Source organism: Pedobacter nyackensis (genome assembly GCF_032678475.1).
GTDB lineage: Bacteria > Bacteroidota > Bacteroidia > Sphingobacteriales > Sphingobacteriaceae > Pedobacter > Pedobacter nyackensis_A.
In genome coordinates, this window is record NZ_JAVTSF010000001.1 from 1,845,489 (window position 1) to 1,903,159 (window position 57,671).

The window sequence follows — 57,671 nt, forward strand, 5'->3', positions numbered from 1 at the left end:
TGATCAGCTTGTGTTACACACAGATCATCATTTTGGAGGTTATGCCAAAACTACTCCCATATTAATCGATTTCATTAAAAAGTTCACTGCAAAAGAAGGCTTCCTCATAGACCCCGTTTATACCGGAAAAATGTTTTATGCCATTGACCACCTGATTGCAGCACAATATTTTAAACCAACTGACAAAATTGTGGCTTTACATACGGGAGGACTACTCGGTCTGATGGGTATGAAAGACAAATTCAACACATATGACAAAGAATAATATAGCCCTGATTGTACATACTTGCGACAGATATGAATTACTGTATAAAGGTTTCGAATATTTTTTTCAAAAAAACTGGGATTTCGAAATTCCGGTAACTTATTACTTTGCAACCGAAGAGCTATCGGTTGACGTTAAAAATTTTAAAAATATTAAATCTGGAAAAGGAGAATGGAGCAACAGACTGGTTAACCTTCTTGATCAGATTGAGGAAGATTATGTCATCTATTTTCAAGAAGACATGTGGTTAAATAAACCTGTAGACAAGGATGTATTTATCGAACTTTTTGAAAAAACTTTAGCAAATAAATGGCAGCTTGTAAAGCTCAATTCTTCAGACGTTTTTAAAACTACAGCTACCGGGAATTTCATTAAGGGCTTTAATATTTCGAAACTGGACAATAAAGAAAGTCGGTTTTTAATGTCCCACCAGGTATCACTATGGAACAAGGCTTTTTTTAAGGAACAACTGAAACCTAATGAACATCCATGGCGCAATGAACGAAAAGGAACAAAAAGGCTAAGAAAGCTGGATCCTGAAATTTTCCATTTGGATTATTTCGCGGAAAATGGCAACGCTGCCATTAATAAAAACTTAGCTGATGTTGTTAGAAGTGAGTATCAGAGTATATCTTTTAATGCGACACTTCATCATAATGCAGCACCCTTTTTAGAGGACCTTAAGTCAGTAAGTTATCTATCAGCCTATACGGAACAGCTAATTCACAATTATACACATCAGATTACACATGATGGCAAAGCCAAGCCCCTAAAAAAAGATATTTTTAAAAAAATAAAAAACTGGATTAAAGGAAAATAATGTAAATGCTTTCACATAATCACGATTATTTCGTATATTATGTTGCACATTGCTTGCCCTATTAGCAGTGCCAAAGGGATAGGACTATTTTTTATGGACAAGCTGAAAAATGATTTTTATCAGTTGATAAAAATGAATGAAAATCTATTAGATTTCATTTTTGAAGCAGCCCCAAAAGGGCTGTGCTATTGTCAATTAGGAGAAGACAAACAGGTCTGGGTAAACCCTGAATGGAAGCAGGCTTTAGGCTATAGCCCCCAGCACGAGTTCATGAGTATTGAAGATATCCTCAACAAGGAATGCCTGAACCATATTGTCAACAATCTAAGTGGTAAACGTTTTGATCCTACCGCCGAATACACCGTTTATTACAGACGGCATAATGGTGAGATCATAAAAACGTTTTGCACTGGGGTAATCTACAACGGTAAAGAAGGTACTGCACCGTGCCTTTTTATTGCGATTAAGCAGCTTAGTCCTATGGAAGGGTCACATGGCCATGCCAATGATGTCGCTATAGAAAACACGCAATTAAATGAAAAACTAAGGATAAGCGAAGAAAGATTCAGGCGTGCCTTTGACCATGCTGCAATAGGTATGGCCATAGTTGGTTTGCAAGGTAACTGGATGCGAATAAACCGCAGTATTTTTAACATACTTGGATATAAGCCATCAGAATTACTGAGACTAACCTTTCAGGATATTACGCATCCTGAGGACCTGGACAAAGACCTTCATCTCTTAAATGAGGTGATACAAGGTACCCGGGATTCTTATCAGATGGAGAAGAGATATTTACATAAGAACGGACATATTGTATGGGTTATTCTGGCGGTCTCTATTGTAAAAAGCAGTGAGGGCAAACCTTTACATTTTATTTCTCAGCTTACAGACATCAGCAAAGCTAAAGAGGCCGAATCGGAAATGAAGTCTGTTCTGGAAGTAACAAGTGATCAAAACAGACGTCTATTGAATTTTGCACATATTGTTTCACACAATCTCCGCTCCCATTCTGGAAACCTTAGTATGCTGCTAAACTTTATAGAAACAGATGTAGATGAGCAATCCAGACAGGAACTTTTTAAAATGTTCAGGCACGCTGCAGCTAACCTTCAGGAAACCATCGGACACCTGAACGAAGTAGTGGCGGTAAATACAACGATTTCAGAAAATCTCATAAAAGTTAACCTTAACAAAGCCATAAATGGAGCCATAGGAAATATAGAAGCTCTTTTAAAAGCTGCAGATGCAGTATGCCTGAATGAAGTAAAAGATAATGTCCTCATTGATGCTATTCCTGCTTACCTGGATAGCATTTTGCTTAACTTTTTAACCAATGCGATTAAATATCGTTCGAAAGAGCGAAAACCGGTTATTCATTTACTTACGGAAACTCAGGCCGAACTGGTTGTACTCACCATTCAGGATAATGGCATCGGAATTGACTTACAAGCCAACAGAGATAAAATATTTGGAATGTATAAAACCTTTCACACAAATAAAGATGCAAGAGGAATAGGCTTGTTTATTACAAAAAATCAAATTGAAGCTATGGGTGGCAGGGTAAGTGTAGAAAGTGAAGTAGATAAGGGCACAATTTTCAAGATATATTTCAAGTCACAGAAATAAGGATTTCATACCGTTTGCAAGTTTATTTTATAAATTATGTTTTTTATTACTGTATTTTTTAAAAAAAAGCTATTTTTAGCAGACAGATAATAAAAAAACCTAAAAACTAAACTAGCAATGAATAATTTGATGAATGAGTTCATGAACAAACTTGAACTCCGGAATGCACACGAACCTGAGTTTTTACAAGCGGTATATGAAGTAGCCGAATCAATTATTCCATTTAGTGAAGAGAATCAAAAGTATAAGTTTCATAAAGTTTTAGAACGTATAGCTGAACCGGAAAGGGTAATCATATTTAGAGTTCCCTGGTTAAATGACAAAGGTGAGGTTGAAGTAAACCGAGGTTTCAGGGTACAAATGAATAGTGCCATTGGCCCTTACAAAGGTGGATTACGCTTTCACCCTTCTGTAAACCTTAGTGTACTGAAATTTCTTGCTTTTGAGCAGGTTTTCAAAAATAGCTTAACCGGTCTCCCTATGGGTGGAGGAAAAGGTGGTGCGGACTTTGACCCAAAAGGAAAATCGGATGCGGAAGTAATGAAGTTTTGCCAGAGCTTTATGACTGAACTATATAAATACGTGGGTGCCGACATGGATGTTCCAGCTGGTGACATTGGCGTGGGTGCCAGAGAAATTGGTTACCTGTTTGGTCAGTACAAACGCATAAGTGGGGAATTTACCGGTGTGTTAACTGGAAAAGGGCCTGAATGGGGCGGCAGTCTGATCAGACCAGAAGCCACAGGCTACGGTGTCGTTTATTTTGTAGAAGAAATGCTTAAACTTCGGGGCGATTCCCTTAAAGGAAAAAATGTAGTCATTTCCGGATCTGGAAATGTGGCACAATACACTGTAGAAAAATGTATTGAAGTGGGAGCAAAAGTGCTTACCATATCCGACTCTGAAGGCTATGTATATGATCCGGCTGGAATTGACACGGAAAAACTGGCCTTTATTATGGCACTCAAAAATAACCGGAGAGGACGTATAAAAGAATATGCTGATCACTTTAACTGCGAGTTTTTCCCTGGTCAGAAACCATGGGGTGTAAAATGTGACATTGCATTCCCTAACGCTACACAAAATGAACTCGACGAAGCCGATGCCTTATTGTTGACGCAAAATGGTTGTTTTTGTGTCGCTGAAGGTGCGAATATGCCTTCAACTCCTTCAGCTATTCATGTGTTTGAACAAGCTAAAATCTTATATGCACCAGGTAAAGCTGCTAACGCAGGTGGCGTAGCAGTTTCGGGGTTGGAAATGTCGCAAAATTCACTTCGTTATGCTTGGGGACGCGAAAAAATAGATGATAAATTAAAAGTGATTATTGAGCAGATTCATCATGCCTGTGTTAAATATGGCAAGGAGAAAGATGGCTATATAAATTACGGAAAAGGAGCCAACATAGCTGGCTTTGTAAAAGTGGCCGATGCTATGATTGCCCAGGGAGTAGTATAACCACGTTCAAAAAAAGAGCTATTATGAAGAAAGGTTTAATCTGGCTGCTGCTAAATTTCTACTGCTTAACTTCATCATTAGCTCAAACGAAAGAACAACTCATTTCTAAAGAGGATTTATTTTTTTTGGAAGGCATAACAAGAGCTGTACTTGACACGTCAAGAATCCACCCTGGTCAGTCATTACCTGATCCTTTTGGGAAAAACAATACTGGAGGCACCCTGATCAGACCAGGAGGAAGGTCTACCTATCCTTCATTCTGGATTAGAGATTATGCAATGTCTCTTGAAACAGGGTTTGTTAAAAAAGAAGAACAAAAACACATGTTATGGTTAACTGCGGCAACACAGTGTGATCAGACATGGATTACAAAAGGAGGAAGCATGGTTCCTTTAGGTGCCATTGCCGACCACATAAGAGTGGATGATTCTTTACCGATCTACTTTCCGGGGACTTATGACCATGCTGCTCAGGGAACAGCTGAATATGGCACCCTTCCTCCTTATTGCGATCAGTTTTTCTTTATTCACATGGCGCATTTTTATGTTCAGAATTTTGGCACAACAAGCGTTCTGCTTCAAGAGATAAAAGGGACAAGATTAATTGATCGCCTGGAACAGGCATTTAAGGTACCTCCTTGTGGAGACGACCAGCTAGTACTAGCCACCGATACATTCAGGGGTGTTGATTTTGGATTTCGGGATGCTATTACGATTACTGGAAGGCTAAGCTTCCCTTCTATTTTGAAATATCAGGCAGCGGTTCAGCTCTCTTCACTTTTTCAAAAACTAAAAAATAAAGCTAAAGCCGGGCATTATGAAAAAATAGCAGGTAAAATTAAGGCTGCTTTACCTGCTCTTATAGATGGAAATGGAATGCTTAAGGCATCAGACGGAAAAAGTGCACAGGCGGACGTATGGAGTACTGCAATAGCTATCTATATGAACATTTTGGATCGCCAATCTGCGTTAAAAGCTTCCTCACACCTGGCACAAGCTTATTTATCAGGAAAACTAGCTTACAAAGGAGCAATCAGACATATCATCCATGGAGAAGATTTCAATAAGCTTACCGCCTGGGAGCAAGCTATTCCCCCGTTAAATCAATATCAAAATGGAGCTTATTGGCATACTCCTACGGGCTGGGTGGCACTTGCCATTGCAAGAGTAAACGCTAATGCTGCCAGGAAATTGATCAAAGAATTTATACAGGACTTAAAAGACAAAGATTTCCGAAAGGGAGCTAATTTTGGAGCACCATACGAGTGTTTTAATACAAGTAGCTATGCCGCCGGGCCGGTTTACCTAACCTCTGTTTCATGTCCTTTTATTGTGTTAAAAACTAAATAGAAGCATATTTTCATTACATTTGAAACGCACCAAAACGCGCGCTATACTTCCCAATTATAATGAACAATAAAAAACTAAACACATTTCTAGTTATACTGGTCCTTATATTGGTGGTATGGATGGTAAAAGGAACATTTATGCAGCCTGGGGTGAACGACTTAAAAGGAGGTTTTAAAGAAGTTGCCCACTACCGAAATGAAAACAATACAGGTCCTATACAACATGTGTTTGCAGTAACCGTAAAAGATACCGCTATTGCTGAAATAGAAACCTACGGGAATTTTATGCCACATCATAAAGGAGGAAACACAAAGGTTTATTTCTTTTTAGAAGGTGATCCGGTACCAGAAAACCTTTATGCCGGCAAAGTAAATTTTGATCCGCAGTTTAATCAACACTGTATTGCCCTTTACGAAAAAACTGCAATGGGCAATACAAGCATCGAAAAAGCCCCATTTAAATAAGTTATTAAACGAATGCCGAAAACCCGGTAATGGCCCGTCCAACAATCAATGTGTTGATTTCTTTTGTCCCTTCATAAGAATAAATAGCCTCGGCATCGGCAACAAAGCGTGCTACATCGTACTCAAGGAGGATGCCGTTCCCTCCCATTACTTCCCTGGCTCTGCTCACAACATCGCGGGTGCGCATTGAACAGAACACTTTTGCCAGCGACGCATGTTCGTCCGTCAGCAAGCCCTGATCTTGTAGTTGAGAAAGGCGAAAACATAAAGTTTGCATTGCTGTAAGATTAGACAGCATTTCTACCAGGTGATTCTGAATAAGCTGATAGGATGCGATTGGTCTTCCGAACTGCTTTCTGGTAAGTGTATATTTCAAAGCGCTTTCATAAGCACCTCTTGCGCAGCCTACAGCTTGCCAGGCCACCCCTGCCCTGGTCATCTTAAGCACTTTTGCAGTATCTTTAAATGAGTTGGCTCCCTGCAAACGATCTTCCTCATCAACTTCACAATTTGTTAAAGTGATTAATCCATTCTGAACAATACGCAGCGCCATTTTATCCTGCATTTTTTCGACTACAAAGCCCTTTGTCCCTTTTCTAACAAGGAATCCTTTAACCTGGTTATCATCTAGGTCTCTGGCCCATATAATAGTAACATCGGAAAATGTGGAATTACCTATCCATTTTTTTTGCCCGTTGAGTATCCATTTACTGCCTTGTCTTTTTGCTGTAGTAGTTAAACCTCCTGCTGCCCCCGATCCTACTTCAGGCTCGGTTAAACCGAATGCACCGATAACTTTCATCTGTTGCATATCGGGTAACCACTGCTGTTTTTGCACCTCCGAGCCCAGTAAATAAATAGACCCCATAGCGAGGCCACTCTGTACGCCAAAAAATGTAGACATAGAAGTATCTACCCTTGCCATTTCCATTGCCAGCATCCCCTCCATCAAATTGGTTTTACCGGGGCAGCCATAGCCATGATAGGTAAGTCCGCAGATATTTAATTCAGCAATTTTAGGAATCAGCTCAAACGGGAACTCGGCTTTGAGCCAGTATTTATTGACAACTGGTTTTACTTCTTTTTCAAGAAAAGCTCTTACTGTTAGCTGTAAAGCTCTGTCTTCATCTTTCAAAGCTTCTTCCCCTAAATGATAAAAGTCGCCCTCCACAGGTGGCAGTTCTTTCTTTTTACCAGGATTCCCAATCATTTTCATAAGCCCCTGTAACTGGGTCTCATCCAGATTGGAAACGGAATCTACGATTTTTGTCAGGTCAACCTTTTTAGATAAGGCTTCCAGTTTCTGAAAATCTACACTTTTAAAAAGGGTATAGGCATTTTTTAAAGACGAAAAGATATTGGCCATAATAAACTGTTTAAAATAAAACAGTTTATTATGGCTTTTGTTGGAAAGTGACTGAATTACCTCAGGTTAAACAAATTGTCGACGCCCAAAAGTTTACGGGATGTAAAACCTTCGCCATATGTTCCACCTACTGCTTTACCAAATTCCCGGGCGCGACCAATTACACTCTCAAAAAAATCTGGCGAGGAAATATAAGTATCCGGTTCATCCAGCTCCGGATTAAAAAACTGTGTTTTAAAAGCTTTAATTGCCGCTATTTTTCCATCAAAATAAGGTGTAATATCTATAATGATATCTGGTGCTATGTAACGGTCCTGAATATATTGCAACACCAATCCCGGTCTCCATGCTGTCTGTTCCTCGTTGTCCAGTTGCGTACTTATTTTCGACAACCCTGATAAAAAACAAGCGTCGTTAGCCAGATCGCCAGCTCTCCCATGATCGGGATGCCTGTCGTGCATGGCATTTGTCAGCACAATTTCAGGTTGGTATTTGCGGATCATTTTAACAACTTCCAGCTGATGCGCTTCGTTGTTTTCAAAAAAACCGTCTCTAAACTTAAGATTTTCGCGCGCATGTAAGCCCATAATCTTTGCTGAATCTGCGGCTTCCCCGTCCCGGATTTCGGCAGTCCCTCGTGTACCCAGTTCCCCTCTTGTAAAATCAATAATCCCTACTTTTTTACCAAGTGCAATGTGCTTTAAAATAGTTCCCGAACAGCCCAATTCTGCATCGTCGGGATGTACGGCAAGTACCAGTATATCTAACTTCATCTTATATTTTTTATTGTTAAAATAGCCTTTGAATTTTCTTCTTTACTTTGGAAGAAAGCGGCTTTGTGAAAGGAAAAAAGTAATCTACTACTTCACCATCCTTATTGATCAGGTATTTATGAAAATTCCAACGTGGTGTTGAACTTTGGGTAAGAAATTTAAATAATGGGTGCGCCTGTTCGCCACGCACCATAATCTTTTCAAATACGGGAAATTGCACGCCGTAATTCACCTCACAAAACGTGGCAATTGCCTCCCCTTCCAATGGTTCCTGTCGACCAAAATCATTTGAAGGGAAACCAAGGATTTCGAAATCATCTACACCAATCTGTTCTCTGAGTTTCTGAAGTTCATGTAGCTGAGGAGCGAAACCACAACCCGATGCAATGTTAACGATAAGCAACACCTTATTTTTATATTCGGAGAGCTTCTTTTCAGTTCCATTGATAAATTTCACCTTAAACTGGTGTACGCTTTTAGATTGGTCAGACATAGTATTATTGATAAAACCCTGAAGAAATGATAATAGACTCAATATCCCTATCTTCCTCCGGGCTATAGGTACTTTTCAGATTGTGGCCTACGACCCGTGCTACGGATTGGTATAAGAACGCAGTTACCCCCCCTTTTGTTTCCCGAATAATATCATAAGTTGTACGCCCCACTTGTCTGTCGATCAATTTTGTTAAAATCTGTCCCTGTGTAATCGTCAGCTCTTTAATTTCGCGATTAAACATTTCTTTGATTTCTTTATCGCATTGCTTCACCAGTTTCTTTTGCTCCTTTTTATCAGCAGTTACTGCAAGATCCCTTTCCAATTGTTCATAGCGTCTCTTAGCAAATAATGCGTAAGGCATAACTTTCATGACATTATAACGCAAACGATTATAAGCAGCCTGATCTGCGGGTGATTTAAAAATCCTTACCCCATAAATTTCAACCTCTTTTAGCGATATCCAGGGTATCATTTCCCCGTTCTCATTCGTTCCTGCAACTCTTATGGTATCGTTTTTTCCTAAAACAGGCATTTTCACAGGCACAGAGCTCACCTGAGCTTCAACCGAAGTAGCTGTAATAATGACAATTAAAGGAATCAACAACCTGTAAAAATTCATAATTTTATAACTCCTGCAAAGTTAGGGCTAATTTTATATTTTTGTCGCTTTGTTAGTCTAATATACCCATTTCGACCTAAATAGGTATATTTTTTACGCAAATAATACAAAAAAATCCGACAACAATATTAGAATGATGTAACTAATATTCCCTACAACATGGATTATTTTACGCATTCATAAATACCAATATATGACAAACATTCATTTGGTAGAATTATTGTTCATAATAGTTTTAATCTTTGCAAAAAGACTTATATTAAGGGAAAACATAAATACGGATAAAGTCATTCCGAAATGAATAGTATCAGGATAACTTTATTATCGATAAAAGACCAACATATACTACAATGAAAAACGCATTAGTGATTGATTTAGAAGCCGAGAAACAAGAGATACTGAAAAGATACCGTGCCCTTTTGCGTGCCTGTAAACCTACAATGCAACGGGGGGACAAGAAGGAGATCAGAAAAGCATTTGACATGGCCCTGGAAAGCCATAAAAATATGCGCAGAAAATCTGGAGAGCCTTATATCTACCATCCTATTGCCGTAGCACAGATTGCAGCGGAAGAAATAGGCTTGGGTACCACATCTATTGTATGTGCATTACTGCACGATGTAGTAGAAGATACAGATATCACTTTAGAAGATATTGAACGCGAGTTTGGAAAAAAAACTGCGAAAATTATAGATGGCTTAACGAAGATATCAGGCGTATTTGATTACAATAGTTCACTGCAGGCAGAAAACTTCAGAAAAATGCTGCTTACCCTTGCAGATGATGTAAGGGTTATTTTGATTAAACTGGCAGACCGTTTGCACAATATGCGGACCATGGATTTCATGCCGCGGCAAAAGCAGCTTAAAATTGCATCCGAAACCATTTACCTGTATGCACCCTTAGCACATAGATTGGGTTTGTATGCGATCAAATCTGAATTGGAAGACCTTTCCATGAAATACCTGGAACCGGATACTTACAAATATATTGCTACGCAACTGAATGAGAAAAAAGCGGAAAGAACGCTTTTCATCAAAAGGTTTGTGGAACCAATAAGAGAGATCCTTGCAGAACAGGGTTTGGTAGCCGACATTTACGGTCGCCCGAAATCAATCCATTCTATATGGAACAAGATGAAAAGTAAAAATATTCCTTTTGAAGAGGTATATGATCTTTTTGCAATCAGGATTATATTGGACAGTCCGCCAGAAAATGAAAAGGCTGACTGTTGGAAAGCTTATTCTATTGTAACTGATTTATACCGTCCAAATCCGGATCGTTTGCGCGACTGGGTATCTTCGCCTAAAGGGAACGGCTATGAATCGTTACATACAACGGTAATGGGACCTAAAGGACAATGGGTGGAAGTTCAGATCCGGACACAGCGCATGAATGAGATTGCGGAAAAAGGATTTGCTGCACATTGGAAGTACAAAGAATCCAGCAACGATAACGGTTTAGATCAATGGATCATGAAAGTACGGGAGATGTTGAGTAATCCTGAAGCAAATGCACTGGATTTTCTGGACGATTTCAAGATGAACCTGTTCTCGGACGAGATCTTTATTTTTACGCCTAAGGGTGCTTTACTACAACTGCCATTGGGAGCAACAGCATTAGATTTTGCTTTCGAAATCCATACAGATGTGGGTGCAAAATGTATTGGCGCCAAGGTGAACCACAAACTAGTTCCACTTTCGTATAAGCTTCAAAATGGCGACCAAGTGGAAATTATTACTTCAAGTAAGCAATCGCCCAAAGAAGATTGGCTAAACATTGTGGTTACGGCCAAGGCGAAATCTAAGATCAAATCTTCATTAAAAGAAGAAAAGAGAAAGATTGCGGAGATTGGTAAAGAAACGCTGGAACGCAAAATGAAGTCTTTGAAAATCACTTACAACACGGATAATTTAAATAAGCTAAGTTATTTCTTTAAGCTTCCTTCTACTCAGGAGTTGTTTATTGCTGTTGCGAAGGGCAAAATTGAATTAAAGGATTTAAAAGACTACCTGGCAAGTGAGAAAGAGATCGAGAATAGAGGTTCAGAGAAAAATGACAATCAGCAGATAGATGCTTTATTACATAAGGTAAAAGGTCCGGAATCCGACATTTTGTTAATTGGAGAAGACCTGCAAAAGATAGATTATACACTTGCCGCCTGCTGTAACCCTATTCCCGGTGATGATGTTTTTGGCTTCGTAACGGTGAATGAGGGTATAAAAATACATCGTACCAATTGTCCGAATGCGGCACAACTGATGGCTAATTATGGTTATCGCGTGGTAAAAGCAAAATGGAACAGACAAAAAGAATTGACTTTCTTAACAGGACTGCATATTATTGGTATTGATGATGTTGGATTAATCAACAATATTACTAAAGTTATATCAAACGATTTTAAGGTAAATATGCGTTCTATAACTGTAGATACAGATAATGGAATTTTTGATGGATCAATTATGATCTTTGTAAATGATAAAGAACATCTTGATAACCTGATTAAAAATCTGTTAGAAGTTAAAGGTGTAACAGGTGTTACCCGTTTTGATGCCTAAAAATAACAATAAATCGTAGCGATTATATAAAAAATTGATACCTTTGAAAGGAGTTTAAAAACTATGTCGACAAACCACAACAGCGAGTTAGTTAGGAAAATATTTGAAGCCTACCTCGAAAATAAAAGTCTGAGAAAAACACCGGAGCGTTTTGCCATCTTAGAAGAAATTTACTCAAGAGATGATCATTTCGATGTTGAGACCCTCTATATCCACATGAAAAATCAAAAATACCGTGTGAGCAGGGCTACGGTATACAATACTTTAGAGTTATTGGTTTCATGTGATCTGGTTACTAAACATCAGTTTGGTAAAAACATGGCTCAGTTTGAGAAATCTTATGGCTATCATCAACATGATCACATCATCTGCATTGACTGTGGTAAGGTTGTAGAATTCTGCGACCCACGTATCCACCAGATACAAAGTATGGTTGGTGAGCTATTAAAGTTTGAAATCAAACACCACTCTTTAAACCTTTATGGAGTTTGTTTCGATTGTTCTGCTAAAGCAGCAATGAACAATCAGAATACAGACATTAAACATGCAAGTTAAACAATTATAATATTTCCATTTTTAAATTTAAATAATGACGCAAGTAGACGTGCTTCTGGGCCTGCAATGGGGCGATGAAGGCAAGGGAAAAATTGTTGATGTTCTTAGTCCGCAATATGATTTGATAGCTCGTTTTCAAGGCGGTCCGAATGCCGGACATACTTTAGAGTTTGATGGCAAAAAATTTGTTTTAAACACTATTCCTTCTGGTATCTTTAACGAGAAAACAATGAACCTGATTGGAAACGGTGTGGTAATTGATCCCATCATTTTAAAAAGGGAACTGGATAACCTGAAAAAAGCAGGTCACGATCCCGTTGCTAAAGGCAAACTCGTAATTGCCCGTAAAGCTCACCTTATTTTACCTACCCACCAGTTGCTGGATGCAGCAAATGAACAAAAAATGGGAAAAGATAAAATAGGGTCTACCTTAAAAGGAATTGGCCCTACTTATATGGACAAAACCGGACGTAATGGTCTTAGAGTTGGTGATACGACATTACCTGATTTCAAAGAGCGTTACAATAAACTGGTAGAGAAACACAAAGAAATACTTTCTCATTACGAGTTTGAATACGATTTAACTGAAAAAGAAGCGGCTTTCTTCGAAGCTGTTGAATTCATCAAAAATATTCCTCATGTAGATAGTGAGCATTTTGTAAATGGTTATTTAAAAGAAGGAAAAACTGTGCTTGCTGAAGGTGCACAGGGAACATTATTAGATGTAGACTTTGGTTCTTATCCTTTTGTAACCTCATCTAACACAACTACTGCTGGTGCTTGTACTGGATTGGGTATTGCTCCAAATAAAGTTGGTGCTGTTTATGGTATTTTTAAAGCTTATTGTACACGTGTTGGTGGTGGTCCTTTCCCTACTGAACTTGATGATGAAGTTGGTGAAACTTTACGTCAGGTTGGTCACGAATTTGGTGCAACAACTGGTCGCGCCCGTCGTTGCGGATGGATTGACCTTCCAGCATTAAAATATGCAATTATGCTGAATGGTGTAACTGAGTTAATAATGATGAAGGCTGATGTGTTAGATGGCTTTGATACCATTTACGCTTGTACACATTATGAGCATAATGGTGAAACTATTGACTACATGCCGTATGATATCATTTCTGTAAAACCAATTCCTGTATTAAAAGCTATTGAAGGTTGGAAAACTGATGTAACGAAAGTTAGCAAGATTGAAGAGATTCCCGCGAAACTAAGCGAGTACATTGCTTTCTTAGAAAAAGAGCTGGAAGTTCCTGTTAAGTATCTTTCTGTAGGACCGGACAGAGTACAAACATTGGAATTGATCTAAAATTCTTTATTATATTAAAAAAGGGCGGTATTCAGAATACCGCCCTTTTTTATGAGATTAAGCTAAGCAGGTATATTTACCTACTTCAGTACCATCATCCTTCAACATACTAAGCTGTAGACTTTTTTGATCTGCTTTTACTTTTATGAGTGTACGATTTCCGTCTTTTGGCCCTCCTCCAATTATAATTGGATAAGGGTGCTCCGCTGACGGCGGCCAAACACCATATTTATGGGTATGTCCTGAAATAACGATATCGATTTTATGTTTTGCAAATAAAGGGGCAAATAACTGGCGACAATGCATCGGCCCATGCCAATCGCCAGAATGATAATGTGGAATATGCATCATGACTACCCGAAACTTCGCTTTCTTAAAAGCTGGTGTTGTCATAATCTCTTTTAACCAACGCTCCTGTTCTTCTCTATAGCCATCAAAATCGACTATTCCTGCATATACCGGGTGGTCATCAACCTTATCCTCGCCAGTATCGAGCACTATGTTAAATACCGGCCCCCATTTGTAGGCAAAATATCCCTTACCTCCTTTGTTAGAAAAATATTCAGGCAACTCTCTGGAAAACTTCCCTCTGGTTTCGTGATTGCCGCGAACAAACATAAAAGGCTTTGTACTGGCAAAAACATCCGTTGACGGTGTCAGCAAATGATCGATAATTTGCTGTTCGTCTGTTTGGTGATCGAATATATCTCCGTTGTAAAAAACATAATCAAATTCCTCATTTCCATTTAATTTCAAAAGATGGGGTATTGATTGCGGCCTATCATGAATATCATTCATCACCAGCCATGAAACCTGCTCCGGATTTAATTCAGGAGTGGTAAACGTATAAGTATCACTGGTAATGGTTTCTCCATATTTTAACGCGTAGGGTTGAAAATCGACGATTTCTTTGGCTACTACCCGATAGCTATATTTAGTATTGGGCTTCAATCCCTTTAATGGCACATTGTTGATTCGGTTATGTGCATCGACAAGTCCTCCGTTAACCTGGTGAGCTTTTTTATCAAGATTTATGGTTTCACCATATTCAACCCAGCTATAACATAGCTTATTGGTAAGCCACCTGATCGTCATGCTGTTTGCTTCAGGATCCTGCAAATAGGGTTTTGTAAGAAATACATGTCCTTGAACAGGATTTGCGGTTAAAGCATCTAATACTGCAGCTGAGCTGCTGCCGGGCAAAAAAGCGGCCAAAGAACCCAGTATGCCAGCTTTAGAAAGGTTGCCTAAAAATTCACGACGGGGATGACCATTTATCTCTTGTTTCATAATGCGTTATAAAATGATAAAGCAATATACAATTCCCTATCTTTTATTTTGTAACTATCTAGTAGAAATAAATGCGCTACATTTGCGCAAATTACAATGAGAGTTCAACATCTACCATCCTTTAAACAAAAAGCACTAAAATGGGCTGCATCTGCCGAAGTATGCTGCATCCTTGATTCAAATGGTTATACCGATCGTTATAGTAAATATGACCTGCTTATTGCTGTGGGAGCTAATGAAGAATTAAATGCCAAATCTGCATTTAAATTTGAAGAGCTGAAAACCTTTTATGATCGGCACAAAAACTGGATGTTTGGCCTGCTTAGCTATGAACTAAAGAATGAAGTAGAAGAACTTGAATCAGCTAACCCTGATCATTTGGGTTTCCCAGAGCTGTTTTTCTTTGTTCCAAAGTACCTGATTACCATCAAGGGTGATGACGTAGAAGTGCTATTGGGTGGAACAGAAGTTATTGACATCATTAGTGACTGTAGTCCTGTATATAGCACCAACAAAAGCAAGATTGATATAAAAGGAAGAATTTCCAGAGCTGCATACATTGAAACGGTAAAGGCCTTGCAACAACACATTGCACGAGGTGATATTTATGAGGTTAATTTCTGCCAGGAGTTTTTTGCAGAACACGCCGTAATTAACCCAATTGAAATTTATAACCGACTCTCTCAGGTATCTCCTACTCCTTTTTCTGGATTCTTTAAAATAAAGGGCCAGTATATCTTATCTGCAAGTCCGGAAAGATATTTGTGTAAAAGAGGAAACAATTTAATTTCTCAACCGATTAAAGGCACAGCAAAGCGTGATGCTGATCCAACAGTAGATTTAGAAATTAAAGCCGCTTTGCGCTCCAATACTAAAGAACAGGCAGAGAATGTAATGATTGTGGATCTGGTGAGAAACGACCTTACCAAAGCTGCCATAAAAGGCAGTGTTAAGGTTGATGAGCTATTTGGCGTGTATGGCTTCCCCCAGGTATACCAGATGATATCCACCATTAGCTGCGAATTGAATCCCGCAATCCATTTTATAGACGCCATAAAACATACTTTCCCCATGGGTTCTATGACGGGAGCACCTAAGGTAAAAGCAATGGAGCTGATAGAAGAATATGAAATTAGCAAGCGTGGTGCCTACTCTGGTGCCTTTGGCTACATTGGCCCCGAAGCTGAATTTGACTTCAATGTCATCATACGCAGCATTTTGTACGATGCTACAAAGCAATATTTATCCTTCCAGGTTGGCGGGGCAATTACTTATGCCGCTGACGCAAATGCGGAATATCAGGAATGTATGTTAAAGGCTTCCGCTATTATTCAAACCTTGACTTCATCGTAGGCTATATGAAATATTGTATATAAAAAAGGCCACCATACTTATAGCGGCCTGAATTACTTATTTTATAAACCCGGTTAAGGTTTATAGTATTTTTGAGCTTCGGGCAAAGCATTCTGAATTCTCGCAATACGTGTCCCGTCACTAGGGTGTGTACTCAGGAATTCTGGTGGTTTCTGACTACCGGAAGAGGCCTGAGACATTCTTTGCCAAAATGCGATAGCGTTTTGTGGATTATAACCCGCCATTGCCATAAATATCAGTCCCAATCTGTCGGCTTCCAGCTCTTGATTACGCCCATAACTCAACATAGCCAAAGGTGCACCTACTCCATAAAGCGTATTAAAAACAGATTGAGTTTTTGATTTATTCGCTAACGCCACATTGCCTAGTGTACCAATTCCCTGGCCAACCATTTCCTGCGACATCCGTTCTGCGGAATGACCAGCAATTGCGTGTGCAATTTCATGTCCCATTACTGTAGCCAGCCCCGCATCATCTTTCGTAACCGGAAGAATGCCGGTGTACACTACAATCTTGCCTCCAGGCATGCACCATGCATTCAGTTCTTTACTTTGCACCACATTTACTTCCCATTTGTAATTTTTGATGAGATCGGCATGTCCGTTGCTGTTCATATACGTTTTCACCGAAGCAATCAGTTTATTCCCTACACTTTTTACTTTTGCTGCCTGAGCATTAGAAGCCGGCAACACGGTGTTTTTGTTTTCAGTCAGAAATTGATTGTATGCTTGAAATGCCATTGGCAAAACCTGATCATCACTTACCAGATTTAATCTGCTCCTCCCTGTCAATGGTACAGTTGAACAGGACGAAAAGGCCAATCCTATCGAAATTAGGCCTACAATTAATACTCGTTTCATAAGTTAAGTTTAATTAGTTTTCTTTTTAAACAGGTATACTTTGGATTCTTTACCCATTAATAAGCGTTCAAGGTTCTTTTGGTGCGTAACTAAAATAAGTACACAGACACACATGCCATACAAAACCTCAGACTTTATTGATGAATGAAATATAAATACTATGCTTAATGGAAAGGTAAAACCTGCCATTATAGAGCTTAGTGATACATAATTCGTAACCAACAATACTGTCACAAATACAAGAACACAAAGCATTGCTGCCGGCAAGTTAACTGCCAAAATCATTCCAAAAAGTGTTGCCACTCCTTTACCTCCTCTAAAGCCTGCAAATATCGGGAACAAATGCCCCATTACGGCAGTTACACCTAGAGCAAGCTCGTAATTGACAAACTGAGCGGAGTGTTGTGGTCCGGTAACAGACAAGCCTATAAAATAGGCCAGTTTTGTTGCAGTGTACCCTTTTGCAATGTCGATAACCATTACCGCTATACCTGCTTTTTTACCTAAAACCCTGAAAGTGTTTGTTGCGCCGGCATTTCCACTGCCATATTCCCGTACATCAACACCATAAAATGCTTGCCCCAACCAAACTGCAGTAGGTATGGAACCAAACAAATAGGCCAGTAGAACGGCCGAAATAGAATAGATAGAAATCATAACCTAAAAGGCTTTTAAACTCATGTCTAAACTCTTAACAGAATGTGTTAGGGCCCCCATAGAGATGTAATCCACTCCACAAGCCGCATATTCTGCAACATTTTCTTCTATGATGCCACCAGAAGCTTCCGTAATATACTCTTTATTAATTAAACTAACGGCTTTCCTCAGATCGGCAAAACTAAAATTATCAAGCATAATTCGGTTTACATTGCCAGTTTCAAGTACCTGCCCCAGTTCTGAAAGATTTCTTACTTCAATCTCAATTTGCAGTTGTTTATTTTTGTCTTTTAAATATTGATTAGCTGCGTGAATTGCATTTGCAATGCCTCCGGCATAATCCACATGGTTATCTTTAATCAGGATCATATCATACAATCCGATCCTATGGTTTACTCCCCCACCTATTCTGACGGCCCATTTTTCCAGGTATCTTAATCCGGGAGTAGTTTTGCGTGTATCTAGCAATTGAGTATGATAACCGGAAAGCAACTGAACGATATGATGGGTTTTAGTTGCAATACCACTCATACGTTGCATGCAGTTTAAAACTAAACGCTCCGCAAGCAAAATAGATTGTGAACTTCCAGAAACGGTTAAAGCGATATCACCATATTTCACTGCTGCTCCATCATTAATGAATACTTCAGTTTTAAGGTCAGCATCTACCTGCTTAAAGATTTCGAGTGCGAGTTCCACACCAGCAATAATCCCATCTTCTTTGATGAGTAATTTTGCCTTGCCTTGCGCGTCAGCAGGAATCGTAGAAAGAGAAGTATGATCACCATCACCAAGATCTTCGGCAATAGCATTTTTTATGAATTGGTCTATGACTTGTTTATCCAAAATTAATATTTAAACCCAAAAATAGCATTTTTACTATTATTTATCAGGCTCTATCCTCAATTCTGTGATAAAAAAAGCAGTCGACGATTTTTTCATTGTAATAGAAACTCTGAATTTACCGTTTTTAGTGTGTAATGAAAGTATGCCAAACCTGAAATTTGGATTAGTATTGATCAGATGAATTACTGTTGATTTTACAGGTGGATATTTTGTAAAAAAATTTCTCAAAATTTGTTCGGCCTGAGCTTTAGAGTATACATCTTCATCGTCAATGATGATTAATTCTACAGAAGAAGAGAAGCTAACTGCAATCTCTTTTGAGTTTCCCGCTTTAAATTGTGCAGACAAATTGTCTATAATATCGCCTTGAAGCGTATAAGAGGAGGGAAATTGTGTAAAAAAAACAAATAAAAAAAGTAAGGGCTTTATCATCTCTATATAGCTAATATAAGAACTTCACACAAATTATGCCATTCATAGATCATAAAATCATAATGAAATATAAATTGGTTCAAAAAAAAGATTCAATAGGCTTATATTTGCTATTGTTCAATGATACACTAAAACAAAGGGAACCACGAATGAACAATAAAAAAGTAGTACTACTGATTCTTGATGGCTGGGGATATGGAAAACAAGATAATTCTGATGCAGCATATGCGGCCAATACTCCATTTTTCGATTCTTTAATTCAAAATTACCCAAACTCAAAACTTGAAGCATCAGGTGAGGCTGTAGGTTTACCTGCGGGGCAAATGGGTAATTCTGAAGTTGGTCACATGAACCTTGGTGCGGGCAGAGTTGTATACCAGGAACTAGGAAGAATAAATAAAGCAATAAGTGACAGAAGTCTTTTTCAAAACGAGACCTTGTTAGAGGCTTTCAACTATGCTAAAGAAAATAATAAATCTGTTCATTTTATCGGATTAACTTCTGATGGAGGGGTCCATGCTCATATTAACCATTTAAAAGCTTTGTGTGATGCAGCAACCGAACAAGGTTTAAAAGATGTTTTTGTACATGCTTTCATGGACGGCAGAGATACTGATCCGATTTCAGGACTTAATTTCATAAAAGATCTTGATCATCATTTACAGCATTCATCCGCTAAAATAGCCAGTTTAATAGGCCGTTATTATGCCATGGACCGGGATAGCCGATGGGAACGCGTTAAATTGGCTTATGATTTACTAACAAAAGGAATTGGACAAGCAACAAGTGATCCGGCGACGGCTATTGAACAATCCTACAAAGATGGAGTAACTGATGAGTTTATCAAACCTCTGGTAGTGACCCAGGAAAACGGACAACCTGTAGCAACCATACAGCCTGGTGATGTAGTAATCTGTTTCAATTACAGGACAGACCGAGGAAGGGAAATCACAGCCGTACTTACCCAAAATGATTATCCTGATTTTGGTATGCATAAACTTCCGCTTTATTATGTAACCATGACTACTTACGATGAAAATTTCGAAAATGTAAAGGTGATGTTTACAAAAGACGATTTATCGCAAACATTGGGTGAAGTACTGGAAAAACATCATAAAAACCAGATTCGCATCGCCGAAACTGAAAAATACCCACACGTTACCTTTTTCTTTTCGGGAGGTCGTGAACAGGTATTTGAAAATGAGAAAAGGATTATGATTCCTTCTCCTAAAGTGGCAACCTATGATCTGCAGCCAGAAATGAGTGCCGCTGGAATTACTGAAGCCATTTGTAAAGAACTGGAAAGTGGATGGCCAGACTTTGTGTGTTTAAACTTTGCAAATCCTGATATGGTAGGCCATACTGGTGTATTTGATGCTGTTGTTAAAGCTGTAGAGACTGCCGATAGCTGCGCAGAGATTGTTGTGAATAAAGGCATTGAAAATGGCTACTCTTTCATTATTCTGGCCGATCATGGCAACTCCGAATACATGATCAACAACGATGGCTCTGTAAATACAGCACATACCACTAACCTGGTACCATGTATTCTGGTAGATAAGGATTATAAAAGTATTGCAGATGGTAAGCTTGGTGACATAGCTCCAACCATACTTAGTATAATGAATATTCCTAAACCGGCAATTATGACCGGCAACAGTCTGGTTTAATGAACAAAAAAATATTATTACCAGGCATTCTTTTGGTTTTGCTAGGCTGTAACCCTACCGAAAAAAGCCAAAAGAATGCTTTAAGTTATTTTGACCTTAAAGGTTATTTTGACAAAGAAGCCTTACGACTTACCCAAAGCAATCCTCTAGTTACTAAAACTGTTGCGGTAAACCAACAGACGGAGACGAAGCAGGTCCGCATGACCGACTGGGCCAAAGAGCTTTCCGTTTTTTCGAATGCAGACATTAATCGGAACGCATGGAAAGGACTATTCGATGCAAAAAATACCGGACAGCAATTTCTTTATACCTCTGATCATGAAAAAGTACCTGTAAAAGAGGTATTGGTAACAAAAAAAAACGGACGGATATCTGCTATTAGAATCCTGATTATTTACAGTAACATCCTGTACAAATCTGCTGATACCCTCTCCTATTATCCTGACAGTCTATATCAGGTAAAGAAAAAACAGCAAATCAAACTATTATCTGAAAAGAATTATACGATTACCGGAAGGTTTAAATAAAGAAGGATGTTCAAAAATGAACATCCTTCTTTATTTAAACCTAACTGATCCTTTTTACTTGAGGCTCGTTACTTGCGCCTTTACATAATCAATTAAAGAAAGGATATCTTTTCTTTGGGGCTGAACTAATAAAACCTTTTGAAAATCGGCTACAGAATTGTTAAACAATGCGATACACGCGGCTTTTTCAGCTTTTGTTTTAATCTTGTACGACTTATATATTGCATAATCTTTATAGGCTAATGCTCTGTTCTGTAACAATTGCGTATCCTCCTCACCGTTGATTTCGATTGCTTTTGTAAAATCTTTGATGGCTGCCAGATAAAAGCTCTCTCTCATGTTGTTTAATGACTCTTTTGGATCATTCGCAACATTTTGTCTGGCTTTACCCCTGTAATAGTAGGCTGAATAATCTGATGGCTTTAGCGCTATTAAACGGCTATAGGTATCAATAGAATTTTCAAAATTACCACACTGGAAATAAGAGTAACCCAGCATTTTCAAGACATTGGCATTATTCGGGCTTTTGGTATCTGCCTTTTCAAGCTGATTAACAGCACCTTTATAGTCTCCTTTCATCATTGCCTGCATGCCCAATTTATCATAACCACTATTTTGCGCAAAAGCAGTGCTGGCTGAAAACATAAATAACAATACGATCGTTTGCTTGAATAAGTTCATTAACTTCTATTTAAAATAAATATACTTAAAAGGTTAGATACTGTCAACTATCATACCATTTACAAATATCTAACTAAAACGTCAAATATTTAAAAATATGATTTATTAATTAATTTTTATTGAAACGCATGACTTTTTAACAGGGAAAAGAGCTTATTTATTTTTTGGCACAGGAGTTGAATTTATCTATATAAGATACAATTAATACTTTTTAAACGACAGGCTGTCAGATTGTCGTTTTATTATTTTAGAAAGACTTATTTAATGAGTAAACGAGATCAATTTGATTTTAGCAGCGCACTACCTATCATAAACGAAGACACAGAATTCTTTCCATTGATGTCCCAACAGGATGAAGATGAAATGAATAATGAGGACACGCCGGAAATTTTACCAATTCTTCCACTAAGGAATACCGTACTTTTTCCAGGGGTTGTAATTCCGATTACTGTAGGGCGCGATAAATCTATAAAATTAATAAAGGAAGCCTATAAAGGGGATAGAATTATTGGGGTTGTTTCTCAACGGGATGTTTCCATTGAAGACCCCACATTTGATGAGCTTAATGATGTCGGTACTGTTGCCCATATCATTAAAATGCTACAAATGCCTGATGGGAATACTACCGTAATTATTCAGGGCAAACAACGCTTCCGTTTGCTGAAAGAGGTGCAATCTGAACCTTATATTAAAGTAACGATCAGCAAGTTTGAAGAAACTAAACATAGAAATGACAAAGAGTTTAAAGCTCTTGTTGCGTCTATTAAAGAAATGTCAAGCCAGATTATACAGCTTTCGCCAAATATTCCAAGTGAAGCAGGTATTGCATTAAAAAATATAGAAAGCACATCGTTTCTAATCAATTTCATCTCTTCAAATATGAATGCAGATGTTTCTGACAAGCAACGGATGCTAGAGATGACCAACCTTCGTGAACGCGCTACGATGGTAATGGAATTGCTTACGCTGGAACTTCAGATGCTGGAACTTAAAAACCAGATACAATCTAAGGTGCGTACCGACCTGGATAAACAGCAAAGAGATTATTTCCTTAATCAGCAGCTGAAAACAATCCAGGAAGAACTAGGAGGAAACTCGTCGGATCTGGAATATGAAGCGCTGGAAGTTCGTGCAAAAAAGAAAAAATGGGATACGCAAATTGCCGCACACTTTAACAAGGAACTGGAAAAACTAGGCCGCATGAACCCAGCTGCTCCAGATTACTCAGTACAGATTAACTACCTGGAATTATTGCTGGATTTACCATGGAATGAATTTACCAAAGATAATTTTGATCTGAAACGCGCCCAGAAAGTATTAGATAAAGATCATTTTGGATTGGAAAAAGTGAAGCAGCGTATCATCGAGTACCTTGCGGTACTGAAGCTTAAACGCGATATGAAAGCGCCGATTCTTTGTCTGGTTGGCCCTCCGGGAGTGGGTAAAACATCCCTGGGTAAATCAATTGCAAAAGCCCTTAACCGCAAATACGTACGTATGGCTTTGGGAGGAATAAGAGATGAAGCTGAAATTCGCGGGCATAGAAAAACCTATATCGGTGCTATGCCTGGCCGCATCATACAGTCCATTAAAAAAGCGGGAGCAGCTAACCCTGTATTCGTGTTGGATGAAATTGACAAAGTAGGTGCAGATTTCAGAGGTGATCCTTCATCCGCGTTACTGGAGGTATTAGACCCGGAACAAAACAGTGCATTTAATGACCATTATGTTGAGGCAGATTACAACCTGTCTAATATCCTGTTTATAGCTACCGCCAACTCCTTGAGCTCTATACAGCCGGCATTGTTAGACCGTATGGAGATTATTGAGGTAAACGGCTATACCATTGAAGAAAAGATAGAGATTGCTAAAAAATATCTATTACCAAAACAAAAAGAGCAACATGGTATAAAATCTAAGGACATAAATTTAAAGAGTCCTTTAATTGAAAAGGTAATAGAAGATTACACCAGGGAATCGGGTGTTCGTGGACTGGAAAAAAAGATCGGGTCATTAGTACGTGGGGTTGCGACAAAGATTGCCATGGAAGAAACCTACGATCCTAATCTTAATGAGGAAGATGTAGAACGCATTTTAGGTGCACCGATTTACGACAAAGACTTATACGAAGGAAATGAAGTTGCTGGTGTAGTAACCGGTTTAGCCTGGACACAGGTGGGTGGCGATATTTTATTTATTGAGGCAAGCTTAAGCCCGGGGAAAGGAAAATTGACCCTTACAGGAAATCTTGGTGAAGTAATGAAAGAATCCGCCATTATTGCCCTTGCTTACTTACGTGCACACGCTGATGTATTCAACATTCAATACGAATTGTTTGACCAATGGGATGTCCATGTTCACGTTCCCGCAGGTGCGACACCTAAAGACGGACCTTCGGCTGGTATAACTATGCTAACGGCTTTAACATCGGCTTTTACGCAGCGTAAGGTAAAATCTAATCTGGCTATGACCGGTGAGATTACGCTTAGAGGTAAGGTATTACCTGTTGGCGGAATAAAAGAGAAGATTTTAGCAGCCAAACGTGCAAATATAAAGGATATCATTTTATGTAAATCAAACCGTAAGGACATCCTGGAAATCAAAGAAAGCTATATCAAAGACCTTAATTTCCACTATGTAACAGAAATGAAAGAGGTAATTGAATTGGCATTAACGAAAGAGAAGGTTAAGAACCCTCAGAACCTTAGTGTTAAGACAAAACCTAATACAGAAGTTTAATCAATAAGTGAATAAATAATAGTTAAAAGCGTTCAGCATACTGAACGCTTTTTCTTTTTAAACTTATCTTAAATCTGATAACTTTACAGCAAAACCAACATAACGGATGAAACAACTAATCCTTTCCTTAATCATTTCAATATTCAGTATTAACGTATATAGTCAAACTTATAAAAATGAATTTGGCTTCCGCAGCGACAATGATTCCTATCTGGCACAAGGTTCCGACCGTTATTATACCAATGGTTTATTCATACATTTTAGAAGAGCTGTAAATCAGCAGAGCTTAAAAGAGGGGATTGAAAAAAAGACCTATGAAATTACTGCGGGTCAAGAGATCTACAATCCATATTCGGGTTCAGCACCCGACCCAGCACGACACGATCGCCCGTTTGCTGGTTATTTATATGCCGGAGGTGCATTAAACTGGTTTTACACCAATGAAAGCATACTAAAGACTAGTGTCGAGCTAGGTACTACCGGACCAAATTCACTTGCCGAAGATGGCCAGGAATTACTACACAACACTGTAGGTTTTTATACATTAGAAGGTTGGGATTACCAGATCAGGAACGCTGTCACTGTAAATATTTCTGCTCAATATACCAGATTGCTAACTCGTTCAGCCAATAATTCGACAGATTTCTCTTTTGAAGGTTATGCCAATGCCGGCACAACATTTAATGGCGCAGGAGCAGGCATTTTGTTTAGAGCAGGTGGAATTAATCAACTTTTTAACTCTGCTTATACCGACGCTGTGATTGGCAACAATCCAAAAACAAAAGCGCTGGTAAAAAGAGAAGTTTTCTTTTATGCGAAACCCCAGCTGAATTTTGTTGCTTATGATGCTACGATACAGGGCAGCTTATTTAATAACAATGACCCGGTTACTTTTGGGGTAAAACCTATTGTGTTTGCACAGCAGATAGGCTTCAATTACAGTTCACAACGCTTCACTTTTGATTTCGGAATGATATTTAAGACAAAAGAAGTGAAAAGTGCAGCAAAAGCCCACCAATATGGATCTATAAGTATGTTTTACCGCTTTAATTAATCTAACTGAGGACGTTTTCTTGTTTCTTTTTTAGCTGCTACAGACTGTTTGTTTTCCAGTCTCTTTCTGATTACTGCTTTAGGGATTTTTGTAGGTTTTCTTTTCTTATGAACATGTAAACCTGCTTTCAGCAAGACAATCAGCTTAGCGATTGTCTTTTCTTTGTTCAATAACTGGCTCCTGTCCTCTTGAGATACGATGTGTATATTACCTTCCTGATCTAAGCGCCCCGCCAGCCTTTCCGCTAACAACGCCTGCTCTTCATCTGTTAAAAAACTTGCTGAAGCCAGGTTGAATATCAACTCTACTTTACTGGAAACTTTGTTTACATTTTGGCCACCCTTCCCCCCACTACGTGAAGTTTTAAAGGTAACAGATCTCAATACATCTTCTTTTCCAGGTAACATTGCGCAAATTAACATAATAAAAAATTCATTTAAAACAATCCTCCAAAATATTAACTTTGCTTACCTATGAGAAAAAACCTCGTTATAGCCATCGATGGCTATTCATCTTGTGGAAAAAGCACACTTGCCAAAGCTTTAGCAAAGAAATTAGGATTTATATATATCGACAGCGGTGCAATGTACCGTGCAGTAACACTGTATTTTATTCGCAACAAGGTTAATGTAAACGATCCTATCGCTGTAACAGATGCATTGCAGCATATTGAACTCAACTTCCATTCAAGAGATTACCAGTCGCACATTACACTTAACGGAGAAGAAGTGTCGGAAGAGATCCGTCAAATGCCTGTTTCAGAGTATGTAAGTGAAGTTTCTGCGAATAAACAAATTCGTAAAGAAATGGTAAAGCAACAGCAGCGTATGGGTAAATCTAAAAATATAGTGATGGACGGCCGCGATATAGGAACAACTGTATTTGAAGATGCCCAGGTTAAATTTTTCATGACAGCTGATCCGAAAATCAGAGCCGAACGCCGGTTTAGAGAGCTACAAAGTAAAGGAGATACCGAAACAACGCTGGAAGAGGTATTTGAAAATCTTGCCCACAGAGATTATGCCGATACCACCAGAGCAGAAAGCCCGCTAACCAGGGCAGAAGACGCTATTATTCTGGACAATACAGAACTGACAGAGTCTGAACAGCTCAATTTTGCACTGGATATGGTACACCAACATCTTCCATAATATAATAGGGCCGCTTAAAAAGCGGTCTTTTTTTTGCAAATATTTAGTTACAATAATATCCTTAACTTAAACATTACATTCACGTGTTTTAACTAAAATATGAGATTAATACTTTTGTTTAACAATTTTGTCAAACTTAAGAAATGAGCACACGAGATACAGGTACCGAGCAGTTAATTAAGGACACAGCCAAACATTTATTTTTTGCTGAAGGTAAGCTACATGCTACTACGCAGGAGATTGCAGATGCAGCAGGTGTAAACCGAACCCTTGTAAATTATTACTTCCGATCAAGAGATGCCTTATTCGACCAGGTATTCCATGAAGCTCAGGAATCCCTATTAAACATGCTTGACGAGGTTATTGAATCTTCTATGCCCTTCAAGCAAAAAATAGAAAACCTCATTTCAGTATTCTTAAAAGAAACCATGCATTTCCCTTATCGTGAACTTTTTATCATTACCCACATGAATAGTAATGATGTCATAGAATCCAAAAAAGCGAGAGGAAAAAAAGTGAATGCTTTTTTAGAACAAATACAATCCGAAATGGACAAAGGAAACATAAGATCGATGAATCCAAGACATTTTACGATGAATTTGTTTTCGTTAATGGCTTATCCATTAGTTACAGCTCCCTTAAATAAAATATTATTTGGCATGAATGATGCTGACTATAACATATTGATGGAAGAGCGCAAAAACCTAATTTTTGAAACCATATTTCCTTAAATACATCAATATAAAATTAAATAAGCATCTATCTTGAAATTCACCCTATTAAAGGCAGGATTGCTTCGCCACTAAAAACACAATTAAGCAAATGAAAACTAGCATCAAGTCGCTCTACTTATTACTTCCGGCATTATTAATTATCGCCTCATGCGGAAACAATGATCAGAAAAAAGCAGGCCCACCACCTGTTCAGGTACAATCCTACCCTGTTGTTGCATTAAAAGCACAATCTACGTCCCTAGAGACAGATTATCCTGCAACACTCGAAGGGATTCAGAATGTTGACATCAGACCAAAAGTTGACGGATTTATTGAAAAAATATATGTGGATGAAGGAGCCTCTGTAAAAAAAGGCCAATTACTTTTCACAATCAATGCACCACAATACGAACAACAGGTTAGAACTGCCAACGCAGCAATAAGCAGTGCTGAAGCAGATGTTAATGCGGCACAACTACAAGTAAATAAAACCAAGCCTTTAGTAGAGAAAGACATCATCAGCAAATATGACCTGGATGCAGCTCAGTTAACTTTACAAAGTAGAAAAGCAGCATTGGCACAGGCCAGAGCTGAATTGGTAAATGCAAAAGTAAATTTAGGATATACTCGTATTACCAGTCCGGTTGATGGAGTTATAGGAAGTCTTCCATTTAAAACAGGAGCTCTGGTAAGTAGTAATAGTAGCAGCCCATTAACCACAGTATCAAACATTTCTAAGATCTACGCTTATTTTTCGATGAACGAAAAACAGCTTTTAGACTTCTCCCGCCATTATAAAGGGACTTCTCTTGAAGCTAAACTGAAAAACATTCCGGCAGTTTCATTGGTTTTAGCCGATGGTACACCTTATGCTGAGAATGGTAAAATAGAATCGATAAATGGCCTGATCAATACAGGTACAGGTTCGGCGAGTTTAAGAGCAACATTCCCTAACCCTCTAAATCTGTTAAGAAGTGGAGCTAGTGCATCTGTACGCATCCCTCAACATCTGGAAAACGTAATCCTTGTTCCTCAAAAATCAACGATAGATTTACAAGGGAAAAAATTTGTGTATGTACTGGGTGAAAAAGGTCTGATTAAAAACACTGAGATAGAGATAATGGAAATTACCAAAGGTAATTTTTACGTAGTAACAAAAGGATTAAAAGAGGGTGATAAAATTGTTCTGGAAGGATTTCAGTCGTTAAAAGACGGTACAGAGATTAAACCTGAAGAGAAAAGTGCAGATTCAGTTTATGCTGATCTAAACATTAAGTAACCTGGGTACTAACCTGCTGAAATAAAATATATGTTTAAGAAATTTATAGAAAGACCAGTATTATCAACGGTAATATCCATTATCATTGTTATACTAGGTTTGTTAGGTTTACTAACCTTACCCGTATCTCAATATCCCGAAATTGCTCCACCAACTGTACAGGTTTCTGCTTCATACCAGGGGGCCAATGCCGATGTGGTAATGAGCAGTGTGGTAATTCCACTGGAAGAGCAGATCAATGGTGTTGAGGACATGACTTACATGACCTCATCTGCTAGTAATGATGGAACGGCTACCATTACGATTAACTTTAAATTAGGTACCGACCCAGATCTGGCTGCTGTTAACGTCCAGAACAGGGTAGCGAGAGCAACGAGTTTATTACCCGCAGAAGTAACCCGATCAGGAGTAATTACCGCAAAACGACAAGCGAGTAACGTATTGATTTTTGGTATTTACAGTGAAAGCGATTCCTATGACCAGAAATTTTTGCAGAACTACGTAAATATTAACCTGGTGCCCCAGATAAAACGTATAAATGGAGTTGGGGATGCTACGGCCTTTGGCTTAATGGACTATAGCATGCGCATCTGGCTTAAACCAGATGTAATGGCTACTTACGGGTTAATTCCCAATGATGTGAGTATTGCTCTTGCAGAGCAGAACATTGAAGCTGCACCAGGTCAGTTTGGTGAACAAGGACAACAATCATTTCAATATACATTAAAGTATTCAGGTCGTTTAAAAAATGAGATTGAGTTTAGTAATATCATTATCAAAACTGCCGAGAATGGACAGGTATTACGTTTAAAAGACATTGCCCGAATCGAATTGGGCGCACAAAGCTATGCAAGTACGACAAGGTTTAATGGTAAACCTGCCGTAGGTATTGCGATTAACCAGACGGCTGGTTCAAACGCAAAAGACGTAATTGAAAGTTCGTTAAAAGCACTTGATGAGGCTTCTCAAACCTTCCCTAAGGGCGTACACTATACTTCGCTGGTTAACGTTAACGATTTCCTTGATGCATCCATTGAGAAAGTAATTCATACGTTGATAGAGGCCTTCATCCTGGTTTTCCTTGTGGTATTTATTTTCCTTCAGGATTTCCGTTCCACTTTAATTCCTGCTATCAGTGTACCTGTGGCTATTGTAGGTACCTTCTTCTTTCTCAGCTTATTTGGTTTTACCATTAATTTGCTTACATTATTTGCATTGGTACTAGCGATAGGTATTGTTGTGGATGATGCCATTGTGGTAGTTGAAGCAGTCCACGCTAAGCTTGACCATGGTTATAAATCGGCAAAAAAAGCTACTATAGATGCCATGGAAGATATTACCGGTGCTATCATATCCATTACCCTGGTAATGGCAGCGGTATTTATTCCGGTAAGTTTTATTCAGGGTTCATCAGGTGTATTTTATAAGCAGTTTGGTTTAACACTGGCTATTGCCATTATTCTTTCTGCGATAAATGCGTTAACGTTGAGTCCTGCACTCTGCGCATTGTTACTTAAACCACATGCAGATGATCATGGGAAGCCTAAAAACTTCATGAAACGCTTTTATGCAGCTTTCAACACATCATTTGATGTCATGACTAACAAATACAAACGTTCGGTAAGCTTTTTGGCGAGACGGAAGTGGGTTGCAGGCTTAGGAATTGCTCTTTTTACGGTTGCATTGGTATGGGCAATGAATACTACTCCTAAAGGTTTCGTACCTAATGAGGATTTGGGAACCATCATGTCTGATATTTCTTTACCTCCGGCAACATCTCTGGAGCAGACCGCCATAGTAATTAAACAAATCGACAGTATTGCACATACCATTCCAGAAATCAAAAACTCTTTAACCGTGGTTGGCCGAAGTATGATTAGTGGCTCTGGAAGTTCTTACGGTATGGTTATCGGGAAATTGCTACCATGGAACGAACGTAAACGTGATGTAAAAGCAATTATTGCAGAATTATTTGCCAAAACTGCCAATATAAAAGGCGCCAGGGTAATCTTCTTTGCTCCACCTACCATACAGGGTTTTGGTACCAGCGGCGGGTTTGAGTTTCAGTTGCAAGATAAGACTGGTGGGGATATTATGAAATTCAATGAAGTGGGAAATACCTTTTTGGCCGCTTTAAGTAAGAGGCCAGAAATTCAATATGCATCTACTTCATTTAACCCTAATTTCCCTCAATATCAGATTGATGTGAATGTTGCCATGGTAAAACAGGCTGGATTAAGTGTGAGCGACGTACTAGGTGTGCTACAAGGATACTACGGTGGTGTTTATGCTTCAAACTTTAACAAATACGGGAAACAGTACCGTGTGATGTACCAGGCTGATGCACCATTCCGTGCAAATCAGGAGACGTTGAATAGCATTTATGTAAGGAATTCGAAAGGTCAGATGGCTCCTGTTGGCAATTTCATCACCTTAAAAAAGGTATACGGTCCACAAGCAATATCCCGCTTTAACCTGTTTACCTCTATTTCAGTTACGGGTAGCCCAAAAGCAGGCTTCAGTTCCGGAGATGCACTGAAGGCTGTGCAGGAAGAAGCTGCAATCCATTTACCAACCGGCTATGGATACGAGTTCTCTGGCCTGTCACGTGAAGAAATGTCGAGTGGAAGTCAGACTATATTTATCTTCCTGCTTTGTGTAATCTTTGTATATTTCTTACTGTGTGCACAATACGAAAGTTATATCCTACCATTGGCTGTATTGATTTCTCTTCCAATTGGATTAGCCGGCGTATTCATTTTCGACAAGATATTTGGTGTAGACAATAACATTTATACGCAGATCACACTCATCATGCTTGTTGGTCTACTGGCCAAGAATGCCATTTTGATTGTCGAATTTGCTGTTGACAGAAGAAGAAAAGGAATGACCATTGTAAGTGCTGCCATTAGTGGGGCGACTGCACGTTTACGCCCTATCCTGATGACGTCATTCGCCTTTATATTGGGTTTGTTACCTTTGATGTTATCAACAGGTGTCGGTGCAGCCGGTAATAAGTCCATCGGTACGGGAGCTGTTGGAGGTATGTTAATCGGAACTATTTTCGGGATATTTGTGATCCCTACCTTATTCATTGTATTCCAGAGTCTGCAGGAAAAAGTAAGCAATAAATCGCCCTTTGATGAAGGCTATGGACCTCCTCAGAAAGACATTGATTTTCCTGAAGTTGATACCCGTGAACACTAATTTAAAGAACATGAACACCAGATATTATAAATATTATTTCCTCATAGGCTTTTCTATACTGAGCTTAACGGCATGTGTGACAAAAAAACATGAACGTCCTGCCTTAAACAGTAATGATTTATACCGTGAACAAGCATCAACAGATACGGCAACAATTGCGGACCTTCCGTGGAAAACACTATTTGCTGACGCTGGACTGCAATTACTAATTGAACAAGGTATAGCAGGAAACCTTGACCTGAAACAGGCCATAGAGAGAATTAAAGTGGCTGAGGCCACCTTGCAGCAAAGCAAAGCGGCTTTGCTGCCAAGTTTAACCGGTGATTTATCAGTTACGGATGCAAAACAATCAGTTGCGGCCTTAAACTTTCCTCCCGGAATTAACATAAATACAGAAACACAGCTTTATAAAGCACAGTTAAGCACCAGCTGGGAAGCAGATATCTGGGGTAGATTAAGTAGCGCGAAAAGGTCGGCTTATGCGTCCTTATTACAAACTGATGCTGCAAAGAGAGCAGTACAGACACAGCTGATTGCCAACATAGCGAATTCATATTACAACCTGCTCGCACTGGATAAACAATTGTCTATTACAGAACAGACCATTAAAATTAGACAAGCGGATGTAGAGACAATGAAATCTTTAAAAGAAGGTGCAGTTGTAAATGGTGCAGCAGTAGTACAAAGTGAAGCTAATCTATACGCTGCACAGGTTACACTTCCTGATTTAAAACGAAGCATCAGAGAAACTGAAAATGCTTTGAGTATTCTTTTAGGGAGAGGCCCGGGAAAGATAGAGCGTGCTACACTTGACCAGCAAATTGCATATAGCAACTTACAAACAGGAGTATCAGCACAATTGCTACAAAACAGGCCTGATGTACAAGCGGCTGAATTAGCATTTAGATCTGCCTTTGAAAACAAAAATGTAGCCAGAGCTTCTTTCTACCCTGCTTTAACCCTAACAGCAAACGGTGGATTATCCAGCTTAACCCTCAAAAATTTCTTTGACAATTCACTGTTTTATAACCTAATTGGCGGTATTACTCAACCAATCTTTAATAAAGGTCAGAATAAAGCACGTTTAAAAACCGCGGAAGCGCAGCAACAAATTGCATTTTATAGCTTTCAGCAGACCCTACTAACAAGTGGGCAGGAAGTTTCCAATGCTCTTTTTGCTTATCAAACCGCTGAAGAAAAGGAAAAGACAAGAGCAATGCAAGTTGCATCTTTGACTAAAGCTGTTGATTTTACCAAGGAATTATTACGCTACAGTTCGGCTACGAACTATACAGATGTACTGACCTCTGAACAGAGTTTACTAGCAGCCCAGCTGAGTAGCATTAACGACCGATTACAAAAACTACAATCGGTTGTCAATCTATACAGAGCCCTTGGGGGTGGATGGAAATAATATGAAAAAAAGAAGCGCATTAAGCGCTTCTTTTTTTTATCCCTCAATTTTAGCTAGCTTCATATCTCAATTTATCAAAATGAATATCCTTATTGTTGAAGACGAAAAGACCCTTGGTCTGGAGATGGCTGAATTTCTTGGAAAGGAAGGTTATACCGTTGAACACGCCTGGAAAAAGTCATCTGCCGAGGAGAAAATATTTGTAAACACTTATGATTTTATCTTATTAGATCTCAGTTTACCCGGAGGTGATGGGTTAGAATTGCTGGATCAGTTGAAAAAAATACCTGACCGTGAAGATGCAATTATAATCCTTACTGCCCGTGGAGATTTGGATGACCGGATTAAAGGACTGGAGGCTGGTGCGGATGACTACCTGGCTAAACCATTTTCTTTGACTGAACTACTGGCCAGAATGCATGCCATAATTCGTAGAAAACACAAACTGGTCTTGAATGAGGTAAATGTCCACGATTTTATACTTGATATTAAAAATCATAAACTCAGTTTTGGTGACGAGCGTGTAGCATTAACCAATAAAGAATTCGAGATTTTTAACTACTTAGTCTTGAATAAAAACAGGGTAATATCACGTGTGAATTTAACAGAACACGTTTGGGGCGATATTCTGGAGGTAAACTCCGATTCAAACTTTGTGGATGTACATGTTAAGAATCTGCGTAAAAAACTAACTGCCCATGCACCGATAGATTGGTTTGAAACAGTTAGGAGCATTGGTTACCGTATTAATTTTTAACCTCGTTTAAATTAAAAGCATGTATTTATGAAACTACAGTTCAAACTTGCTTTATATAATACGCTAACCAAGGTTGCCATTATTACGCTACTTGGCATTCTGATACTCGTATCCATTAACCACATTTCGGTAAACCACACGCAACAACGCCTATTGCAAAAAAAAGCCAGGCTGATTTCTAATTTATCAAATGTAGAAGTAAATGATTTACTGCAGCAAAAAACCTTTACAGACTATAACTTGTTGAGGGAGGAGTATATTATACTAAAAGAAATCAAAAAAGATGACAAACCGATAAAACAACATTTCGTTCAGGAACTGAGAATCATTGAAGGAAATCAGGAAGAATTTCAGATCCTGATTACTGACTTTAACTACGAAGGAAAAAACTATAGATTGGAATTGGGTGAAACCATGTCGACCCTTGCCCAATTAGAACGTACCATATTAATGTTCACCTTTGGAATATTAATAGCGGCTGTTATTCTCACCTTGATTATAGATCTGGGATTTATGCAATTTCTTCTCACCCCCTTCTATCAGATTATAGATCAGAAACTGAATAAAGTAAATGATCCAATTAATTTCAACTATAAACCTGTAAAAACTACAACTGCTGATTTTAGAATACTTGATCAAAGTATTAGTGTCCTAATGAATAAAATTGCAACACTTTTCCTTACTGAAAAAGAATTTATAGCAAATGTATCACACGAATTACTTACTCCCCTTTCTGTATTGAGTACCAGACTGGAAAATCTGCTAAATGACGAACAACTAAGTCCCGAAGGAGAGAACAAACTGTTTGCATGCTTAAAAACATTGAACAGACTTAAAGCAATTATAAATAGCCTTTTGTTAATCTCAAAAGTGGAGAACAATCAGTATAACAAACCAGATATTATTTCTGTAAGAGATACGGTAGCAGAAGTTTATGAAGAACTTGAACATCGGTTATTAATGATGAAACTTAAGATGCACTTCAATCTATCAGAGGACCACACCTTTACAGGAAACAAATCTCTGTTTCACATCCTGATCACTAATTTGGTTAACAATGCAATAAAATACAACAAACCTTCCGGATCTGTAATTATTTATAATGAAGTACATAACCAAACCTATACACTTGTCATTGCCGATACAGGAATTGGCATGGATCCTGAACTCGTGGAAGCTGCATTCATTCGTTTTGAAAAACTGCAATCAGAAAAAGCAGATAGCCACGGATTAGGGTTAGCCATTGTGAGAAGTATAGCAACCTTTCACAACATAAAAGTGAGTATCAACTCAAAAAAAGACCAAGGTACCCAGATAAGCATTAGTTTCCCATCCTGAATTCTTCTTCATCAAATCTTCATGTTGTGTTTGCAACTTTGATCTAACAAAAAACACTAAATAATTTATAAACATGAAAAGAACAATTTTAGCGTTAGCATTGGTTGCAACAACTTTCGGCGCATTTGCACAAAACACAATTCCAACAACAAAAACAGCAACTGCTACAACAGAAACTGCAAAACCAAAACATCATAAAAAAGCAGGCAAGAAAGCTGCGAGAACAGAAGCAAAACCAGCAGAGACCAAAAAACCTGGTAAATAGTATTTCGTTAAGTTTTTAGTTCAAGGCCATCTGTTCCATAGCAGGTGGCCTTTCTTATATTCCATAATTTTTATGCACATCAGTTAATAAGAATAACTATAGTTTACTCATAACAGGTTCTTTAATTTGGCCTGGTCGAAAAAAGTAATTCAGGTACAAGTCAAAAAAACTTAATCGCAAAAACTAAAAAGAAAGGCCAATCGTTCTATAAAAGCTAACCTTTCTTTTTTGCTGTATTTTTTTCTAATTTGCATTCCCCTAACCAAAAAACAATGACACAAGTAGCTTTATTATTAACCAATAAATACCGACTGCTTAGTGTAGCAGCGATATTAGATGTGTTTGATACCGTAAATAGCTATTATACCGCTAACGGTGAAGAAACACTGTTTAAAGTGAATGTCCTTTATGCTGAAAACAGCACCAATGAAATTCCAGCTTTTAACAGCCATAAGCCGCAACCCCTAAAAACAGCAGCATCACATGACCTCATTCTTATTCCTGCTTTTAACACGACTGACTTAAAACATGCTATACAGGAAAATCTTGAATTCATCCCCTGGCTGTGTAAGCAACATGAGAACGGGGTAGAAATTGCTTCTTTTTGTACCGGAGCTTTTCTATTAGGTGCAAGTGGTTTGTTAGATGGAAAAAGCGCAACAACCCATATCCATGCGAGTACATCATTTGCCGCTAATTACCCTGATGTGTTCTTACGTGCAAATGAAGTAGTCACCTACGATCATGGCATATATACCAGCGGAGGGGCAACCAGTACTTTTCACCTTCTTTTGAGACTGATTCATAACTATGGAAACCGGGAAATTGCAGTGAGAATGGCCAAAGTGTTCGCAATAGATATGAACAGAGGACAGCAAAGTTATTTTGGCACCTTCATTCCTTTGAGAGACCATGGTGATGACCTGGTCACTAAAACTCAGCTGTGTATTGAAAATCTATACAACAAGGCTGCTACCGTTGATGATATATTGCAACAGATCCCGGCAAGCCGACGCAACATTGAACGCAGGTTTAAAATGGCGACTGGTAACACGATGATAGAATATTTACAGAAAACAAGGATAGAGGTTGCCAAGAAGCTATTGGAACAAACGAATCAAAGTATCCTTGAGATCATGTTGAATTCAGGTTACAATGATCTCAAGGCATTTAGACAACTTTTTAAGAAAAGTTCAGGGATGACTCCAAAAGACTATCGCGATAAGTTTAAAGCACGGGTTGCTTAATTTTCTTATGCTTTACCTTATTTTTCTTCTTAAGCTTATTTAGCCATATGATCGTACCCGTAATAGGTAAACTTGTAGCGATTAAACATGCAAAGAAGTATATAATCTTAGTAAACATTCCATAAACATCACCAAGATGTAAAGCTTTTATAGAACCCGAAACACGTTCATTAAATGGTTTATCTCTATAAACTTCAATCTTCAATACCGAAGCCGTATACTGGTCAAGTAAAACTTTGTCACCTGCCGATGGGGCAAAGAAACCTGTCTTATTTTTTGTAATTGCAATTGCAGAAGTTGAGTCTTTCGGCAAACTAATACTGTAATCACCTTTATATGGTAATACCCGATCAGCAGCCATTAAATAGTCAGTAATATTTAATGGTTTAATTGTATTCAAAGTCAATTTTGACACCGGATCTTTCGGCGGTTCAAAGCCTTCAGGCTGATAGGTACCTAATGTTTTTCTTAGAGCCTCACGGTACCATGGGAAAGACCACTGCGGACCAGTTATCCCCATCAGAAAAAGAAATATACAAGCATAAAATCCTAAACTATTGTGCAGATCATGATTTTTCCTTTTCCAGCTTCCATCCCATTTGATCTTTAAGCCTTGTTTCCAGGCCCTGATCTTTTGAGGGAACCATATGACCATTCCTGTAATTACACCTAGTGTAAATAATATTGTTGCAGTACCTGATATATAACTTCCCAGTTTTCTATTTTCCAATTCACCAAACAATGGTTTCTCAATTTTATCTAAAAGCAACCAACGGTGTAAGCTAAACATCGTTTGCATAAAAGATGCTGTAGCAGTTTTAGATTCTGATATATTACCAAGAATTTCTCCTGTATATTGGTTTACGGCAAATGCCGAAGGACGTTTTCCACCACCAGGGCCTTCTTTTCCTTTTTCAGACCTTTTATCACCTTTGCCATTTTTCTCCTCTTTAGCACCTTTATGATCATTGTCCTTTTTGGCTACGTGGCCATCAGATTTATGCTCAGGTCCACGAGCTCGCTCTCCCCCTTCTTTACCTCTTTCCTTATCTTTTCCTTCTTCTTTATCCTTTAAACGCACCATAAACTGATAAGCCCGATTCGGGTCGGCAGGAATCTTTACAGAAGCAACCTTTCCGCCAGTACCGGCATTCACTTTAGCAACAAGCTCCTCAACAGCAATCGGTTTAGCGCTTTTATCATGTTTAACCTTATACAATTCCGGTGAAGCCATTTCCCGAAGCTCTGTATTAAATACGTATAAGGTACCGCTTAAGCAAACGAGTATGACAATGATTCCACTGGCCAAACCAATCCATAAATGGATATCATTAAAGAGTTTTCGGACTTTCTGCCAGGTGGATTTTGTTTTTTGTGTTGTCATTATTGATGAGTGTTTTTTATACATAATGCCAACAGATTGCTTTCCATTGGCATTATTGTTATTTAAGGATGCTAAAATACAATTAATTAGACTATGTCTAAATAATTAAAATTACTTTTTATAATTATTTCATCCACCAGATTTTACCAGTAATCATATCATCGTTGCCTTGTTTGGAGGCCTCATCATTATTTGTCATTCTTTCCGTCTCAGGGTACATTAAACGAAGCGGACGAGCTGTTGATGATGGAGCATCCAATGAATTAGGAATATTCGGCAAGTTGAGTCTGCGATAATCATTCCATGCTTCTATGCTGCTGATACTGTTTAAAGCAAGCCATTTTTGTTCAATGATCCTTTCTATCTTCCCCACTGTTGTAGTCGGGATGTTATAATTAACTGTAGGCTGCAGGTTATAAGCTATAAAATCTGTCGCTCCAACTTCCATATACTTGAACGATTCTTTAATTGCATTTTCATATAGAGTTTGTGCACTTCCACTTATCCAGCCTCTTTCTGCTGCTTCGGCTTGTAAAAACAAACTTTCAAATGAGCCCATCAATACAGATGGCTGTGAAAAACTCTTAAACAATGCTGCTGCCTTATTATCATTTTCAGCAGGTCCTTTGAACGCTGAAGTAACAGCCTGTCCGTATATTGGATCATTTGAATTGGGATTACCAAATAACACACCTTTATACTCCCCCGCAACAGTTACATACAAATTGCTTAAACGGGGATCATTTAAACCTTTATACTTATTAATTGCATAAATGGTCGGTCTGATCGCTGTATAATTAGTTGTAGCCTTGGCTTGAACTGTTTTATAATAATTTTCCCAAAAAGGATTTAGTTTACCTGAAGAATTCAAATAACCTGGCTGAATATATGCGTTTTCCGAAACACTTAAAAATCCACTTCCTTCGGAAACAATCTTATTGATCTCAGCATCAATATAAGCTTGGTTTCCAGCCTCACTCTGACGGATCAATGCTCTCAACTTAATGGTATTCCCAAATTTATACCACATATTAGCAACTCCTTTAAACAGAATATCATCGTTGCCCATTTTAGATATACCAGGCCCATCCTTATGGTTTTTGATATCAGCTATACCCGATGTGATTAAGTTAATGGATTTTTCATACACAGTTTTTCCTGGTTCATATTTTGGAGTGGCAATTTCGAAACCTCTCAAAGCCTCATCAAACGGGATATTGTTGTACATATCCACTAGTCGTAAAAACAACCAGCCCTGCATAATTTTAGCCGCGCCGGCATAGGACAAAGCATTTTCGGCTAAGGCTTCTCGTTTTATCAACTCTAAATAAAAAAGATTATTATAAGCCGTTTCCCAAACAGGGATACCATCCCTTTGGTGCATTATAGCTAATCCGTTGTAAGATTTTAAATCTATAAAGGAGTTAACGGCTTCATTAGTCGTTCCCCAATAACCACCCCAAAAGGCACCAATCTGATTAATCTGTCCCTGTTCCTGGTTTACAGTAGCTACCAATGCAGCTGGGAATTTAGCACTAAGTGATATGGTTTCCTGACTAGGAGCATTTGGGTTGGTATTCACATCTAAAAACTTCTCACATGAGCTAAGCCCTGTTACAGTAATCAATCCAAGTGTAAATATTTTAGCAATTCTATTCATCTTATTATAAATAACGTATATGTAATAAACTTAGAAAGTAAGGTTTACATTGAACCCAAACGTTCTCATTGGCGGTACCTGACGGAAGCTGATGTATCCATCGGTATTGTTGTATAAATATTCCGGATCCCCCATATCATTGTCTTTATGTCTAATGATAAACAGGTTATTGGCAACCAATCCAAGACTAGCTTGTCTGATAACCTTTTGAGCAGCTAGAAACTTTGCTGGAACAGCATAACTTAGGCTTAGTTCTCTCAGTTTAAGGAAATCAGATTTTGCAGCAGTATTAATTTGAATTTCTCCCTGTTTTGTCCAGAATGCCCGATCTCCTTTTGATAAGCGATTGGTATTCGGCTCATAAACTCCCGGAGCTGTTTCAATCACCGAATTCGGCCACACAAATGGTTGTCTGTCATATTCAACTGTTGCCGGGTGTGTTCCTGCCGCATACATACGTGGCACAATTTCAGAATACAACCATCCTCCCATTCTCCAGTCCAGCTGGGCATTTAAACTAAATCCTTTATAACTCACACCAGTATTCAATCCCATCAAATATGGAGGAATAAGAGTTCCAAGATTCGTATTTGCCTGAGCCTTCAGGGGCTCTCCATTTTTATCAATAATCACACGTCCCTGAGGATCTTTAGCATAATCACTTACCAATAGACTTGGATATTGCTCTCCTTTTACAGCATAAGACTGGCGGAAATTATTGATATTGCTTAAGCCTTCAGACAGGTCCTTCACCGTATTTTTGATATAGGTAAAGTTGATCCCCATATTCCATTTCAACTCATTACTTCTGATAATGTCACCATTAAGGCTCAGTTCAAAAATATTGTTCACCAGACGACCTGCATTAATGATTTTCACATTATAACCGGTAGTTCTAGAGGCAGTTGAATTAAAGATCTGTCCATCTGAATCCGAGTATACGTAAGCTCCGTCAAAGTTTAAACGGTTATTGAATAAACCAAACTGTATCCCTGCTTCATATGAAGATACAAACTCGGGTTTAATACCCGGAGCGGTTGCAGTAAGATTCGGCAAATATCCAACTGTATTACCAAAAGGGAAACCGTTTGATTGTGTATAAGCATTTTGCAAAGCGTATGGCCCCAGGGTCACGTTCCCTGTTCTATTCCAGGAAGCGTAAACTTTTGCAAATGAAATTGTTGCACTATTTTTAATGCTTTCTATAGCATCACTTGCAATGAAAGAAGTACTTACACCTGGATAGAAAAATGATCTGTTCTCTTTACTCAATGTAGAAACCCAGTCATTTCTTCCCGTAAATGTTAGGAAAAGATAGTCCTTATATCCTGCAACAAACTCACCATAAACAGCCATTGAACGCTGCTCAGTAATTGTCACCGCACCACCAAGTTCTCCCTGGCGACTTCCAGGATTTAGTAAATCTGTATATAAAAGATTGTTCGCACTAACATTATTTTCTTTTCTATAATCCGTACGAAGGTTTTGTCCTAGCAAAAGTTTGGTTGTAAAATCACCAAATTTCTTATCAAAGTTAAGGATGAGGTCACTATTCAATCTGCGATAATTATTATTTCCGTCATTCACCGTTCCCTGTACATTTCTGGTTCCTGCAGCCTCGAATTTATTAGTCGACGTGCGCATCTCTTCTGAAATGCTATATACACCTACCCGATAAAGTGCGCTAAACCACGGTGTGAATTTGTAGTCGAGATCAATCTTACCATTTAAAATTTGCTGAGTACTGTTGTCCCTGATGTTATCAATCTGGAAAAACGGATTGCGTAAATTACTTGCTTCAGGAGTGAAATAGTTATGAGGACTAGCCATTGAATTGACATCTTTCCAGTCTTTCAACTTGCTAAAGTCAAGATTTGCAGGCATGGAATAAGCACCTATCCATGGACCATCTGGCGTGATAGACTTCTTATTATGAATATAATTGATGTTATAAGACGTCTTAAGCTTATTAAAATTACGGCTGCCATTGAACCTCAGTCCCAACCTGTCATTCTTATCTTTAGGTATAATACCTGTCTGAGTCACATATTGTGCAGACAGGAAATAAGTACTGTTCTGATCTCCACCAGAAAAAGAAACGTCGTTCTGTACGTTTACCCCAGTTTGAAATAATCCTAGTCTATTGTCTTCGCCCGGCGCAGCATACAATTGCTGAGGTTGCGTTCCGTCTGGCAAAGGCAGACCAATATTTTTCATTGTACCATCAAACTTAGGACCCCAGGAGGCATACTGAACTGGATCATATACTCCATTCACCCCTTGTCCGAACTGCGTTTGTGCCGGCGGCAATAAAAACGCATTTGAAAAAGTAGTGGTATTGCTTACATTAACACTATTACTACCACGTGCGCCACTTTTTGTGGTAATCATTAATGCGCCATTCACACCCTCCGAACCATAAAGCGCAGCAGCATTTGCACCTTTTAACACGGTAATACTTTCTATATCATTTGGATTAAGCCGGTTGATATTCGGAACAGGCATTCCATCTATTACATAAATCGGCGCATTTGTATTCCTGCCATCAATACCTGTAGAACGACTAAGAGAACGTGTTCCACGAAGTGTAATCTGTGCAACAGGGTCTACCTTACTGTCATACATATTAATGCGGAGGCCCGCAACTTTACTGCTCAGACCGAAAAGTGGATTTACCGTTTTACCTTGATTTAAACTTTCGTTACTAACCAATTGAGCACTTGTACCCAATTCGCGAGCAGATCTTTTGAGACCTAACGCTCCAGTTACCACAACTTCGGCAAGGTTTTTAGGGTCTTCGCTCAGTCCAATTAACAAATTAGTCTGTTTTCCGACCAATACCTCTTTAGCTACAAATCCAGTATAGGAAATAATTAAGCGTTCGCCTGCATTCGCATTGATACTAAATGTACCATCTGCCGCAGTGGACACCACCTCTCTTGTTTTTTGATTTGAAACGGTAGTACCCGGTAATGGACTGCCCGACTCCTGATCAATCACTTTACCACCAATTACTTTTACCTGAGCAAAAGCAAGCACAGAAGTAAAAATCATTAGTATTAGAATTGTAACTTTTTTATTCATACCTATATTATTTTATCAATTCAATTTAGAAATAGTCTTAATAGTTATAACTTCGCCGCAAAGATATCATCAGCTAATGACGGAAAAGGGAGAACAATTAACGGTTAAGGGAGAGTTTGTATCACCAGGATTCCAACCTGAAATGCATGTGAATGCTACTTTCGTTAAAAATGCCGATGCAACAGCTGTTCTTTCCCAGGTAAGTGAGACTCAGAATTTACTGGATTATGTAATGGTTTTTGCAATAAAAGGGGATGTCCGTTGCATTTATAACAGGGATGAAACAACTTTTATTACCATCAACAATCAGGAACATAACCTGATTGCGGTTCCGAAAGGCACAAAGTTAGCGCCTTATGAAAATACTGAAGCTTATGAAATGGTTTCTATTAATTTAAGCGCTAGTTTTTTGTCAAGATACCTCCCCGAAGCTCATCCCGCATTTAACCGTATAAAAAATGCAAAGATTACCAAGCCGATTTTATTCACTGAACGTCAGCTTTATATCACGCCTGAAATTAGCGTAATCTTAAATAGCATTGAAAATTCCGGACATACTGGCTTTTGCAAAAGACTCTTCCTGGAATCAAAGGTAATTGAGTTACTGGTTCTCCAACTCAGCCAGTTTGAACTTAGCGAAAGTAGTGAACAGCAGAGCAAACTAAAAAAAGATGATCTCGATAAAATGCATGAGGTTAAAGAGATCCTGATTACTAACGTTAACAGTCAATTGTCGTTACGCACACTTGCGCATATGGTGGGGACTAATGAATTTAACCTGAAGAAAAATTTCAAATCTGCATTCGGAACAACTGTATATGGTTACCTCAATCAATACAAAATGGAAAAAGCAAAAGCGATGCTCGTGGAAGGTGATTCGAAAATATCAGAAGTGTCTGTCAAAATGGGCTATAAACATGCCACACATTTCACCAGCGCCTTTAAAAAGTACTTCGGTTATCTGCCTACAAAAATAAAAATGTCATTCTTATTGTTTGATCCGGAATTTTGTGTACTTTTCTTCACGGCTTAAGCCATAATGATTACTTTCCTTTACAATCTGTTCTAAATCAACAAGATTTATCAAAAAAATCTTTGTTGGAAAAATATTAATTTCTATCTTTGCCGTCCCTCACGGGAAAAGGAGATTTAATTTTAATGGCTAAAAAACAAGTAGCAGAAAAAGAACTAGAGGCTAAAACAGCCGAATTACAAGGCGCAGACGCTCGTCTGGCTGAGAAAGAAACCATTGAGTCAGAAGCTGATTCAGTGTCGATCGAACAGATCAAATCATCATTAGCAACTCCAGATCAAGATTTTGACTGGGATGCAGACGACAAAGCATTCGGAAATTACAGTGACGAAGACCGTAAGAAGTTTGAGGACATGTATACCGATACTTTCAATCAAATCAACCAAGGTGAAATCATCAGTGGTACTGTTGTTTCAATCAACAACAAAGACGTAGTATTAAACGTAGGATTTAAATCTGACGGTTTAGTATCTACTTCAGAGTTCCGTGATACACCTGATTTGAAAGTTGGCGACAAAGTTGACGTTTTCGTGGAAGCCCCTGAAGATGCTAACGGCCAGTTAATTTTATCTCGTAAAAGAGCTAAAACCCAAAGATCATGGGAGTCTATTAATGAGGCTCTTGACAATGACAGAATCATCAATGGATTTGTTAAAAGCCGTACTAAAGGTGGTCTTATCGTTGACATCATGGGTGTTGAAGCTTTCTTACCTGGTTCTCAAATTGACATCAAACCTATCCGCGATTACGATGTATACGTGGGCAAAACAATGGAATTCAAAGTTGTTAAGATTAACCACGAATTTAAAAACGTAGTTGTATCTCATAAAATCCTTATCGAGGATGACTTAGAAAGCCAAAAAGTTGAAATCGTATCTAAACTTGAAAAAGGTCAGGTATTGGAAGGTACTGTTAAAAACATCACAGACTTCGGTGTATTCATCGATTTAGGTGGCGTTGACGGATTACTTCACATTACTGATATTTCTTGGGGCCGCATAGAGCATCCAAAAGAAGTATTGAGCTTAGATGAGAAAATCAATGTTGTAGTTCTTGACTTTGATGACGAGAAAAAACGTATTGCATTAGGTTTAAAACAATTGACTCCACACCCTTGGGAATCTTTAGATGCTAATTTAGCTGTTGGTTCTAAAGTTAAAGGTAAAATTGTTACTGTTGCTGATTACGGTGCTTTCTTAGAAATCATTCCAGGTGTTGAAGGTTTAATCCACGTTTCAGAAATGTCGTGGTCACAAAACTTACGCAGCCCACAAGAATTCTTGAAAGTTGGTGATGAGATCGAAGCTGAAGTTTTAACTTTAGACAGAGACGATCGCAAAATGAGCTTAGGTATCAAACAATTAACTCAAGATCCTTGGCAAAATGTTGCTGAAAGATATCCTATCGGAAGCAAACATACTGCAGTAGTTAAAAACATGACTAACTTCGGTGTATTTGTTGAAATCGAAGAAGGTATCGACGGATTAATCCATATCTCTGATCTTTCTTGGTCTAAAAAAGTTAACCACCCTAACGAATTCACTAAAGTTGGTGATACATTAGACGTAGTTGTATTAGAATTAGACGTTGAAAGCCGCAAATTAAGCTTAGGTCACAAACAATTAGAAGAAAACCCTTGGGATACTTTTGAAACTATCTTCACGTTAGATTCAATCCACCAGGGAACTGTTGTTAAAGTAACTGATAAAGGTGCTGTTATTGCTTTACCATATGGTGTAGAAGGTTTCGTACCAACTAAACACATGGCTAAAGAAGATGGTGGTACTATCAAAGCTGAAGAAACTAATGACTTCAAAATCATTGAGTTTAACAAAGATGCTAAACGTATCGTTGTTTCTCACGCCCGTATCTGGGAAGAGGCTAAAGCTGAAGCTGTTGCAGAAGAGCGTAACGCTAAGAAAAAAGAAGCTAAAGCTTCTAGCAGTGCAGTGAAAAAAGTTAAAGATTCAGTTGAAAAATCTACATTAGGTGATTTAGGCGTGCTTGCACAATTAAAACAACAAATGGAAGGTGAAGAAAACAAAGCCAAAAAAGGCGAGTAATCTTTAAAGCTTACATATTAAAAAGCATCCCCTAACCGGGATGCTTTTTTTTTGCTATTTTGCAGCCTTACCGATATTTGTTCAAGACAAGACCTCATTAGTTTATGAAGAAGATAATCTCAGCGCTCGCATTAAGTTGTATCCTTTTTACCGAAACAACAACAGCACAGTTAAACGGCATTATCCCTCAGCCTGTTCAAATTAAATTCGCTACAACTGAAGGCCATTTTATCTTAGACCCACAAACCCTTTTGCTGGCTGACTCCCTAATTAACCCTGCAAATTTCTTAAATGAGTATTTGCTAAACTACTATGGTTTTAACCTAAAAAAAAACAGTAAAGGGACCAAACATGGAATCAGCCTATCTATTGATAAACATATTAACACGAAAGAAGGTCAATACACCCTATCCGTTAACAAGCAAGACGTTAAAATAACAGGAAACTCAGCACAAGCAGTTTTCTATGGTGTACAATCCCTAATACAACTTCTTCCTGCTGAAAAAACCAGCGCAAAATCTTTAAAACTGCCAGCGGTCAATATTGTCGACTATCCCCGTTTTGCATATAGAGGAATGCATTTGGATGTAAGCAGACACTTTTTCGATGTCGCCTTTATCAAAAAATATATTGATTACCTGGCCCTCCATAAATTGAACAATTTTCACTGGCACCTTACTGATGACCAGGGGTGGAGGATTGAAATAAAAAAGCACCCTAAACTTACTGCCATTAGCGCTTGGCGCAATGGTACAATTATAGGTTTATATCCGGGAACCGGCAATGATGGACAAAGATATGGTGGCTATTATACCCAGGAAGATGTAAAAGAAGTGATCAGGTACGCGGCCGACCGTTATATCAATGTTATTCCGGAAATTGATGTACCTGCACACAGCATGGCTGTACTTGCAGCTTACCCTGAATTCGGAACTGAACCTACCAAAAAATACGAAGTAGCACAAACCTGGGGAATTTTCAACAGGCTAAATAATGTATTACAACCAACGGAACAAACCTTTAAATTTCTTGAAGAAGTGTTAACAGAAGTTATTACACTATTCCCCTCCCCCTACATTCACATAGGTGGAGATGAAGCTTCAAAAATCTGGTGGAAAAAATCATCAGTTTCACAAAAAATAATGAAGGACAACAATCTCAAAGATGAGAGTGCCCTGCAAAGCTATTTTATACACCGGATAGAAAAAATTGTGAACAGCAAAGGGAAAACCATCATAGGCTGGGACGAGATTCTGGATGGAGGGCTAGCACCGAATGCAATTGTAATGAGCTGGCGTGGAGAAAAAGGAGGCATCTCTGCTGCAAAACAAAAACACAAAGTAATCATGACACCAGAAAACATGATGTACTTCAATCACAGTCAGTTTTTAAAAGACGACTCACTTACTGCCGCCAGATACGTCCCTTTAAAAACCGTATATGATTATGATCCCGTGCCAACAGCCTTAACTGTAAGTGAAGCTAAATACATATGGGGTGCACAAGGAAATTTATGGTCCGAATACATCAGCAATCCAGCTAAATTAAACTATATGCTGTTCCCCAGATTAGATGCCTTGAGTGAAGTACTGTGGAGTCCTAAAGAGAAAAGAAACTATAAAGACTTCCAAAACAGATTAAAAACCCAATTTAAACGTTACGATTTGATGAAGATCAATTACAGCAAACGCTACCTAACCAATTTGTATCCTTAATAAAATATTATTTATCCATTTAAACACATAAAGCATTTAAGCACAAGGCTGTACCCATACATTTTACATTTTTAAAATTTAAAAGCGCATTTATGTATTTGAGGTTACAAAATTTGGCTATATTTGCATAATCTTTAAGTCAATGCAAAAACGAACCCTGCTAGACGGTCAAAAATTCCAGATCACAATTAAGCGACTTTGTCACCAATTAATTGAGAATCACAACGATTTTTCTAATACTGTTTTAATTGGCATACAGCCACGTGGCAGCTACTTTGCCGACAGAGTAAAACACGAATTATCTGAAGTCCTGAAAAAAAGCGTTATCCAAAAAGGTAATCTGGATATTACATTTTTCAGAGATGATTTCAGACGAAAAGACGGTTTGGTCTCAGCAAGTAGCAATACAATAGATTTTATCATTGAAGGAAAAAACGTAATCTTAATTGACGATGTATTGTGGACTGGACGGACTATCCGCGCAGCACTAGACGCATTACTAGCTTACGGTCGGCCTGCAAAAGTAGAGTTGATGGTCCTTATTGACAGACGCTTTTCAAGACATGTACCTATTGAACCAGACTACATCGGGCAACAGGTAGATACACTTGATTCGCAACAAGTAAGGGTGAGTTGGAAAGAAACAGAAGGAGAAGACAAAGTTATCTTAATATCAGAAAGCAATAAATAATATGGCAGTAGAAAAATTATCAACCCGACATCTTTTAGGTATCAAAGATATTAACCGGAATGATATCGAACTTATCTTCGAGACTGCCGATAATTTTAAAGATGTAATCAACAGACCTATAAAAAGGGTTCCTTCATTAAGGGATATTACCATCGCCAATATATTTTTCGAAAACTCAACTCGTACGAAACTCTCTTTTGAACTGGCCGAAAAAAGACTTTCTGCTGATGTAGTCAACTTTGCTGCCTCGTCTTCATCTGTTAGTAAAGGTGAAACACTAATTGATACCGTAAATAATATCCTGGCCATGAAAGTTGACATGGTCGTAATGCGCCATCCCTATGCTGGCGCAGGTCAATTCTTAAGCAAACACATCAAAGCGCAAATTGTCAATGCAGGAGATGGTGCACATGAACACCCTACCCAGGCACTGCTGGATGCTTTTTCTATACGCGAGAAACTGGGTGATGTAGCAGGCAAAAAAGTAGTGATTGTTGGTGACATTTTACACTCCAGAGTTGCCATTTCGAATATTCTTTGTCTACAAAAACTAGGAGCCGAAGTAATGGTATGTGGACCAACCACCCTAATCCCTAAACACATTGAAAGCTTAGGTGTAAAAGTAGAGCACAACCTGATCAAAGCATTAAATTGGTGTGACGTAGCGAACATGCTTCGTATACAACTGGAACGACAAGACATTAAATATTTTCCTTCTTTAAGGGAATATGCCATGATGTACGGATTGAATAAACAGATCCTTGACAATCTGGATAAAGAAATCATCGTAATGCATCCCGGCCCTATAAACCGTGGTGTAGAGATCACAAGTGATGTGGCTGACAGCAAACAATCGATCATTCTTGACCAGGTGGAGAATGGCGTAGCTGTTCGTATGGCAGTATTATATCTCCTTGCCGCTCAAAACGACTAAGCTCTGACCACGGTCCCATCCCTAAATAATATTAATCGAATATTTTTTAAGGATCAATACGAACTTTCTTTTATAATCGTTAAACCTGTGTTATCAACACATGTTAATTTCTTATGTTAATAAGACACAATACTATTTTTATATTAGTACCAACCATATTTGAAATCAGATGTCAAAAAAATACTTTTTTATTCCGCTACTGTTAGCAGGCGGCTTTACGGCCGGATATGCCCAAACAAGTGTACTAGTTAACCTGAACAAGAATTACCAAACGGGCCTTGAACTACTGGATAATGAGAAATATGTCGCAGCAGCACAACAGTTCAGACTGGTTGAGCAGCAGAGACAAAAACCAGGTACACAACCTGAGAGCAATGCAGAGCTATCCATGCTTAAGGAAAATGCTAAGTTCTATGCAGCTGTATGCGCTTTAGAACTTGGTAACAGAGATGCTGAAAGCTTATTTCAAAACTTCATTAAAGACTACCCGTTAAATCCCAATACAAAATTAGCTTACTTTCATGTAGGTAAATCTTATTTTGATCAAAAAAACTATCAGAAAGCACTTGAGTGGTTTGAAAAAACAGATCCTTCTACCCTTTCAGGAAAACAGCGTTTGGAATATCAATTTAAACAAGGTTATGCCTATTTTGAATTAAAAGATATTGAAAAAGCAGAGCCTTTGTTTGAAGCCGTTAAAAAGGAAAAATCACCTTTTCAGGAAAGTGCAACTTATTATTTTGCATATATAAACTATCTGAATAAAGAATACAAAACAGCATTAAGCAATTTCGAGAAATTAAAAGGGTCACCTACTTATGAAGCTAGCTATCCTTACTACATTACATCAATGTACTACCTCGATGAACGTTATGACGATGTGATTAATTATGCAATTCCGATTTTAAAAACGTCAAAACAGCAATATGAAGCCGAAATGCTTAGCCTTATTGCTGCGTCTTATTTTGCTAAATCAGATTATCCAAATGCAGAAAAATATTTCAGAGATTTTTATTCCAAGGATAAATCAAATAATAAAAACAACCTCTTCATTTATCAATATGGATATTCACTCTTTGAACTAAAAAAATATACCGAGTCTGTTAGTGTATTGGAAAAGCTTGATACAGATGATGTTTATTTACAAAGCGGAATGTACACGTTAGGCCGTTCCTTCCTGCAATTGAAAAATAAGGAGAAAGCCAGAAGTGCATTCTTCAGGGCATCAAGACTTGACTTCGATAAAATTATCCAGGAAGAAGCATGGATCAACTATGCACGATTAAGCTATGAACTTGAGTTCAATCAGCAGGCTCTTGAAGCCACACAAAACTTCTTAAAACAGTTTCCATCTTCACGCAAAATAAACGAAGCGAAAACCTTGCTTGGCGAGATATTACTGACCAGTAAAAACTACCAGGCAGCAATTGACATTTTAGAGCCTATACAAAATAAATCGGCTGAAGCTAAAGAAGCTTATCAGAAGGTAACTTATTTTAGAGGTCTGGAGTTTTACAATGAAAGAGCATTCCCTAATGCACTTTCTATGTTTCTGCGTTCCGAAAAATTCCCCCAGGATGAGGAGATTCTGGCCTTGAACACTTACTGGAAAGCAGAAGCGAGTTATGAACTTAGAAAATTTGGAGAAGCGGTTAAACATTTTGAAACTTTTCTGGATATGCCGGGAGCAAGTAAAACCGGTGTTTACAATTTCGCTAACTATGCCCTTGCTTATTCAGCTTTTGAAGATGAACGTTATGGAAAAGCTGCAACCTATTTCGAACGCTTCCTAAGGGGCAACGATAAAGATCAAAAAACAGTAAACGATGCTACGATCAGACTTGCCGACTCTTATTTTGTGAATAAAAGCTATGGCAATGCATTGGTTAACTATAACAGAATCATAGCAAATAGATCTACAGGAGAGGATTACGCTTTGTTTCAACGAGGTATGATACAAGGTCTGGAGAATCAAAATGACGCAAAAATTTCAACCATGGAAAACTTGCTGAAACAATTCCCGACTTCAAACTATGCAGATGATGCTGGTTTTGAAATGGCCTATACCTATTTCAACAAAGGCGACTTAGACAAATCTAAATCCGATCTGATCAGTTTGGTAAGTCAATATCCTAACAGTAGCTATGTCCCACGTGCTTTGGTAACTATTGGCCTGGTACAATACAACCAGGATCAGGATGATGCAGCACTGGAATCATTCAAAAAGGTCATCAGAGATTATGCAAGTACCGAAGAAGCTAAACAAGCATTAGAATCTATAAAAAATATTTATGTAGACAAAGGTGACTCACAAGGTTTCATCAGCTATGCAGGAACTACCCCACTAGGTAACTATTCGGCTGCAGAGCAGGATAACATTCTATTTCAGGGCGCAAATAACCTTTATCTAAAAGGAGACGCTAAAGGAGCATTTGAGGCCGTTAACGCATATTTTGATAAGTTCCCTAAAGCTATACATGATAAGGAAGCAAAATTCATCAGAGCAGAGTCGTTGGTAAAATTAGGTCGTCCCGATGATGCCATCCCTGATTATGAATATATTTTGAACGATTGGACAAGTGATTATACTGAGCGTTCATTGGTGAGCATTTCCAAATTATTCCTTGATCAGAAAAAATACAATGAAGCCATTGTTTATTTGAAACGTCTGGAAACAACTGCAGATTATAAAGTGCATTACACTTATGCCTTAAACAATTTGCTAAAAGCTTACAACGAATTGAACATGCCGGATGATGTACTAAAATATGTTCAGTTGGTTAAAGAATCTGATAAAGCTTCAGAAGAAGAGAAAAATAGCGTTGACCTTTACGCAGGAAAGGCTTATTTATTGAAAGCTGACACTACACTTGCTGTAAAATCGTTTAACAGTGTCGTGAGTAAAACGAAAACACTTGCAGCCGCTGAAGCCAAGTACAATCTGGCTGCAGTACAATACGCTAAACGTGAGTATAAAACATCAACAAAAACTTGTTTTGATCTGATCAATAACATGCCTTCTTACGACTATTGGGTAGCTAAGGCATTTATATTACTGGCCGACAATTATGTTGCCCTTAAAGACAATTTACAGGCAAAAAGCACGCTGCTGAGTATTATAGATAACTATGATGGTAAGGATGACATTGTACCTACTGCCAAAGCTAAATTAGAAAAAATTAAATAAGACCACGCGACATGAGATTGACCAGATTAATATATACAACCCTATTTTTTATTACAGCAGGAATTTTAAATACAAGGGCACAAGATCCGAAAACAACAGAAAAAAAACAGGAAGAAAAAGCCGTAACTGAAGAAATCGAGGTAGTACGTCCATACAAACCAGTGTTGGCCGAAGCGGTAAAATTAAGAAGAAGCCCTGATTTGAATGATGTTAAAACCTACAAAGCGAAGTTCAATTATAACCTGACAGACAGAAAGCTTGAACTGAACTCGGATATCAATAAACTACAGGCACAGCAGCTTGCTGCTCAAAAAGAAGCTGAGCTGATTAACAACTACGTGAAAGGTGCGTTGGGTTCTGCAGGAACTGTACTTGCTGAAGCCTACGTAAATATTGGAAGAGACGAAGCTTTACAAGCTGGTGCCTTTTTCAAACATTTTGGACAGTCGGGAAGCTTGAATAAACAAAACGCCAACCAGCAACAATTAAGCATTTTTGGCAGAAGTATTGGTGATCAGGTAACCATGACCGGAAAATTAAATTTCCAAAGACAGGGTCTATACTTTTATGGTGTAGACAATGCCCGCCCAACATTCAACACAGATCCTGCGAGACAAGCGCTAAGCTTTATCGAAGCTGAAGGTGAAATAGTAAATAAATTCACTGAAGATCCAGATGCATTAAGCTATGCTGCAAAATTAAACGGATATGTTTGGAGCGATCAGTATAAAGCTAAAGAAAGCTCAATTGTATTAAATGCATACCTTAACAAACGCATCAGCAGCTTAAATCTAGGACTTGCCGGTTCAGTGGAGTTCGGAAAAACAAAAGATGTACTGACAAGCTTCGGCAACAATTTACTAAAACTAAATCCTTACATCAGACTACAAACCAACGGCGTTAAAATTAATGCAGGTATAAACTTTGTACAGGAATTTGGCGCATTCTCTTCCAGCAGAATATTCCCTGCTGTAACTGCAGATTTTACTTTAATACCTGATTATCTACAGATTTTTGGAGAAGTTAAAGGTGACGTAAACCGTAATTCTTTAAAATTACTAACAGACGAAAATCCGTTCTTAAATAGCAACATTAATATCAAAAATTCGATTGAAAAGCTAAGTATCAGTGGAGGCATCAAAGGAACAGGTGGTCCTGGGTTTGGCTATAAAGCTAAGTTCTATCACAAACAAATTGAAGATATGCCCCTATTTGTAAATAACTTTACTGACTTTAATAAGTTTGATGTGATTTACGACTTCGGAACCATGAAATTGAGCGGACTTGAAGGTGAAATTTCAGTGCAGATCAGTGATGCCTTGAAATGGACAGGCAAACTGAACATTGAAGACTACAAACCTGCTGCTGAAACACAAAGCTGGTTCAAACCAACTATGCGCGTAAGCTCTGATTTTATGTATGCGGTGACCAAGCAAATTACCTTTAATGCTGCGGTGGCTATGCAAGGTGATAGTAAAGCAAAAATTTATACTGCTGCTCCTGCCAATCCTTACTTCACACCTGACTTAGCTAACGAAACTGTGATCACAGTGAAAGGCTTTATAGATCTTGGTATAGGTGCAAGTTATAAAATCAACAACAAGTTTTCGGCCTTCGCAAAAGCAAACAACTTATTTAATAAAAAATACAGCAAATATTTATACTACGAAGCAATTGGCATGAATATATTTGGTGGAATATCATACTCATTCTAATGCTTTTCAATTAATAATTGCTTGGTACGGAATTAAAATTTATTTTTACCAGAATGGATATATTATCATACCTGACAACACTTATAAAAACCCATAAAGAAGTGGGAATTCCCGGACTGGGTACTATTTATAAAAGGAAATCTCCAGGGAGGTATGATACCAATACGCATTCTTTTTTGCCGCCGAGCTATACGCTGGGCTTTACTTCTGATTTAAAGGAGCATACATTGCTAACCGAACTCATCAGTAAGAAAAAGAACATCACAGTTGATTCGGCAACTTACTTTGTCGAACAGTTCTCTCAAAATATTCTAGACGAACTTTCAGGTCACCAGGAATCAGACTTTGGTGACCTTGGAACTTTCTCAACTACCACAGGTAGTCTTACTTTTATTCCTAAGCAAGACAGCAATTTAGGTTTTGATTTTTATGGATTACCTACTTTAAAGACAGAACCGAACACTGACAAAATTGAAATCTTTGAGGACCAACCTTCAGTAGAAAATGGACAGAATGAAATCGAACAGGTTGAAGTAGCCCCTATTGAAATTGTCGGGCCTGACATAGTGCAGCCTCAGGTAACAGAGGAACAGCTCGAGCTGGAAAACAACAACGCTGACCTACGCGATGGTACCGAAAAAGAAATTGAAGAGGTTATAAATGTACCTGCTGAAAATGATGTCCTCATTTCACATCTGGATAGTACAGAGCTTCCTGTTGCAGAACAAGAAACCCAGAATGATGAGCAACCTGTATATGAAGAAATAGCAGAAGCAACCGCTCCGGTTGAAATACAACATAACCAACCGGTCCCTGTTATAGAAACTCCAGAAAATATAACCGAAGCCAGTGAACCTGTTGAAAATATAGAAAAAACCGCTGAGACAGTCCATTTTACACTGGATTATAGTGACCAGGAAAAAACGGGAATGCCAGCTTATCTAAAAGTAATTATTGCCCTGGCAGCTATTATACTACTTGCGGGAATTGCTTACCTGGCAAAACCAGAGCTTTTTGATAGTTTTATTAAGAAATCGGCTGATCAACCTCTAACAGTACCTGATACTACAACAATCGTTAAGGATATTGAACAAATTAAAATAGATTCCATAGCACTTGCGGATAGCATTAGAAAAAGCAATGAAAGAGCAATCCTTGCAGCGGATTCGGCTAAAGATTCAATTGCTGTTAAAAAAGCTATTCCTGTTGCAAGTACATCTGATGTGACTTATGAAATTATTGCCGCATCCCTACTTAATCAAACAGAAGCTGATAATTTTCTTGCTGATATGAAAAAGAAAGGCATTCCTGCAAAGGTAGCAGATATGCCAGGCAGAAGAGTTAAAATTAGCATTGGCTCTTTCACTGATGAAGAAACTGCTAAAAAAGAACTGGAAGTCCTGAAAAAAACAACGAAAATTCCAGGCATTTACATTTACAAGGTTAGACACACAAACAATCCTAAATAATTATGATCGCATTAATTCAAAGTGCCACTGATACCATTACACAAATTACTGATACCGCAAATGCCCTAAATCCAGGTGTTACTCCGGCGACCCCGGAATTACACTTTATAGATCTTTTATTAAAAGGAGGCTGGGTTATGCTTCCTCTTGCTTTTTTAGCATTTATGGGTCTTGTTATCTTTGTTGAAAGATACCTGACAATTAGAAAAGCATCAAAAACAGAATCTAATTTAATGCTTCAGATTAAACAATATATTCACGATGGCAGATTAGACAATGCAATTGCCTTGTGCAAGAACAACAATTCACCTTTAGGCAGGATGTTGGAAAAAGGACTAAAACGTATTGGAAGGCCAATTAAGGATATTGAAGCTGCCATTGAAAACAATGGTAAGCTGGAAGTATCTAAATTGGAAAAAAACATAGGTGTTCTTGGTATTATTGCTGGTATTGCACCCATGCTTGGTTTCGTAGGAACAATTATTGGAGTAATTACTATTTTCCATGATGTTTCCATTAAAGGAGCCATCGAAATCGGAACGATATCGGGTGGTCTTTACACCAAAATGATTACTTCAGCTACCGGATTGATTATCGGTATCATTGCATACGTGTTGTACCATATCTTAAACATGATGGTTGAACGTATCATCTTAAGAATGGAAACAGATGCAATTGAGTTTATTGATTTATTAGAGGAGCCAGGTAAATAATGAATCTACGCAAAAGAAATAAAGGGACAGTCGAGGTACATACCTCTGCCCTGAACGACATCATGTTTTTTCTGTTGCTGTTTTTTCTATTGGCATCTGCAGTAGTTAATCCACAGGTAGTAAAATTGTTACTACCGAGATCTGAGTCAGGACAGCAATCTTCAGCACAAAAAACCGTTACTGTATCTATAGATGAGAAACTAAATTATTTTGTAGATAAACAAAAAGTTTCACTGGATCAGATGCAAGCCACTGTTGAAACTTATCAGAAAGCTTCGCCTGATCTGACCATCGTACTATATGTGGCCCGGGGTGTTTCTATTGAAAATACCATGCAAGTATTTGATGTAGCAAACAAATTGAAACTTAAAGTTGTACTAGCTGTAGAACCTAAGAAATAATGACCTATCCTAAAGAAGAAAATAACTATCCTAAAGCATTTGCAATATCAACCGGTATTATGGCGGTATTGCTTGCTTTAAGCTTTTTTATTGCCATTGGTACGTTTCAACCAGAAGTTGAAGCTGGTATGGGTGGTATGGTGGTTAACTATGGGACTTCTGTTGAAGGTATGGGAACGGATTATACGAGCATCGAAGAACCTTCGGCAGATCCAAATGCCAACAACCAACCTCCTGATAAAGTCGTGATTGAGGAACCGACTCCGCAAACATCAACTGCACAAACAAGTGATAAGGAAATTGTAACGCAAAGTACAGAGGAAGCGGTAAGTGTTAAAACGAAAACAACCAAGAGTACCTCTACTCCTGTTGCGACACCAAACCCCGATACAAAACCCGCTAAGCCGGCTATCAACCAAAATGCACTTTATAAAGGTAAAACCAATAAAGGAACCGG

General features: G+C 38.3%; 48 protein-coding genes (2 of these 48 cut by a window edge). 34 read left to right on the top strand and 14 right to left on the bottom strand.

Features of this window, described 5'->3' with window-relative positions; genetic code table 11:
* The 6 genes from R2Q84_RS07350 to R2Q84_RS07375 all read left to right on the top strand — a co-directional run.
* Nucleotides 1-265: the final stretch of a 1-aminocyclopropane-1-carboxylate deaminase/D-cysteine desulfhydrase gene (locus R2Q84_RS07350; protein WP_316815887.1), read on the top strand. It extends 632 nt beyond the left edge of the window; the window shows 265 of its 897 coding nt (coding positions 633-897); its start codon lies beyond the left edge, outside the window; it ends in the stop codon at nucleotides 263-265.
* The gene (locus R2Q84_RS07355; RefSeq protein ID WP_316815888.1) at nucleotides 252-1,085 is read left to right on the top strand and encodes a hypothetical protein; all 834 of its coding nucleotides are present in this window, start codon (nucleotides 252-254) and stop codon (nucleotides 1,083-1,085) included. The genes R2Q84_RS07350 and R2Q84_RS07355 overlap by 14 nt, the downstream gene beginning before the upstream one ends.
* A 93-nt stretch (nucleotides 1,086-1,178) precedes the next feature.
* Entirely contained in the window at nucleotides 1,179-2,714 is a 1,536-nt protein-coding gene (locus R2Q84_RS07360) for a PAS domain S-box protein (RefSeq protein WP_316815889.1), read from the top strand.
* A 117-nt stretch (nucleotides 2,715-2,831) separates the two neighbouring features.
* Nucleotides 2,832-4,172: an NADP-specific glutamate dehydrogenase gene (gene gdhA, locus R2Q84_RS07365; RefSeq protein WP_410478406.1), complete on the top strand. Its 1,341-nt coding sequence runs from the start codon at nucleotides 2,832-2,834 to the stop codon at nucleotides 4,170-4,172.
* Between the two features lie 23 nt (nucleotides 4,173-4,195).
* Entirely contained in the window at nucleotides 4,196-5,521 is a 1,326-nt protein-coding gene (locus R2Q84_RS07370; protein WP_316815890.1) for a hypothetical protein, read from the top strand.
* Between the two features lie 59 nt (nucleotides 5,522-5,580).
* The gene (locus R2Q84_RS07375) at nucleotides 5,581-5,985 is read left to right on the top strand and encodes a hypothetical protein (protein ID WP_316815891.1); all 405 of its coding nucleotides are present in this window, start codon (nucleotides 5,581-5,583) and stop codon (nucleotides 5,983-5,985) included.
* Nucleotides 5,986-5,989: 4 nt separating this feature from the next.
* Here the strand turns inward: R2Q84_RS07375 and R2Q84_RS07380 are convergent, their stop codons facing one another.
* From R2Q84_RS07380 to R2Q84_RS07395, 4 genes are read right to left on the bottom strand one after another with little or no spacing between them, the layout of a single operon-like run.
* Nucleotides 5,990-7,351 (bottom strand): acyl-CoA dehydrogenase family protein, encoded by a 1,362-nt coding sequence (locus R2Q84_RS07380; RefSeq protein WP_316815892.1) that lies wholly within the window; start codon nucleotides 7,349-7,351, stop codon nucleotides 5,990-5,992.
* Between the two features lie 56 nt (nucleotides 7,352-7,407).
* Entirely contained in the window at nucleotides 7,408-8,124 is a 717-nt protein-coding gene (gene bshB1, locus R2Q84_RS07385) for a bacillithiol biosynthesis deacetylase BshB1 (protein WP_316815893.1), read from the bottom strand.
* Between the two features lie 16 nt (nucleotides 8,125-8,140).
* Nucleotides 8,141-8,617, bottom strand: coding sequence for a glutathione peroxidase (locus R2Q84_RS07390; protein WP_316815894.1), 477 nt, complete (start codon nucleotides 8,615-8,617; stop codon nucleotides 8,141-8,143).
* A gap of 4 nt (nucleotides 8,618-8,621) precedes the next feature.
* On the bottom strand, nucleotides 8,622-9,239 hold the full coding sequence (locus R2Q84_RS07395) for a DUF4294 domain-containing protein (RefSeq protein WP_316815895.1): 618 nt from the start codon (nucleotides 9,237-9,239) through the stop codon (nucleotides 8,622-8,624).
* Between the two features lie 350 nt (nucleotides 9,240-9,589).
* Between R2Q84_RS07395 and R2Q84_RS07400 the strand changes: the two genes are divergently transcribed.
* The 3 genes from R2Q84_RS07400 (at nucleotide 9,590) to R2Q84_RS07410 (ending at nucleotide 13,664) form a co-directional block, all read left to right on the top strand.
* Nucleotides 9,590-11,797, top strand: a complete 2,208-nt coding sequence (locus tag R2Q84_RS07400; protein ID WP_316815896.1) for a bifunctional (p)ppGpp synthetase/guanosine-3',5'-bis(diphosphate) 3'-pyrophosphohydrolase — start codon at nucleotides 9,590-9,592, stop codon at nucleotides 11,795-11,797.
* Nucleotides 11,798-11,860: 63 nt separating this feature from the next.
* The gene (locus R2Q84_RS07405) at nucleotides 11,861-12,352 is read left to right on the top strand and encodes a transcriptional repressor (protein WP_316815897.1); all 492 of its coding nucleotides are present in this window, start codon (nucleotides 11,861-11,863) and stop codon (nucleotides 12,350-12,352) included.
* A gap of 34 nt (nucleotides 12,353-12,386) precedes the next feature.
* A complete protein-coding gene (locus tag R2Q84_RS07410) occupies nucleotides 12,387-13,664 on the top strand; it encodes an adenylosuccinate synthase (protein ID WP_316815898.1) in 1,278 nt (425 codons plus the stop codon).
* 57 nt (nucleotides 13,665-13,721) lie between these two features.
* On the opposite strand, the gene R2Q84_RS07415 is transcribed toward R2Q84_RS07410, so the two are convergent.
* Complete coding sequence (locus tag R2Q84_RS07415) at nucleotides 13,722-14,954, bottom strand: FN3 domain-containing metallophosphoesterase family protein (RefSeq protein ID WP_316815899.1); 1,233 nt, start codon at nucleotides 14,952-14,954, stop codon at nucleotides 13,722-13,724.
* A 96-nt stretch (nucleotides 14,955-15,050) separates the two neighbouring features.
* On the opposite strand from R2Q84_RS07415, the gene R2Q84_RS07420 reads away from it, so the two are divergent.
* Nucleotides 15,051-16,307: an anthranilate synthase component I family protein gene (locus R2Q84_RS07420; RefSeq protein WP_316815900.1), complete on the top strand. Its 1,257-nt coding sequence runs from the start codon at nucleotides 15,051-15,053 to the stop codon at nucleotides 16,305-16,307.
* Between the two features lie 74 nt (nucleotides 16,308-16,381).
* Here R2Q84_RS07420 and R2Q84_RS07425 read toward each other — a convergent pair whose 3' ends face one another.
* Genes R2Q84_RS07425 through R2Q84_RS07440 form a run of 4 tightly spaced genes read right to left on the bottom strand, consistent with a single transcriptional unit; the run spans nucleotide 16,382 to nucleotide 19,123 of the window.
* Complete coding sequence (locus R2Q84_RS07425) at nucleotides 16,382-17,188, bottom strand: M48 family metallopeptidase (protein ID WP_316815901.1); 807 nt, start codon at nucleotides 17,186-17,188, stop codon at nucleotides 16,382-16,384.
* A gap of 9 nt (nucleotides 17,189-17,197) precedes the next feature.
* Nucleotides 17,198-17,845: a glycerol-3-phosphate 1-O-acyltransferase PlsY gene (plsY, locus tag R2Q84_RS07430; RefSeq protein WP_316815902.1), complete on the bottom strand. Its 648-nt coding sequence runs from the start codon at nucleotides 17,843-17,845 to the stop codon at nucleotides 17,198-17,200.
* Nucleotides 17,846-17,848: 3 nt separating this feature from the next.
* Nucleotides 17,849-18,691 carry a carboxylating nicotinate-nucleotide diphosphorylase gene (gene nadC / locus R2Q84_RS07435; protein WP_316815903.1) on the bottom strand — a complete coding sequence of 281 codons (843 nt, stop codon included), beginning with the start codon at nucleotides 18,689-18,691 and terminating at the stop codon, nucleotides 17,849-17,851.
* A gap of 36 nt (nucleotides 18,692-18,727) precedes the next feature.
* Nucleotides 18,728-19,123 (bottom strand): DUF4783 domain-containing protein, encoded by a 396-nt coding sequence (locus R2Q84_RS07440; protein WP_316815904.1) that lies wholly within the window; start codon nucleotides 19,121-19,123, stop codon nucleotides 18,728-18,730.
* A 149-nt stretch (nucleotides 19,124-19,272) separates the two neighbouring features.
* Here R2Q84_RS07440 and gpmI point away from each other — a divergent pair, with 149 nt between their 5' ends.
* On the top strand, nucleotides 19,273-20,793 hold the full coding sequence (gene gpmI, locus R2Q84_RS07445; protein WP_316815905.1) for a 2,3-bisphosphoglycerate-independent phosphoglycerate mutase: 1,521 nt from the start codon (nucleotides 19,273-19,275) through the stop codon (nucleotides 20,791-20,793).
* A complete protein-coding gene (locus R2Q84_RS07450) occupies nucleotides 20,793-21,320 on the top strand; it encodes a hypothetical protein (protein WP_316815906.1) in 528 nt (175 codons plus the stop codon). Before gpmI ends, R2Q84_RS07450 begins: the two co-directional genes overlap by 1 nt.
* Nucleotides 21,321-21,374: 54 nt before the next feature.
* Here R2Q84_RS07450 and R2Q84_RS07455 read toward each other — a convergent pair whose 3' ends face one another.
* A complete protein-coding gene (locus R2Q84_RS07455; RefSeq protein ID WP_316815907.1) occupies nucleotides 21,375-22,001 on the bottom strand; it encodes a tetratricopeptide repeat protein in 627 nt (208 codons plus the stop codon).
* A 264-nt stretch (nucleotides 22,002-22,265) separates the two neighbouring features.
* On the opposite strand from R2Q84_RS07455, the gene lon reads away from it, so the two are divergent.
* Together lon and R2Q84_RS07465 are read left to right on the top strand one after the other, a co-directional pair.
* Nucleotides 22,266-24,740 (top strand): endopeptidase La, encoded by a 2,475-nt coding sequence (gene lon, locus R2Q84_RS07460; RefSeq protein WP_316815908.1) that lies wholly within the window; start codon nucleotides 22,266-22,268, stop codon nucleotides 24,738-24,740.
* 106 nt (nucleotides 24,741-24,846) lie between these two features.
* Nucleotides 24,847-25,794 (top strand): lipid A deacylase LpxR family protein, encoded by a 948-nt coding sequence (locus R2Q84_RS07465; RefSeq protein ID WP_316815909.1) that lies wholly within the window; start codon nucleotides 24,847-24,849, stop codon nucleotides 25,792-25,794.
* Here R2Q84_RS07465 and arfB read toward each other — a convergent pair.
* Nucleotides 25,791-26,216, bottom strand: a complete 426-nt coding sequence (arfB, locus tag R2Q84_RS07470) for an alternative ribosome rescue aminoacyl-tRNA hydrolase ArfB (RefSeq protein WP_316815910.1) — start codon at nucleotides 26,214-26,216, stop codon at nucleotides 25,791-25,793. The two genes, R2Q84_RS07465 and arfB, sit on opposite strands and share 4 nt — an antisense overlap.
* A 51-nt stretch (nucleotides 26,217-26,267) precedes the next feature.
* Here arfB and cmk point away from each other — a divergent pair, with 51 nt between their 5' ends.
* The 9 genes from cmk (at nucleotide 26,268) to R2Q84_RS07515 (ending at nucleotide 37,165) form a co-directional block, all read left to right on the top strand.
* Nucleotides 26,268-26,945: a (d)CMP kinase gene (gene cmk / locus R2Q84_RS07475; protein ID WP_316815911.1), complete on the top strand. Its 678-nt coding sequence runs from the start codon at nucleotides 26,268-26,270 to the stop codon at nucleotides 26,943-26,945.
* 143 nt (nucleotides 26,946-27,088) lie between these two features.
* The gene (locus R2Q84_RS07480) at nucleotides 27,089-27,676 is read left to right on the top strand and encodes a TetR/AcrR family transcriptional regulator (protein WP_316815912.1); all 588 of its coding nucleotides are present in this window, start codon (nucleotides 27,089-27,091) and stop codon (nucleotides 27,674-27,676) included.
* Between the two features lie 91 nt (nucleotides 27,677-27,767).
* Nucleotides 27,768-28,937 (top strand): efflux RND transporter periplasmic adaptor subunit, encoded by a 1,170-nt coding sequence (locus R2Q84_RS07485; protein WP_316815913.1) that lies wholly within the window; start codon nucleotides 27,768-27,770, stop codon nucleotides 28,935-28,937.
* A gap of 30 nt (nucleotides 28,938-28,967) precedes the next feature.
* Nucleotides 28,968-32,144: an efflux RND transporter permease subunit gene (locus R2Q84_RS07490; protein ID WP_316815914.1), complete on the top strand. Its 3,177-nt coding sequence runs from the start codon at nucleotides 28,968-28,970 to the stop codon at nucleotides 32,142-32,144.
* A gap of 10 nt (nucleotides 32,145-32,154) precedes the next feature.
* Nucleotides 32,155-33,558 carry an efflux transporter outer membrane subunit gene (locus R2Q84_RS07495; protein ID WP_316815915.1) on the top strand — a complete coding sequence of 468 codons (1,404 nt, stop codon included), beginning with the start codon at nucleotides 32,155-32,157 and terminating at the stop codon, nucleotides 33,556-33,558.
* 79 nt (nucleotides 33,559-33,637) lie between these two features.
* The gene (locus R2Q84_RS07500; protein WP_316815916.1) at nucleotides 33,638-34,315 is read left to right on the top strand and encodes a response regulator transcription factor; all 678 of its coding nucleotides are present in this window, start codon (nucleotides 33,638-33,640) and stop codon (nucleotides 34,313-34,315) included.
* Nucleotides 34,316-34,342: 27 nt separating this feature from the next.
* Nucleotides 34,343-35,653, top strand: coding sequence for a HAMP domain-containing sensor histidine kinase (locus R2Q84_RS07505; RefSeq protein ID WP_316815917.1), 1,311 nt, complete (start codon nucleotides 34,343-34,345; stop codon nucleotides 35,651-35,653).
* A gap of 73 nt (nucleotides 35,654-35,726) precedes the next feature.
* A complete protein-coding gene (locus R2Q84_RS07510) occupies nucleotides 35,727-35,918 on the top strand; it encodes a hypothetical protein (RefSeq protein ID WP_316815918.1) in 192 nt (63 codons plus the stop codon).
* 272 nt (nucleotides 35,919-36,190) lie between these two features.
* On the top strand, nucleotides 36,191-37,165 hold the full coding sequence (locus R2Q84_RS07515; RefSeq protein WP_316815919.1) for a GlxA family transcriptional regulator: 975 nt from the start codon (nucleotides 36,191-36,193) through the stop codon (nucleotides 37,163-37,165).
* Here the strand turns inward: R2Q84_RS07515 and R2Q84_RS07520 are convergent.
* The 3 genes from R2Q84_RS07520 to R2Q84_RS07530 form a co-directional block, all read right to left on the bottom strand.
* Nucleotides 37,146-38,549 carry a PepSY-associated TM helix domain-containing protein gene (locus R2Q84_RS07520; RefSeq protein ID WP_316815920.1) on the bottom strand — a complete coding sequence of 468 codons (1,404 nt, stop codon included), beginning with the start codon at nucleotides 38,547-38,549 and terminating at the stop codon, nucleotides 37,146-37,148. The genes R2Q84_RS07515 and R2Q84_RS07520 overlap by 20 nt on opposite strands.
* A 124-nt stretch (nucleotides 38,550-38,673) precedes the next feature.
* Nucleotides 38,674-40,209, bottom strand: coding sequence for a SusD/RagB family nutrient-binding outer membrane lipoprotein (locus R2Q84_RS07525; RefSeq protein ID WP_316815921.1), 1,536 nt, complete (start codon nucleotides 40,207-40,209; stop codon nucleotides 38,674-38,676).
* 30 nt (nucleotides 40,210-40,239) lie between these two features.
* Complete coding sequence (locus R2Q84_RS07530) at nucleotides 40,240-43,293, bottom strand: SusC/RagA family TonB-linked outer membrane protein (RefSeq protein ID WP_316815922.1); 3,054 nt, start codon at nucleotides 43,291-43,293, stop codon at nucleotides 40,240-40,242.
* A 76-nt stretch (nucleotides 43,294-43,369) separates the two neighbouring features.
* On the opposite strand from R2Q84_RS07530, the gene R2Q84_RS07535 reads away from it, so the two are divergent.
* From R2Q84_RS07535 to R2Q84_RS07585, 11 genes are all read left to right on the top strand, one after another.
* Complete coding sequence (locus R2Q84_RS07535; RefSeq protein WP_316815923.1) at nucleotides 43,370-44,326, top strand: AraC family transcriptional regulator; 957 nt, start codon at nucleotides 43,370-43,372, stop codon at nucleotides 44,324-44,326.
* A gap of 125 nt (nucleotides 44,327-44,451) precedes the next feature.
* Nucleotides 44,452-46,389: a 30S ribosomal protein S1 gene (gene rpsA / locus R2Q84_RS07540; protein WP_316815924.1), complete on the top strand. Its 1,938-nt coding sequence runs from the start codon at nucleotides 44,452-44,454 to the stop codon at nucleotides 46,387-46,389.
* A 104-nt stretch (nucleotides 46,390-46,493) separates the two neighbouring features.
* Nucleotides 46,494-48,104, top strand: coding sequence for a beta-N-acetylhexosaminidase (locus R2Q84_RS07545; protein WP_316815925.1), 1,611 nt, complete (start codon nucleotides 46,494-46,496; stop codon nucleotides 48,102-48,104).
* A 142-nt stretch (nucleotides 48,105-48,246) separates the two neighbouring features.
* Nucleotides 48,247-48,795 carry a bifunctional pyr operon transcriptional regulator/uracil phosphoribosyltransferase PyrR gene (pyrR, locus tag R2Q84_RS07550; protein WP_316815926.1) on the top strand — a complete coding sequence of 183 codons (549 nt, stop codon included), beginning with the start codon at nucleotides 48,247-48,249 and terminating at the stop codon, nucleotides 48,793-48,795.
* A 1-nt stretch (nucleotide 48,796) separates the two neighbouring features.
* A complete protein-coding gene (locus tag R2Q84_RS07555) occupies nucleotides 48,797-49,729 on the top strand; it encodes an aspartate carbamoyltransferase catalytic subunit (RefSeq protein ID WP_316815927.1) in 933 nt (310 codons plus the stop codon).
* A 169-nt stretch (nucleotides 49,730-49,898) separates the two neighbouring features.
* Nucleotides 49,899-52,916 (top strand): tetratricopeptide repeat protein, encoded by a 3,018-nt coding sequence (locus R2Q84_RS07560; protein ID WP_316815928.1) that lies wholly within the window; start codon nucleotides 49,899-49,901, stop codon nucleotides 52,914-52,916.
* 11 nt (nucleotides 52,917-52,927) lie between these two features.
* A complete protein-coding gene (locus tag R2Q84_RS07565) occupies nucleotides 52,928-54,631 on the top strand; it encodes a TonB-dependent receptor (protein ID WP_316815929.1) in 1,704 nt (567 codons plus the stop codon).
* A 53-nt stretch (nucleotides 54,632-54,684) separates the two neighbouring features.
* Nucleotides 54,685-56,100 carry an SPOR domain-containing protein gene (locus tag R2Q84_RS07570; RefSeq protein WP_316815930.1) on the top strand — a complete coding sequence of 472 codons (1,416 nt, stop codon included), beginning with the start codon at nucleotides 54,685-54,687 and terminating at the stop codon, nucleotides 56,098-56,100.
* 2 nt (nucleotides 56,101-56,102) lie between these two features.
* Nucleotides 56,103-56,813 (top strand): MotA/TolQ/ExbB proton channel family protein, encoded by a 711-nt coding sequence (locus R2Q84_RS07575; protein ID WP_316815931.1) that lies wholly within the window; start codon nucleotides 56,103-56,105, stop codon nucleotides 56,811-56,813.
* Entirely contained in the window at nucleotides 56,813-57,214 is a 402-nt protein-coding gene (locus R2Q84_RS07580) for a biopolymer transporter ExbD (protein WP_316815932.1), read from the top strand. The genes R2Q84_RS07575 and R2Q84_RS07580 overlap by 1 nt, the downstream gene beginning before the upstream one ends.
* On the top strand, nucleotides 57,214-57,671 hold the 5' portion of the coding sequence (locus R2Q84_RS07585) for an energy transducer TonB (RefSeq protein WP_316815933.1). 364 nt of this gene lie beyond the right edge of the window; 458 of the gene's 822 nt are visible here — the first part of the coding sequence; its start codon is at nucleotides 57,214-57,216; its stop codon lies off the right edge, out of view. The genes R2Q84_RS07580 and R2Q84_RS07585 overlap by 1 nt, the downstream gene beginning before the upstream one ends.

Excerpts from the sequence above, each read along its gene's own strand:
- R2Q84_RS07450 (WP_316815906.1), top strand. The coding sequence starts at position 20,793 with ATGAACAAAAAAATATTATTACCAGGCATTCTTTTGGTTTTGCTAGGC.
- R2Q84_RS07400 (WP_316815896.1), top strand. The coding sequence starts at position 9,590 with ATGAAAAACGCATTAGTGATTGATTTAGAAGCCGAGAAACAAGAGATA.
- R2Q84_RS07520 (WP_316815920.1), bottom strand. The coding sequence starts at position 38,549 with ATGACAACACAAAAAACAAAATCCACCTGGCAGAAAGTCCGAAAACTC.
- gpmI (WP_316815905.1), top strand. The coding sequence starts at position 19,273 with ATGAACAATAAAAAAGTAGTACTACTGATTCTTGATGGCTGGGGATAT.
- R2Q84_RS07575 (WP_316815931.1), top strand. The coding sequence starts at position 56,103 with ATGATCGCATTAATTCAAAGTGCCACTGATACCATTACACAAATTACT.
- R2Q84_RS07545 (WP_316815925.1), top strand. The coding sequence starts at position 46,494 with ATGAAGAAGATAATCTCAGCGCTCGCATTAAGTTGTATCCTTTTTACC.
- R2Q84_RS07565 (WP_316815929.1), top strand. The coding sequence starts at position 52,928 with ATGAGATTGACCAGATTAATATATACAACCCTATTTTTTATTACAGCA.
- R2Q84_RS07570 (WP_316815930.1), top strand. The coding sequence starts at position 54,685 with ATGGATATATTATCATACCTGACAACACTTATAAAAACCCATAAAGAA.
- R2Q84_RS07465 (WP_316815909.1), top strand. The coding sequence starts at position 24,847 with ATGAAACAACTAATCCTTTCCTTAATCATTTCAATATTCAGTATTAAC.
- rpsA (WP_316815924.1), top strand. The coding sequence starts at position 44,452 with ATGGCTAAAAAACAAGTAGCAGAAAAAGAACTAGAGGCTAAAACAGCC.
- R2Q84_RS07455 (WP_316815907.1), bottom strand. The coding sequence starts at position 22,001 with ATGAACTTATTCAAGCAAACGATCGTATTGTTATTTATGTTTTCAGCC.
- gdhA (WP_410478406.1), top strand. The coding sequence starts at position 2,832 with ATGAATAATTTGATGAATGAGTTCATGAACAAACTTGAACTCCGGAAT.
- bshB1 (WP_316815893.1), bottom strand. The coding sequence starts at position 8,124 with ATGAAGTTAGATATACTGGTACTTGCCGTACATCCCGACGATGCAGAA.
- R2Q84_RS07535 (WP_316815923.1), top strand. The coding sequence starts at position 43,370 with ATGACGGAAAAGGGAGAACAATTAACGGTTAAGGGAGAGTTTGTATCA.
- cmk (WP_316815911.1), top strand. The coding sequence starts at position 26,268 with ATGAGAAAAAACCTCGTTATAGCCATCGATGGCTATTCATCTTGTGGA.
- R2Q84_RS07410 (WP_316815898.1), top strand. The coding sequence starts at position 12,387 with ATGACGCAAGTAGACGTGCTTCTGGGCCTGCAATGGGGCGATGAAGGC.
- R2Q84_RS07405 (WP_316815897.1), top strand. The coding sequence starts at position 11,861 with ATGTCGACAAACCACAACAGCGAGTTAGTTAGGAAAATATTTGAAGCC.
- R2Q84_RS07480 (WP_316815912.1), top strand. The coding sequence starts at position 27,089 with ATGAGCACACGAGATACAGGTACCGAGCAGTTAATTAAGGACACAGCC.
- R2Q84_RS07370 (WP_316815890.1), top strand. The coding sequence starts at position 4,196 with ATGAAGAAAGGTTTAATCTGGCTGCTGCTAAATTTCTACTGCTTAACT.
- R2Q84_RS07555 (WP_316815927.1), top strand. The coding sequence starts at position 48,797 with ATGGCAGTAGAAAAATTATCAACCCGACATCTTTTAGGTATCAAAGAT.
- R2Q84_RS07425 (WP_316815901.1), bottom strand. The coding sequence starts at position 17,188 with ATGAAACGAGTATTAATTGTAGGCCTAATTTCGATAGGATTGGCCTTT.
- pyrR (WP_316815926.1), top strand. The coding sequence starts at position 48,247 with ATGCAAAAACGAACCCTGCTAGACGGTCAAAAATTCCAGATCACAATT.
- R2Q84_RS07485 (WP_316815913.1), top strand. The coding sequence starts at position 27,768 with ATGAAAACTAGCATCAAGTCGCTCTACTTATTACTTCCGGCATTATTA.
- R2Q84_RS07580 (WP_316815932.1), top strand. The coding sequence starts at position 56,813 with ATGAATCTACGCAAAAGAAATAAAGGGACAGTCGAGGTACATACCTCT.
- R2Q84_RS07395 (WP_316815895.1), bottom strand. The coding sequence starts at position 9,239 with ATGAATTTTTACAGGTTGTTGATTCCTTTAATTGTCATTATTACAGCT.
- R2Q84_RS07360 (WP_316815889.1), top strand. The coding sequence starts at position 1,179 with ATGGACAAGCTGAAAAATGATTTTTATCAGTTGATAAAAATGAATGAA.
- R2Q84_RS07420 (WP_316815900.1), top strand. The coding sequence starts at position 15,051 with ATGAGAGTTCAACATCTACCATCCTTTAAACAAAAAGCACTAAAATGG.
- R2Q84_RS07380 (WP_316815892.1), bottom strand. The coding sequence starts at position 7,351 with ATGGCCAATATCTTTTCGTCTTTAAAAAATGCCTATACCCTTTTTAAA.
- R2Q84_RS07500 (WP_316815916.1), top strand. The coding sequence starts at position 33,638 with ATGAATATCCTTATTGTTGAAGACGAAAAGACCCTTGGTCTGGAGATG.
- R2Q84_RS07515 (WP_316815919.1), top strand. The coding sequence starts at position 36,191 with ATGACACAAGTAGCTTTATTATTAACCAATAAATACCGACTGCTTAGT.
- R2Q84_RS07375 (WP_316815891.1), top strand. The coding sequence starts at position 5,581 with ATGAACAATAAAAAACTAAACACATTTCTAGTTATACTGGTCCTTATA.
- R2Q84_RS07525 (WP_316815921.1), bottom strand. The coding sequence starts at position 40,209 with ATGAATAGAATTGCTAAAATATTTACACTTGGATTGATTACTGTAACA.
- lon (WP_316815908.1), top strand. The coding sequence starts at position 22,266 with ATGAGTAAACGAGATCAATTTGATTTTAGCAGCGCACTACCTATCATA.
- arfB (WP_316815910.1), bottom strand. The coding sequence starts at position 26,216 with ATGTTAATTTGCGCAATGTTACCTGGAAAAGAAGATGTATTGAGATCT.
- R2Q84_RS07440 (WP_316815904.1), bottom strand. The coding sequence starts at position 19,123 with ATGATAAAGCCCTTACTTTTTTTATTTGTTTTTTTTACACAATTTCCC.
- R2Q84_RS07495 (WP_316815915.1), top strand. The coding sequence starts at position 32,155 with ATGAACACCAGATATTATAAATATTATTTCCTCATAGGCTTTTCTATA.
- R2Q84_RS07530 (WP_316815922.1), bottom strand. The coding sequence starts at position 43,293 with ATGAATAAAAAAGTTACAATTCTAATACTAATGATTTTTACTTCTGTG.
- R2Q84_RS07510 (WP_316815918.1), top strand. The coding sequence starts at position 35,727 with ATGAAAAGAACAATTTTAGCGTTAGCATTGGTTGCAACAACTTTCGGC.
- plsY (WP_316815902.1), bottom strand. The coding sequence starts at position 17,845 with ATGATTTCTATCTATTCTATTTCGGCCGTTCTACTGGCCTATTTGTTT.
- R2Q84_RS07560 (WP_316815928.1), top strand. The coding sequence starts at position 49,899 with ATGTCAAAAAAATACTTTTTTATTCCGCTACTGTTAGCAGGCGGCTTT.
- R2Q84_RS07505 (WP_316815917.1), top strand. The coding sequence starts at position 34,343 with ATGAAACTACAGTTCAAACTTGCTTTATATAATACGCTAACCAAGGTT.
- R2Q84_RS07415 (WP_316815899.1), bottom strand. The coding sequence starts at position 14,954 with ATGAAACAAGAGATAAATGGTCATCCCCGTCGTGAATTTTTAGGCAAC.
- R2Q84_RS07355 (WP_316815888.1), top strand. The coding sequence starts at position 252 with ATGACAAAGAATAATATAGCCCTGATTGTACATACTTGCGACAGATAT.
- R2Q84_RS07390 (WP_316815894.1), bottom strand. The coding sequence starts at position 8,617 with ATGTCTGACCAATCTAAAAGCGTACACCAGTTTAAGGTGAAATTTATC.
- R2Q84_RS07490 (WP_316815914.1), top strand. The coding sequence starts at position 28,968 with ATGTTTAAGAAATTTATAGAAAGACCAGTATTATCAACGGTAATATCC.